Below are 57671 nucleotides of genomic sequence, written 5' to 3' on the forward strand. Positions count from 1 at the left end.
GCACTCTGGTAAAAGACTGGAATGTGGAAGGCATAGATGTGCATATTGGAATATCCCCTGCTAACAGAGGAATTTGAATGGAATATGACAAATGGGAACCAATATACAAAAAAATAGTAGAAGATTTCGGTTTTTCCGAAGATGCTGATGCAAATGCTGCACAGCTTCTTTCAAATCTTCTCATCGGGCCTGTAAAAGCGGACCTAAAAGATCTTACTGATATAATCAAGGGCAAAGATACATTAATTTGTGGTAATGCGCCCACACTGAAAAAAGATCTTGAGCAGGTAAACCCTTCAGACCATGCAATCATTGCTGCCGATGGAGCAACCTCAGTCCTGCTTGAGCAAGGCCTTATTCCGGCCGTGATTGTAACTGATCTTGATGGCGATGTTGAAAAAGAGATCGAAGCAAACAAGAAAGGAGCCATAATGGTAGTGCATGCCCATGGAGACAATACAGGCAAGATTCTTTCTTTTGTACCTCTTTTGACCAATATTATCGGTACATCTCAGACAAAACCACCACACGGCCTATTCAATTTTGGAGGCTTTACAGACGGCGATAGGTGTGTTTTCATGGCTCATCAACTGGGGGCAACTTCCATGACCCTGGTTGGTTTTGATTTTGATGATGACAATGTCGATGAACTCAAAAAGAAAAAGCTTAACTGGGCACGTCGGCTTATTGAAGGATTTGCATAAGAATGCCGCTCCAGATAACCTATATATAACTTCGTATTAATTTATATCTAGAACTTCAATGCAAACTCTGGTAATCTGTATAGACCGGGACAACGACCTTGGGGACAAAGCAGGGGTCCAAACGCCAATTATAGGCAGAGAGGCTCACGTAGATGCTGCTGTCAGGCTTGCGTCTGCGGATCCGGAAGATTCAGACATCAATACACTGTTTGGCGGGATCCGTGTTTATGACGAGCTGAAAGGAAAAGGGACCGATGTGGAACTGGTCTCTTTTGCAGGTGACCGGAATGTAGGTGTTATTTCCGACCAGCGCATATCACGCCAGCTTGATGATGTACTTTCCCGTTATAATCCACAAGAGGCTATTTTTGTTTCCGATGGAGCTGAAGATGAAACCCTTTTACCCATCGTTCAATCAAGAATAAAAATCGATTCGGTAAAAAGGATAGTCGTCAAACAAAGTGCAAATCTTGAAAGTACATATTACATTCTAAAACATGCATTCAACGACCCCAAGATTTCCCAGACATTTTTTGTCCCCCTAGGACTTGCAGCTCTTATCTATGCCATATTCCTCCTGGCCCGATATCCAGAAGGAGCAATTATTGGAATCTCCGCTGCTATTGGCATATATATGTTATACAGGGGATTCAACCTGGACGAATCGTTTGTAATTGCCAGGGAAAAGATGAAACAAGCTTTCTATGCGGGCCAGATGACCTTTGTAACCTATATGGCCGCAGGGTTGCTTATAATAATCGCAACCATAATAGGAGCTCTTGAATTATGGGGCTACTATACAACAGGAGGTGGCTGGTATTATGGCCTGGTTACTCTTGTGACCGTTTTCATAAACAAATCCGTATGGTGGTATGTTTCAGCCTTCCTTTTTGCGATTGCAGGAAAGATAATTGATCTTAAAATGGAAAAACATTTTTGCTGGAGAAAACTATCCCCTGCCCTGTTTGTGATTGCAATAGGTTTTCTCTTATGGGGCTCCAGTGAATACATTTTATCAATAAGTTCCCTACCTTCCGAATCCACAGCAGGTAGTTTCAGCTTACAATATTTCATTTACTCGGTAGTGTTATCCATAATTTCAGCCCTTGCGGGTGTAAAGTTATCCATTACAGGTAATCGAGAGAAATGAAAATGGACAGGGAGATTTCTTTTGCCATAATTGGAGGTGTGGGCTTCCTCAAAAATAATGGTTATGAAAAAATGACCATTTCAAGTACCTACGGGAATGTGGAGTGTTTTATTGGTAAAACCAGTGGTATGAATTTTGCCTTAATACCCAGACATTCTATATCAGGCCCGCATATCCCTCCTCACATGATTAACTATCGTGCCATAATATGTGCGGTGAAAAAGCTTGGTGTCAAACAGGTAATAGCCACAAATTCTGTAGGTTCCATGAAAGGCCACCTTACAGGCTCATTTTTTATCCCTGATGATTTCATTGATTTTACAAAGGGGCGCGAGTCCACATATTATCATGACCAGACCGTACATGTGGACATGAACCAACCCTATTGTCCAAGACTCAGACAATCCCTCATGAGTGCTGTGCAGGAAATCAGGGAAGACTTCTTTGAAGGAACATACGTATGTACTGAAGGACCACGTTTTGAGACTAAAGCAGAGATAAAAATGATGGCTTCATTTGGGGATGTTGTAGGTATGACCGGCCTGCCGGAAGTTATACTTGCCCGTGAAACGAAAATCTGTTATGCCTCAATATGTACAGTTACCAACCCTGCATGTGGCATGGGCAATGAAAGATTGACAGCAGATGAAGTGGTTGGCGTACTTAAAAACCGGGAAAAAGTACTGTTTGATCTTATTATTAACACATTCCTTTGTATGGATGACAAAAGGACATGTATATGCAGGCTGGCAAAAGATCAGGCATGCCTTTAAGATCAGACAACATCCTTTGATGTATCAATGTGGACCCCATCTGCCACATTGAACTTGATAACATCAGAAGTAGGTACCATACCTCTTATTTTCGGGATTGAGAGCTTGTTTATTATTTGATCCGATGATCTTTCAATGATTACGTCAAATATCACATCTGCAGAATTGAAGAGATCACTTTCAAGTGCTTCAGGACTACTTCTTTTAAGGCTGTAAAGATAGGTTTGTGAAACCATCTGTTTTGTTGTTTCATAAAGCATGTTTAATAGACGTTTGATCAGGCCTGTATTGACATTAAGATTGGTATAAAAGGAAAAAGTATCAAATATTACATTCACCTCATCGCCTTCCGCATCCAGAGCAATATTCTGTAGATTGTATTCTGTGAATTCGATTATCTTCGAATCAACAAACTCATTGCCCACACTGCTAACCATTTCTCCGGTTTGCGTAAAGTAGTATTCTCCATAAACATCAACAAAAATAATATTGGATGGATCAAAGCCTAGGTTTACTATGTCTTGATGGATATATTTAGGACGCCGACCTGTGGCAAAATAGTAAGTTTTCCTTGTCTGAGAAAACTGGTACAGGAAAACTTCGGACATCGACAGAGGATCTGCAGAAAAATAGATCAATGAACTTGACGGTAGACCCCCACTGAGACTGTCATCAAGTAAGGATATACCCGTGGGCATAACAATGGATTTTGATTCAGCAGCAGATGCACTTCCTGAATACTTATTTGAATTGCCCAAAACATTCTTGTTTTTTGGCGGTTGTGTCATTTGCTGAACTTCAAGATATCCATTATTGTTATTCTGCATATCCTACCCTTCACTACTAACTATTACTATATGGAGCATATTTATAAAACTTTACGCCAAAATATATTGAATAATATTTGATCAAAGATATAATATTATACGAAGAAGACGCTTACTTTATAAAAGGGAAATACGTCTATCACAGAATATGACCCTCTGGACTCTTCTCTATCCTTTAAAAGGTAAGGTCACAGTAATGCTGATTAAAGACCGAAAAAAAACTCCTGCAATAGTAGGTGAACTAACCCTGCGAAGTACCAGCGCAGGACCGCGACCCTTACGATTTCTGGTATCAAAAGATAAGAAGCAGGATTACCGTTCCCCTGAGGAATTTATCGAACTACTCAGACGTTCGGAGAGAATATTGATTACCAGGCAGGGAGATGCCAAAAACCACAAAAAAATCATTGAAATGCTCGGAGGCTTCCACCTTACCGGTGAAATGGTAGATGTGTGTCGTTTCTGTCTGCTCAATAAGGAATTCAATTTTGTGAACAAGAAATCTATTTCTAATCAGGGAGAACGCATCTGTGAAACGTGTGCACAGGAAGAACTGAAACGAGCGCTGCGTAATTCCCAATGCCATTATTCGGACGAGGCCATACAGCGCATATTTGATGTCTTGAACAAGACAAAAGACCTTGACCGCACAATCGGCATGCTAAATCCTGAAGAGATTGATTCGGAAGTTACAAGATACGACACAATTGCTTCCAAAGAAGACCAGAACCCATATCCAATAAGTAAACTTCCAATATCCGACCAATTCAAGAAATCATTATTAAAAAAATCTAAAACCCTATTACCTGTACAGAGTATTGCTGTACGCAAGGGTTTACTAAAAGGAAATAATCTTCTTGTGACCTCGGCAACCGCTACCGGTAAAACATTGATCGGGGAGATGGCAGGTATTGAGAATATCCTGAAAAAAAGAGGCAAGATGCTTTATCTTGTGCCGCTGGTTGCTCTGGCAAACCAGAAATATAGCCAGTTCACTGGAAAGTATAAAGGTTTTGGACTCCAGACTTCAATACGCATAGGAAGTTCGCGTATAAAAACGCGCAAGACGGAGAAAATGTCCCGTTCTCTTGATACAGATATTATTGTCGGAACCTACGAGGGAATCGACCACATTATGCGTTCTTCCAAAGCAGATATGCTGGGTCAAATTGGCACAGTGGTCATAGATGAAGTCCATATGCTGGAAGATGAAGAACGCGGGCACCGTCTTGATGGTGTTATTGCACGTCTCAAATATGCAGCACCAGGGGCACAGTTCATTTATCTTTCTGCAACAGTCGGAAGTCCCCACGCCCTTGCAAAACATCTGGATGCTGAACTTGTGGAGTACGAACATCGTCCGGTCCCGATTGAAAGGCACCTTATATTTTGTCCCCAGCAAAGCAAATTGAGAATAATGACCCGTCTGATACGTGAAGAATACAATCAGGTTTCTTCAAAAGGTCATAAGGGGCAGACCATCGTCTTTACAAATTCACGTAGAAACTGTCATCGTCTTGCAAATGCCCTGCCAATCCCGGCATCTGCTTATCATGCGGGACTGGCCAATCCGGAACGTAAGAAAGTTGAAGACAGATTTGCCTGCGGAAAGCTTCCTGTAGTAGTGACAACAGCAGCTCTGGCAGCAGGTGTTGATTTCCCTGCCTCGCAGGTGATATTTGAATCCCTTGCAATGGGAATTGACTGGATAAACCTGCAGGAATTCTTGCAAATGCTTGGAAGAGCAGGAAGACCGGACTATCATGACAGAGGCGTGGTAGTTTTGCTTGCAAGTCCGGATAAGACATACGGGGGCGGACAGGCTGTGACAGAAGATGAGATGGCGGTGAAACTGCTCAAAGGCCAGATGGAAGAAATGAACCTGAAATATGGCCAGGAAGAACAGGAAGAGGAAGTCCTGGCTTCGGTTGCAGTCACAAATTCAAAAGCCGACCTGAACTATATATGCAGCAAGATGGTGGAGGATATTGATCTTAACTCCATTGTAAATAAACTGAAAAAATACCGATTCCTGACACAGAAAGGCGATGGTATCAAATTGACCCGAATGGGCAGTATTGCAGCCCGACATTTCCTCTCTGCTTCACGTGCGTTTCTTATCCGGGATGCGGTACGTGCAGGCCAGGACCCGATTGAGATTGCAGCCAATCTAGAGTTTTTCGATGCGGTTTACTTTAAGTTTGCACCCCAGATATCAGCAGCGTTGAACGTGAATATGCCATCACGGGTATTTCAGGGAGCTGCTCTGGATATTGTATTTGAGGGGGATAACCTGTCCCAGCTGGAAGAGAAGATCAGAGATCAACTCTTCGAATTTGCTACTGATTTTTTGACATGTGGATGTAAAGAGAGCCCGTATTGTGGATGTGCTGAAAAGAATTTTTCCGAAATGATTATCAGAATGCGTGCCAGTGGTCGCGATCCCGAGAAGATTGCAGCCAGGCTGAACGAAAAGTATGGTATCAGTGCTTATGTTGGTGATCTTTATGGTTATCTTGATGGAGTTATCCGCAACCTTGATGCTATTGAAATGATGGCAAGTGCCCATTCAAAACCGGATATCGCAAAACAGGCAAAGGATCTGAAAAAGAGTGTGGAAGCCGGCCGATGAAATGCAAAACATATTAAGGCATAAGGTTTATGAAATCTGGAAACGAGGACAAGGTTATGGCTGAGGAAAAAAAAGAAGGGCAATCCCAAAAAAAGAATATGAAAATCAAGTTGCATAAACCAGAGCATTTCAATCAGGTCTACGCCATCGGGGCAATGGGTGGCCACAGTCCCTATGATTTCAGGATATGTTTTTATAATGATACCCCTCGAGGAGTATCAAATGACAATGAACAGGTAATCGAGCGTAACCTCGAATCAGAAGTAATCCTGTCACCTCTGGCCGCACTGGAACTCTCCAGATGGCTCGACCAACACATCAGGGAATATGAAGCTGCTTTTGGCCCGATTTCCAGAAAGAGTGCGCAGAATACTTCTACTAAAAAACCGGTAGATGATGACAGTTCACATCTGCAGGGGTATATCTGAACAGGGAGCAAATATATTTAAACCTGCAGGATTATGATCGTTAGGCATAAATAGGGGAGACTACAGTTTATATTCGCGTATTTTAACTTAATCTATATTTAAAAATGATATTTGTGTGAGGATTTTATTTTGTTCCCGAATAAGAAGGTACAGAAACTTGTTGGATCCAGAATTCAGGTTGAAATGAAAGGTGACCACAGTTTACTTGATGGTATTCTGAAAAGCGCCGATGATTATATGAATCTCCATCTGGAGGACACCTTTGAGATGGTTGAAGAGGAGCGTCAGCGTTCATTGGGCTCTGTAGTATTGAGAGGAAACAACATTATCTTAATAGTACCGGCTGAAAAACAATAATTAGCGGGTTATTCATGGGAATTGAAGAAGAGGCATTAAGTCTAATTCGCAAACATCCAGAGGGTGTTTATCAGAATGAGCTATGGAAGGATCTCGACATTGATAGTCGTAAGTGCTCCCGTCTGATTTCCCGCATGATGAAAGAAGGAAAGATCATCAGGGAACCAGCTGTAGCCAACGGGTCACGCACCTATCTTATTAAAGCGACAACACCGGATGAGAAAACCTATGAACTCATGCTTGCAGCAGGCATGTTCTCTCCGTGCACAGGTTGCAGGCTTGCGTGCCACCCCGAACATTGCGAATCTCTTACTGAATGGATATTAAGGCTTATTAAAGAAAAACAAAATCAGGCCTGACAAAAACTATATATACTAGTAACGTATAGTAGGGTCGCTTTTAGATAGCGGCCAACTGTGCTCCGATAGTGTAGTCCGGCCAATCATTCCGGCCTTTCGAGCCGAAGACTCGGGTTCGAATCCCGATCGGAGCACTCAAACTTTTTTATAAGAGTTTTATATAAAGTTATAGATTTGACACTCTACCTATGCAAGAAAGGCTACAATAATATAATTTAATATTATTAAAAAAACTTCTTATATGTCGCATATGTAACTACGAACTAATGCAAGATAGTCCATATGTGCAAAAATGGCCTATTCCCTTGAATCCTACTTTTTGACCCATTTTTACCAAAACTGAAAGTTTCGCAAAAAATCAACAACCATATGTGATGAATTCCAACATCTACCCAAACTCCTTCATTCCTATCAAGGGCATTCATGGTTTTTATAAGAGAAACTACAACTTATACTGGGGATACATATGCCATCCATTCTGGCATAAAGCATCATTGTTCCATCAGCTAAACGAGAGGGGTTGAACAGTGGCATCAGAAAGGTATGTAGGAACACTTAATCCGGGCAATATTTTCAGGGACTGGCTGGTCCATGTAGCCGGAGATAGAATTCAGAATTCGGATTGCCTGGTGGATGTATTCAAAATGGAGCCTGCCTCCCACACAATTTGCAGATGTAACTTTAAAGATGAAGGATTCAGCTTAGTATGTAAATTCTTTGCAGAACCTACAGGGAATATAACCCAGTACGATCCATACATGGCAATGCTATATGAATATGAGAATCTCAAAAAAGTTGACAATTTTATCAATGTAACAAGACCACTTGCAGTAAACAGCGATTTCAATTGTGTTCTTGTAACGGAATACATCTGTGGAACACCGTTATCCTGGTATTTTGATCATGAAGAAGATCTTTATGGCCATCTCGAAGCGGTTGCCTGCTTGCTTCAGAAACTCCATCAAAACACCCGCACATATTATGAAAAGAAATATGAATTCGCAATGTTCCACAAAACACTGGATTACCTGAAGCTGCCTCTTCCTATAAGAGAAGAATATAATCGCCTGCTTGGAATCTGGTGGCATGGGCCCCTTCTTGACATTGACCACGGATGCATAACCCATCATGACCCAAACCCGACAAACTACCTCTTTACAGAAGATAAAATCTATGCAATCGACTTTGAACTTTCATATCGTAATTCTAACTTTATACATGATCTTGGCATCCTGTGTGCAGAAATCAAGAACCAATTTTCCTTAAAAGGTTCATACAGCAGGGCCGAGTCTTACATAGAACACTTTCTTAGAAAATATAGCAGGGACGGAAATGAATTTCACAATATTACACATACCCTACCCTTTTACATGAGTTATGGATTTCTGAGGATCTCGAGGTTGAAATGGACCGATGATCATCGCAACTATCTTCTAAAGGAGGCAATGGATTGTTTGAAAGCGGGAGAATAAAGGGATTGATCTTTGATTGTTACAAAACCCTGATAGATATCGACACTGATGAAGATGATGAAAGAACTTATGAGATGCTAAGTGTCTGGCTAAGATACAATGGGGTAAAAATCAAACCTGAAGTATTGAGGGATGAATACAAAAAAAGGATTCTTGAAAAAATGGATGTTTCGGGCGAGGAGTACCCAGAGGTGAAAGTAGAAGAGATATTTTCCGATATATGCTATGACTACAAACTCTGGACAATTGATGAGGAAATGGTTGGGATTGCAGCAGCACGCGTTTTCAGGGCATCTTCCATCAGGAGGTTTGAAGTATATCCCGAAAGTGTCAAGTTACTTGAAATGTGTACCCACATATCTAAAAAATGCATAATATCCAATGGGCAGAGGGTTTTTTCAGAAATTGAACTTCGCTATCTTGGCCTTTATGATGAATTTGATTTTGTGATGTTCTCATCAGATTTTGGATACAAGAAACCCGATAAACGCCTTTTCATGACAGCCCTCAACAAGTTTGGACTTGAGCCGGGAGAAGTGTTATCCATAGGAGATACTTTTGAGAACGATATAATCCCGCCCAGAGAAATCGGGATGGAGGCTTTGGAAATAGAAGAAGCCTGGAAATTCTGTGACATATTTACTTGAAAACCCGGAATACTATAGGAGTTTGGCTATTTGAATTATATTGAAAAACTAGAAAATAAAAGGAGGATATAAGATGGATATCTACAGGAGAAGAAGGGGAGCTGCAATTGTAGATACAAATGGGGGTATAATAGTTGTTTCACGTGGAGGAGAATGGTTTACACTCCCGGGAGGAAAAGCCAAGAATCGTGAATCAAGGTCTCAGGCAGCAATGCGGGAACTGAAAGAAGAAACTGATCTTAATGCGCATGATGCCAAATTTCTTTTCAAGCATCTGGGAGGCGTGCATAAATCTGGTAAAGGCTACTATTTCCAAAACCACAATAAAGTCTTTCTTGTAGAAGCAAAAGGAAAGCCAAGACCAAAAAATGAAATCAACTATGTTGATTACTACACTCCGGATTCCGATGTTCAGATATCTTCGACAACACAGGGCATGCTGAAGAAATATTATGAATTCAAGAGATCAAAATGGGATACTCACTGAAAATAATTGAAAACATCTAAATAAGTATTTCTTAGGACAATCTTTATGTTGGTCTATGAAGTGTAAAGGATTGGGGGGGTATAAAATGGTAACATTATTAGGACATGGTCTGACGAGCAGTGTAAGATATATGCTGGAATCTATGCCAGAGGGTTTTTCCCTAGCCATGAGGGTCTACATGTTGACTCATGAAAGTAATCTGCTTTTTCACGGTGTAACAAATTGTGACCAATCACCGGATGGTTATTGGCTGGCGGTTGCCTACTATCAGGATGGGAAACAAGAAGTCCACGTTTTCAGACAGGAAGACATCGGGGACATAAGAGTATTTTATGAATGAACGCAAGGTAATTACTTTTTTATTTTAATCATTTTGTTTTTGCTTGCAGGTATGTTTGATGTCAGGAACATATGTGAAAAAATTGAAACCCGGTGACCCTTTCAGGGACTGGCTTGTCTACATGCTCAAAGACAGGATTCAGAATAAAAAATGTGTAGTTCGTGTTTTCCAGTTTTCAGGATCCCACATGGTCCGCAGGTATGAGTTTGAAGGAGAAGGTTTCAGTGTAATGGCCAAGTTTTTTAACAGGCCAATGGGACTAATCAAGAAATATGATCCAGATAAGGCAATGGTCAATGAATACAAGAAACTCAAAAGAATCAAGCATATAATAGATATATCACGACCTATTGCCATAAACAGGAATTTTGATTGTGTACTTGTCACAGAATATGTTTCCGGCAGACCGTTATACTGGTACTTCCATCACGAAAATCATCTCTATGACAGCCTGACAGCTGTAGCCCATCTTTTAAGAAAACTGCATGATAATACAAAGACCTATTATGATAGAGAAAGAGAATTCAGGATGCTCAAAAAAAACCTGGATCATCTGGGGCTTGACCGTTCTACAAGAAAAAGGTATAAAAAACTGCTTGACAGTTGGTGGGATTCTCCGTTCCTTGATTTTGGATATGGCTGCATGATCCATCATGATGCAACTCCGGCAAATTACCTTATTCACAGGGGAAGGAGTTATGCCATAGATTTCGAGCTCTCGGTTCGTCATGGTAATCCCGTACATGACCTTGGCATCCTTTCTGCCGAACTCAAGAATTATTTTGCATTAAAGGGGAACGACCAACAAGCTGAACCCTATATAGGCCACTTTTTATGGAATTACAGTAAAAATAAGAAAGAATTTGACCAAATCACACGCATACTTCCCTTTTACATGAGCTATGGATTGTTGAGGATCGCAAGAGGAAATATGCATCATGGCCACAAGGATTATCTCTTAAAAGAAGCCGAAAGTTGCCTTTTGACTATTAAGAGACACTCCTGTAACTAATTGATATAATCCCGCCATGTAACTTATAAAGTATTATGGGATTATTCGATAGAATTAGATTTTGTAAATCCGATTACCTGAGACTTATGGACCATTTGTTTATACTTTTATGTATACTGATCTTATTTTCCCTTGCAAGCCACCCTAATGCCATCATGTATGTATTGTTATCGTAGCCGTTCTCCAGAAGATGGTTCTTCAGGTGAGTCATATTGCAGTCTCCCTTCTTAAGCTCATGATAAACAACTCCTGCAGCTTGTCCTATTTTAGTTCTTCTCTCTTCAGCCACACTCTCCCCCCCTTATGGTTAAACTTAGATTTCCATCGCTCTCCTATAAGTATCAAGAGTATGCTTTGCAATATTATTCCAATTATACTTCGTCTTGGCCAATTTATTGCCATTGATTCCCATCTGTTTAGTATAAGGACCGTTGAGCCCATCCAGTGCATAATTAATTCCCCATGCTACTGACCCTGAATGCCTATAACTGAGAATTCCATTAGAGAAGTTATCAATCAAATTTATGGCATCCGTAGCTACTACAGGCCTGCATGCATCCCATGCCTCCAGTACAACTATACCAAAAGGCTCGTTGCGGCTGGGAACACATGCCATTTCGGCTGTATTCATCCAATCTGTCAATACATCTGTTGGGGCATAGCCTAGAAAATGACAAGAATCTTTTATCCCCATATCATATGCCATCCGCTCACAGTGTGTTCTCATATCACCTTCACCAATAAATACAAAATTAGTATCTCTTTCATTGTCAAGTACATGGGGGATAGCATCAACAAGCATATCCGGACCCTTCTGGTAACTCATACGTCCTGTGAAGAGTACTACCGGTGAAGAAGGATCAATCCCATGTCTTGTTTTGACTTCATCAGGATCGACATCCTTTTCCATCTTTCCGGGATAGATACCGTTTGGCACTAAGGATATTTTATAATCAGGTACCTTGTAAAGATTTTGGATCTCTTTTTTGAACTGTTCCTGAGTAGCAATTACCTGCGAGGCTTCATACCCACCTTTCCATTCCCTGTGCGATATCTCATCTGAACCCCGCCAATTGCCAGGGTAATTTCCATTCCTCCCCCATTCGGTGCTGTGATATGTGAGGACGAAGGGAGATTCATATTTTTTCTTAATCCTGCATAAAACATTGACTGGATGCCAGTCATGACCATGCAGGATGTCGAAATCACCATAATGATTCTTGAAAGATTTGAACCTGTCGTACATTGAATCACACATACTGTTCATCTGGTGAACAATATCTCCGGAACTATCATGATCAACACGCTGGTAATGAACACCATTTATCTCATCATAATCCCTGTAACAGCCTTTACGCGTGAATACCTGCACTTCATGCCCCATTGAAGCAAGAGTTTCTGCAAGTTCTGTCACATGTGCCGCGATTCCTCCTACTTTTATGGAGTGAAGGCTCTCCCAGGCAAACATACCAATTCTTAAAGTTTCCACTATTCCCACTCCCTTTGTATTCCCCATTTTACCAATAAAGGTATTTTATGCGATATTGTATTAACAACATTATTAAAGCTTTTGAGAGAAAAAATCTAATTTTATTACAATCTATATATATTAAGACCTATAACAAATAATTGTATTGTATGCAAATATACTAATTGAGCCTTCCAGTTTAACATATTCAAAGATTCACTTTATGTTTGTGTCAATAAATCAATGAATATATAATTGCCAGATAATGTTTTCACATTTGGAAGGTTACAGGCTAATTCTGTAAATATATTTCTTCTCTAAACAAATAATAAATTTCATTAAGTCCTCCCATCTCGCCATATTTCTCAAAACCACAAACCATCCAAATATATAAACCTATGTATTTAATATATAATATGGCGACAATCTATATATGTATGTTTACCGTCTCAATCACTAAAAAGGTATGGTGATTATTGAATATGCTACAAAATGGCGAGATAAGAGGATTGGTATTTGATTGCTATAAGACTTTAATTGACATAAAAACAAAGGAAGAAAGCCATAGTACAAATGAAGCGGTAAGTAACTGGTTGCGTTACCAGGGAGTAAGTATTTCTGCACAGGATTTCCGGGATGAATATGTGGCCAAGGTCATGTACCGAATCAACCATTCGGAACACGAGCACCCTGAAATAAGGGTAGAAGAGATTTTTTCAGAAATCTGCAGGGAAAATGCCATATGGGAAATCGATGACTATTGGCTTGGGATTGAAACCGCGAAAGTATTCAGAAATGCGTCAGTAAGACGTATGAGAGCTTATCCTGAAAGTATCCGGTTACTTGAAAAATATAGGCATATGCCAAAATGTATTGTTTCCAATGGACAGAGAGTTTTCTCCGAACAGGAATTGAAATACCTCGGACTATTCGACCATTTTGATCATGTGATATTCTCTTCAGACTATGGATACAAAAAACCAGACACACGTCTCTTCCATGAAGCACTTAATAGATTGGGATGTGCACCAGGGGAAGTCGTGTCCATAGGAGATACTCCAAGAAACGATATCCATGCACCTCAGAGCATAGGAATGAAAGCCATTCATGTACATGATGCATGGAAACACCACAGTTAAAGACTCAGATAGTCGTCTTTCAGGGAAAACCGTCCTTTTTTAATCAGTGCTGATGATATCAAAACAGCACTCTTTTTTGAAGTATTCCCAAGCTCAAGACCTTGCCATAAAATTATGCCATCATATTACAGAAAAAATTTATTCAGAAAGACTGATTATTATCAGAATGGGGTGTGGATGCTTGATTGAACACAAGTACATAATAATTGCCGGCGAAGAAGCCGGCCCAAAATCCAATAAAATGGGGGGTATCTGGAACGTAATCGATGCCGAAATGAAAACACTGGCTGCAATGCTTGAAGATGGCACGATAGATGAGGAATCCATACCCAGGATATTTGTAGCAGGTCCATATTTTGACCATAGCGGTGTTGACTGGAACAAGAGCTTGAATCGGATTACAGACCTGAAAGAATTGGATAGTTATGAACCTGACGAGGTAATTAAAAACGTCTTTTCAAAACTAGTGGAAGAAGGAATTGAACTCGTTGCCAGATCACAAAAAATCAAAAATATAGAAATTATATTCCTTGCTTTTAAGACCAGTGACTATTGCAGAAAAACCATCCAGTATAAAGGAAGACCTACCTGCCTCGAAAATAAGATTAAAGCAGAGGCTTATGACCTGATACAACTTGATTCCAGAACCTATGAAAATATGGCTAATGGTAATGAATATACTCATTATCTCAATTTATCCTATGCCATTTCTGAATTTGTACGCAACCTTGTTTGCATAAAAGAAAAAAACTTTCAGAAAAAGACTAACAGGGAAGCATCGGAATTTGTAACATCCGTTATGCCAACACGATATGTTTCATTACATTGTCATGAATTCGGACTCTTTTATGCCATCGCCAGACTCGAAAAGCTTTGTGTCAGGGTAAATTCAGTTGCTACATGTCATGCAACAATACCTGGCAGGGCGGCAGGACACCGCTCCATCCAAAAGATAAGGGAAAACGACAATTCACTGGATCCAAATACACCTATAAACATGGCAGAGCTGGAATCCCTATCATCATATGCCGATGTTGTGACTGCAGTGGGCGATTCCACGCGAAAAGAATTGAAGCTGTTTTATGGCATTGATTCAATAGTGGTACGTAACGGTATCGAACTTGATGCAGAAAAAGAGGAAATTTCATGGGACAAAAAGAACCGGTGCAGGAAACAGATACAGGATTTCCTCGCAAATAGACTGCATGAAGTACATGATGGTGTCCCTCTTGTTCCTGAAAAAATAATTCCTATATTTAGTTTATCACGCATTGAAATAGATAACAAAGGTTATCCTGATCTACTTGACTCACTGGTCCTTCTCGACAGAATGATAAGGATGAAAATTGAATCCTTACGCCTCGATGAAGATTACAGAATCGTTTGTTTCATTGTAGCTGCCCACGGCCCAAAGAACAATTTACCAAATCATTTTCCCATAGACCTCCCTGAGGAAATACTGATTGGTTCTGAACTACGTCTGCAAAGCATGATTATGGAAAAAGGACTTGAAGCAGAGCGACTTCTTGGTGGTGATCGGCATGTGGGTGCAGTATTTTATCCACAATGGCTGTCAAGCAATGATGGTGGCCTGAATATGACAGTAGACGAACTCATGGCAGGCTGCATTGCGGGCATTTTCCCTTCCAGATACGAACCTTTCCTGCTGACCGGACTGGAGGCAGGCAAAGAGGCAACCCCCAGTATTGTCAGTAAAGTATGTGGTTTCAGTGACGCCCTTAAAACCCTCAAGCGTCTGGTTATGGGTATGGGCGGGGTCATCGTAGTTGACAATATCAATCTGCCTTACATCGAGACCCTAGCGGATTACGCACTTACCATGGAATATTTCATTGAAACCTATACAGATGACCTGCTCAAATATAATCTCCTGTGCAGGGAAGCCAGTCTCCTTGCCCACGATATGAACTGGCAAAAGCCTGTAAAGGACTATTATGAAATCCTGACCGGCGATAAAATCGAATAAAATTTACTATACGATTTTGTCAACCGCTGATTAAAAATATATAGGATTAGACATCAATTGAAATATGGGGTAGCGGGTATATGTCGCAGATACGCAAGCACTATTTTATGGATGAATATTGCATAATAGCACCAAGGAGAAATAAACGTCCTTCTGATTATGCAGACAGCATTTTTGAAAAAAAGACTTCAGAATGTGTATTCTGTGAAGGTTATGAAGACAATACACCTCCGGCCACTGCTGTTTATAAGAATGAAGAAATTTTACAGGACACAGATAACTCCAGAATAAAGAACTGGGGTATAAGGTGTTTTCCTAACCGTTATCCTGCACTTTCCTCAAAATCTGAAAGACCTTCAGATACAATATCTACAACAATGGAGGGTTATGGATTCCATGAAGTAATTGTAGAAACACCTAAGCATTCTCATAAGGTTTCTAATTTTTCAGATGATGAAATAATGCTTTTCATGAAAGCCTACCAGGACCGTGTAACCTATTATCAATCACTGGAAAAAATAGCTTATGTTTCTCTTTTTAAAAATGAGGGGCAAAAAGCAGGTGCTTCTATTGCACACGCCCATTCCCAATTAATAGCATTGCCATTTATCCCCCCGGAGCTTAAGAGGGAAGTTGAAGTAATCAAGGCTTCTGAAACCTGCCCTTACTGCAATATCATAGTGGAAGAATGTGGAGGTCCACGTTTATTATACCATAACGAGGAATTCATAGTTATTGCCCCTTATTTTTCAAAGGTTCCCTATGAATTATGGATCCTTCCCCAAAGACACATAAATCACATCTCAGATTTCACCGAAGATATGCTGGGACTTTTGGGAGATGCGATTATTTTTTCCCTTTCATCAATAAATAATATTTTAAAAGAAGTGCCCTATAATTACATGTTCTACCAGCTTCAGGATGACCCCAAATACCACTTCAACCTGAGGATACAACCGGTAACATCGATTGCAGCTGGTTTTGAAAAAAATACAGGGATCTACATCAATACCATGCCACCTGAAAATGCCGTACAGCAACTAAAAAATAATATAAGTTGATAGGAAGGAGTATATTGGTGGCACTTTTAAAAATCGGTATGTTTGCCTGGGAAAGCCTGCACTCAGTAAAGGTTGGAGGTTTGGCCCCTCATGTTTCAGAGCTGTCCGAAAATCTTGTTGATCTGGGCCATTCCGTCCACATTTTTACACGTAATAATGATCTTGAGCAACATGAAAAGATAAACGGTGTTCATTACCATCGTGTTGATCATGATAGTTCCGGGGATATTGTCCACCAGATGGACAGTATGTGCAATAGCATGTATTCCATGTTCCAGGAAGTATCAGGTAGTTACGGAGATTTCGATGTCATCCATATACACGACTGGCATCCAGTCAATGTTTTATGCAGGATTAAGAGAAAATATGGCCTACCCTCCATAATCACCTACCACAGCACTGAATGGGGCAGGAATGGAAATGTATACAGTGGAGGGTATCATTTTGAAGAGATATCGCACAGGGAATGGAAAGGCGGGTATGAAGCCTCACATGTGATTGTAACGTCTTTGAACTTCAAAAAAGAGATTCAACATCTTTACCAGATCCCCGACTATAAGATATCGGTCATCCCTAATGGCATATCACAGGGAAGAATAAAAAAGGAAGTTGACCAGGGAAAGATCAAAACGAATTTTGGGTTTCATCCCTTTGCACCTGTGGTTCTTTTTGTAGGACGTATGAGTTACCAGAAGGGGCCGGATATGCTTGTGGAGGCAATCCCAAAAATCCTTGAAAGACACTGGAATGTGAGGTTTATGTTTATTGGAGAGGGTGAGATGCGCCCATACTGCGAATCTTCTGCTAAAGAACACGGTGTTTCAGACTATTGTATCTTTTCGGGATATGCCAGTGATGAAATTCGTAGGGACTGGATCAATGCCTGTGACATCATGTGTGTCCCCAGCCGCAATGAGCCTTTTGGTATAGTTGTACTGGAGGCATGGGATGCTTGCAAAAACATCGTAGCCACAAAAGCTGTGGATATCATAGACAATTTTGAAAACGGTGTGCTTGTGCAACAGAACCCGGATTCAATAGCGTGGGGAATAAACTATGTGCTGGATAATGTACATGATGATATAATGGGACGTATGGGACACGACTTAATCAATAGTAAATATGAGTGGAAGAATATTGCTAAACAAACAACAGAAATCTATGACAATGTGGTAGAGAAAGAATAATAAAGTAATATATGAGTACTGCTATGCAAATAAGGGATTTGGGGGATGAGTGAAATGAAAGCAGTATGTCTTTGCTGTGAGGTACATGTACCTTACGATGTGAAATGGTACTGGCCGGAAGAAGGTTACTCTAAAGTGGAATTCGAAAACTATTTTGACCAATATAAAATTTATTCCAGGTTCGAGAAGTTCGTCCCGCACATTCTTTCGATTAACGAAGCATTGCTGGAATCGATGGACAGGGGAGCTTCATATACATTTGATATCTCAGGTATTTTCCTTGACCAGTGCAGATTACATCCTGCAGTAATTGATTCCTTCCGTGACCTCAAAAACAGAGGAGCTGAGTTAGCATGTTCTCCATATTTCCATTCAGTTGCATCCCTTTTCCCTGATAAAATGGAACTCAGGGAACAGGTTAAGATGCATAGGATGAAACTAAAAGAATTGTTCAAATATGAACCTAAAACTTTCATCAATTCTGAATTGCTTCTTGCAAAAGATATTTCTCCAATAATCAGTCAAATGGGGTTTAAATGCTACATCTCTGAAGGCTCTGAAAACCTTTTGGGTAAAAAGGAACCAGTATACGTTTATGTAAACGATATGCCAACCCTACTGCGTCATATTGATCTCAGTGAAGATATTGAGGACCGGTTCTCTGATACGGAATGGGTGTGCTATCCACTAATCGCCGATAAATTTGCATCATGGATAGCAAATATGGATGGTGATGTCGTAACTCTCTTTTTCAATTATGGTTCTCTAATAAAACATCATAAAAAGCAAGACAATATTATTCGCTTTCTCATAGAACTTCCAAAAAGTCTGCAAAAACACGGGATAGAGATGATATTGCCAGAGACAGCAGTCGATACTTTTGGACATGAACCTCTGGAAACACTTAAGACAAATGCTACCTCTCGCTATGGTTTACATAATCTGGTGGGCAATCATATACAGCACCTGTATCTCTATGAGTTAATTGATATCGGAAAAATGCTTCATGAAATCAGGGATTCACCTGGTTACCACGACCTTGTCTACGTATATCGTTGTCTCCAGCAAAGTGAAATCTTGCTGGAAATGGGACCAGAGAATACTCATCTGGGTGCTGAACGGGCAGTAAACGTTTTTTCCGTAATATCGGACCTCAAGCGTGCAATACTGGAGGAGAAAAAATGAAAGCAGTATGCATGTATTTCGAACTTCATCAACCCTATCGCCTTAAATGGTTCTGGCCAGATCATTCAGAAGGATTCGAAAGATATTTCGATACTGCGATAAACAGGGAAATATTCGAAAAGGTGGCTGACAAGTGCTACCTTCCGGCTACAAAAACCATGCTTCAGCTTATCGAACAGTATGAAGGGGATTTCCGCTTTAGTATTTCAGTTACCGGTACACTGTTGAGCCAGTGCAAAAAATGGAATCCGAAGGTCATAGAACTCTTTCAGGCACTGGCTGATACCGGATGCGTTGAATTTTTGGATGAAACGAATTATCATTCCCTGGCAGGGCTTTTTGATGACAAGAGCGAATTTATTGAACAGGTTCGTGAGCACCACAAATTGATTTCAGAAACACTGGGTGCAAAACCACTTTTTTTCAGGAATACAGAACTGCTCTACAACAACAGTATTGCAAAGACTGTCTCTGAGATGGGATATAGCGGCATACTCATAGAAGGAGTTGATGGGCTTGTAGATACTCCCAACTATGTCTATAATTCAAAGAATTGTGACCTGAAGGTGTTATTGCGTAATTACAAGATGAGTGATGATATAGGATACCGCTTTTCAGCACGCTGGTGGAGCGAATACCCTTTAACTGCCAGTAAATGGGCAGATTGGGCCACACATCAGGAAGGAGAAATTCTCAACATCTTCATGGACTATGAAACCTTTGGGGAACACCAATGGACAGAAACAGGCATATTTGACTTTCTTCGCGAGCTTCCCGGAGAAGTTTTGGAAAGAAACCTCACATTCCAGACACCTTCAGAAATTATAGGGAAGTACGACCCTGTGGGCGAAATAGATGTGAAGGATCTCAGTACTATTTCATGGGCAGATATTGAAAGAGATACCAGTGCCTGGTTGGGTAATGATATGCAAAGGCGGTGTTTCGAGGAGGTCAAATTACTCGAACCCTACGTGAAAAAAACAGGCGACAAAGAACTCATAAAAATATGGAAGCATCTCCTGACATCGGACCATTATTATTACATATGTACAAAATGGCTCGGAGATGGTGATGTACATTCTTATTTCAGTATTCATACCTCCCCATATGAAGCAGCCATCAATTTCATGGCAATAATCAATGACTTCAAATCACAGGTTTTCAAAAACCTTGCCGCCAAGGATAAAAATATCTACACGTAAGACATATATTCACTCTTTGGAGGAGGAATTTGATTGATAAGGCAACCCAATGTCATGGTCGGTAATGAGAAATTACTGGTAACAATGGGCAAGAAAGGGGAATTGGTCACTTTCTTTTATCCTGCCAGAGATTGGGCACAGCATTTAGTGGATTCACAGGCTTGTATTTATGCCGAAGGGAAGCTTATCTGGTCAAATAATCATGAATGGGCAGTAAAACAGGAATATTTAGAAGAAGCAAATATAGTAAATACCGAACTTAAACATCCTACAGATATAAGGATGTCCATTCTGGATTTTGTCCATCCTTCTCTTCCGGTCCTTATCCGAAAATATGAGATATGCTCCCACAAGAAGTTCCACGGAAAGTTCTTTTATTATTCCAATCTGCGTGTGGGAGATACTCATGAAAAAAATTCTGCATTCTGTGATGAAAAAGCCAACTTACTGGTGCAGTACAGGCATTCCTGCCATCTGGGAATAACTTCAGTACCCAGGTTCACCCAGTGGCAAGTTGGTAAATCTTCAGACAGGGTTTGGTGGACCAACGCGAAATATGACATGGAAGACGGACAGCTACAGAACAATCCTGAAGATATTGGAAAACTAAACAATGCAATAGGATGGAATCTCGATCTGGAACCTGGAGAGAAAAAAACGATTACGGTATTCCTGGGGGCTGCTTCGGGGAGAAACACACTGTATAAAAGGATGCGTTTTATTTCCAGTATCCCTATTGAGAAAATGCTGGATAAAACCAAAGAACACTGGTTAAAATGGCTATCAAGAAAAAAGGCAGTACAACTGCCAGAACTTGAAAACCAGCCGAATTTCCGTAAATCCCTCTATGACATGTACGACAGGGCTTTGCTCTGCCTGAACCTTTTAAGTGATGATGCCAACGGCTCTTTTGTTGCAGCCCCGGAATTCGATCACGATTTTGAAATGTGTGGAGGTTATGGTTTTTGCTGGAACCGGGACTCTGCAGAAGTGGTCACTGCCCTGTTGGATGCCTCTTATCCGGATTATTGTGCCAGGTTCTTTAAGTGGTGCAAAAGAACCCAGCTTACCGATGGTTCATGGTTCCAGAGATACTGGCTGGATGGAAAGGAAGCACCTTCATGGGGTAATTTTAAGAGTTCAACCCAGATTGATGAAACGGGATCAACTCTGTTTGCAATCGAAAAATATTATCATATCCTCGAAGGTGTCGAAAAACTCGAATTTTTGGATGATATGTGGGTCACTGTATTGAGTGGAGCTGAATACCTGATGAAAAGAACTCCAAGCGGGCTACATGAACCCTGCCGAGGATTGTGGGAGACATACAAAGGTATTTTCAGTTACACCAATGCATCCATTTATGGAGGCTTAAAGGGAGCTGCCATAATGGCAAAGGATTATGGCGAACCTGAACTTGCCGAGCGTTGGGATGAGCGTGCCGCACTTATAAAAAAGACCACTATCGAGAAAATGTGGTTAAATGACGGCTATTTTGGAAGGGGAATCATAGACGATGCCCTTGATGCCACTATGGATGCAAGTATAATCGGCGCTTTTGTCCCTTTTGGGATGCTATCAACTGAAGACCAGAAGGAAAGAGAAATGATCATCTCAATGATCTATAAGGTAGCCGAAAAACTGAAAGTACCCGTCAATGGATATTTTGGAATCAAACGATTCGAAGATGACAATTACATAGGAGGTAATCCATGGGTTGTCACAACACTATGGTTATCCAGGGCAATGCTGACACTTGCAGTTTCGGGACATGTCAAAGCAGAAGAAAGGACCAGACTTATGGATTCGGGCCTTGAATACATAAAATGGTCTATAAGAGGCACCACCTGCACCGGTCTATTACCCGAACAAGTAGATAAACATACGGGAAAACCTGCCTGGGCTATCCCCCTAAGCTGGAGCTGTGCCCTGATGATTACCAACATTCTACTGCTGAACGAATCAATAAATGACGAAACAACTAATGTTGGATAAGGTAGCTTATATGCCACTCATTCCCGAACATGAACAAAGTTACAAAAATGGAATATCCAGAGAATGGATTGTCACCAACGGTCTGGGTGGCTATGCCTCATCCACTATAATAGGTGCAAATACAAGGAAATATCATGGCCTTCTGGTGGCTTCCCTCAATTCACCTGTGGAACGCAAAGTTATACTGTCTAACCTCGATGAGGAACTGGAAGTCAGAGGAAAGACATACCGTCTTGCCACTCATAAATACCCAAAAACAATCCATCCTGAAGGATTCCTGTATCTGGAAAACTACTCCACTGATCCAGTGCCCACCTTTGACTATTCTACTGGGGGAGTGAAACTGAAAAAGCAGGTCTTCATGTTACATGGCCTGAATACCACTATAATAAGATATCACATAAGCGCTGAAACAAGTAATACCATTTTCAGGATTTTTCCTCTTGTAACCTACCGGGACTTCCATCATGTAAAACGCTCAAAAAATTTCCAATTCAGGCAGTCAACAAGAGATGGAAAGCTTGTAATCAGGAATGGGGAGGAAAAATTTGAAATGTTTTGCAAGATGGAGTACAACCCGAAATCTTACTGGTATTACAATTTTGAATACGATATGGACAGGAAGAGAGGTCTGGCCTTTCAGGAAGACCTATTTAATCCTGGCTATTTTGAAACCCCTGTACATTGTTCAGGAAATATTTTTGATTTTGTTGTATCCACTCCTGAAATTCCCTCAAATATCGATGTTGAGGAAGAATTCCAGAAAGAACTTTCGAGAAGAAGGGGACTTTGTTCCCCGGTTGGTACTGCTAATCCTTTCGTAAAGAAACTTGTTCTATCTGCCGATTCTTTTATTGTGGAAAGAAAATCTACCTCATCCGAGTCGGTAATTGCAGGCTATCACTGGTTTGCTGACTGGGGCCGGGATGCGATGATCTCCCTTGAAGGGCTTACACTTGTTACAGGCAGATATGACAAAGCCCGTCAGATACTTTCAACTTTTTCAAAATATTGCTTCAAGGGTTTGATTCCCAACTATTTCCCGGATAGACAAGATGGTGATGCAGGTTATAATACAGTTGATGCTTCTTTATGGTTTGTCCATGCAGTTGGAAGATATTTTGCCTACACAAAAGATCAGGCTTTTGTCAGCAATATCTGGCCTGTAATTTCTGACATTATTGAAAATTACAGGAAAGGAACTATAAACAATATTCATATGGATTCTGACGGGTTGATTACCCATGGACCTCAGCTTACGTGGATGGATGCAAAAATTGGTAGTTTAAATGTGACTCCCCGGGAAGGTAAAGCCTGTGAAATTAATGCTTTATGGTACAATGCTCTCTGTACAGTTACCTGGCTTGCAAAATCAATTGATGTTCCCTCTTCAGACTATAAGCAGTTAGCTCATCAAATAAAGGAAAACTTTGCCAAAAAATACTGGAACGCCGACAAATTATGCCTTTATGATTGTATTTTCCCAGAGAATCCAGAAATAAAAGATGCATCTGTAAGACCAAACCAGATATTTGCAATTTCCCTGCCATTTCCCGTACTTTCTGAAGATAAAGCATTCTATGTACTCCAAAAAGTAGCAGAGGATTTATTCACACCTTATGGCCTGCGCACCCTTTCAAAGGCTGACAGTAAATATGTGGGAAAATATGAAGGAGATGCAGTAAGTAGGGATAAGGCCTATCATAATGGGACAGTGTGGCCATGGCTGTTTGGTTTTTTCATCAGTGGTTATTTGAAAGTACATGGAAACTCTGAGAATAACAGACAATATTGCCGCACTCTTTTACTTCGATTTACCGGGCATTTTAATGAAGCAGGTATTGGTACCGTGTCTGAAGTTTTTGATGGCGACCCTCCACATAATCCCGGTGGTTGTATTTCACAGGCATGGAGTGTAGCGGAAATATTACGGGCATATGCGGAAGTTATGACGGGAACTCCTCCCTGAAAACGAATATAACTAAGAAAGAATCCAAGTATTAAAGAAGTGATAATATTTTTAATTGGAAAAATTATAACTTACCAAAAAGAAAATCTCTGCATATTTCATACAGAAATTAAAAGTTTGATAACTGCAATTGAAGTCACTTCTAAATTAAATAAAAGCAAAATTATGTTTCTATAACTTCCATATATTTTATGACCTTTGTTCCCTTCAAATCCCCTTTAAGTAATTCCACCCCTTGCATCTTCAGTATTTTTGGCACGTTTCCTGAAAGGGATTTCATGTAAGAAGGCGGAATCTGGGCTGCTTTGAGATTTGGACAATTTTTGAGTATTTCCAGGATATCTATGTCACTTGGCCTGAACGAAAAGTGGATGAATTTTTCATCTTCGCCCAGTCTGTTAATTTCATTTCTTGAATTCAACATTCTTATTTTCAAATAATATACCCCCATATACAATTTTACAGCATAGATTATAAACTTTATTATTGTAATTTTTGGAAACAAAAGTACTTTTTATGAATAATTGTATTGAAAAACCAGTAAAAAATAGTTAGCATTACCGTCAATAAGACGGTAATAGTTAATAAATCCAATAATTGTAAATTTTTGTATCTAAATTTATTTCAACAGGTTGGTGCTTCTAACACCTCTCTGACATCACTCATTTTCTGGAGATAACCTGCTCCCAGATTAGTAATTAAGTAACGATTTGATGCCTTTGTGATAAGTCCCTGATCTATAAGGGCTTCAAGGTAATTATCAGCACGATTAAAATTCAGGTTTGCCTTATAAACGATAGAAGTTTTTGTTGCTTCTGTTCTCTGTACAACTTTAAGTATGTCTATCATAATTTCGAGTTTACCACGTCTCATGTGTACCACCACTAGCAATCCATAATGAATATGAATTTGCTTGCAATATACTATCTGTGCAAAATTACTATAAATAACTTGTGAATTCTTACAAATGTCATACTCATCATTAGTATGAACTATAGGTTAGTAAGAGTCTTCAGAACTTAATCGTCAGAATACCAAAGCTTATTATCAACGAAATACCACATTTGAGCATGTTATACCGTACACTTGGAAAAACAGGTGAGAAAGTTTCATCCCTTGGGCTGGGTTGTATGCGGCTGCCCATAATAGACGGCGATCCCGGACACATTGATGAGCAAAGAGCTTGCGAGATAATTCACTATGCCATTGACCAGGGCATAAATTATCTTGATACCGCATATCCCTACCATGAAGGTAAAAGTGAACCCCTACTGGCTAAAGCGTTGCAGAATGGTTACAGAGATAAAGTAAATCTCGCCACCAAAATGCCGTCATGGAACATTGAAAGCCGGGAAGACATGGATCGCTACTTTGATGAACAACTTGAAAGACTTAGTACGGATTACGTTGATTTTTATCTAATTCATACACTAAACCGGGATTTTTGGCCAAAACTTGTGGAACTTGGCCTATATGATTTCCTTGACCAAATTAAAAAAGATGGCAGAGCCCGTTATGTAGGATTTTCTTTTCACGATGAGATCTCTTTGTTCAAGGAAATCGTTGATGCCTACCCATGGGATGTCTGTCAGATCCAGTACAACTACCTTGACATCGATTATCAGGCAGGCCACGAAGGTTTACTATATGCAGCATCGCAAAACCTTGGAGTAATAATTATGGAGCCTTTGAGGGGAGGCTGCCTGGCCGATATGGTACCAGACGATATTATGAATATCTGGGACAAAAGTGAAGTCAAACGCACACCAGCAGAATGGGGATTGCGCTATATATGGGACCTTGCGCAGGTAAGTATGGTCTTAAGCGGTATGAGCAATCTCGAGCAATTGAAGGAAAATCTAGAAACAGCAAATAAGGCATTGCCACATTCCCTGACTGAAAGAGATCACGCATTGATAGGCAAGGTACGGGAAATCTATCGCGACAAACTTGTTGTTGATTGCACAGGTTGCAGATATTGCCTGCCATGTCCTGCAGGTGTGCAGATTCCCCTAAACTTCAAATATCTCAATAATGCTATGCTTTATGAAAATATAGAAGATGCAAGCAGGGCTTATGCGTCCCACGTAGGAGACCAGCGAAAGGCATCCAACTGCATAGATTGTGGACAATGTGCAGAGCGCTGTCCCCAGGAAATACCCATACCTGAAATGCTTGCAGAAGTCACAAGGTTACTGGAAAAATAAGTTCTATTCTTTTTTGGGCCGGGGCAAACTTGATATAAAAGTTGCGTACCTGTTGCTTTTCTTTCCTGGTAATTATTATACAGTTGTCAGGAATACATCAGCAAAAGAGGCGAATTGAAAGGTAATAGATAATGCCCCATGAACGCAACATAATGCTGGCACAGGAGAACATTGGCAGCCTGATCGTAAAACTGGCAGCCCCGGCTATAGTCGGTCTTGTAGTCCAGGCCCTATATAATCTGGTTGATACTATTTTCATCGGCCGCGGCCTTGGCGAAGATAGTGTTCTGGGGATTGCCGGTCTTTCAGTGGCATTCCCGGTACAAATGCTGATGTTGGCAATTGCGCTTGGTGTGGGAGTTGGGGGAGCATCAATTATCTCCAGGTCCCTGGGTAGCAAAAAGCAGCAGGTTGCAGAAAAGACTGTGGGCAACATGGCCACCATGGTAACAGTTGCAAGCCTGCTATTCACGGTTGTAGGCTTGGTATTTATGGAAGAGTTGCTCACCCTCTTTGGTGCCTCTGCTGAAGTGATGCCCTACGCTGCAGACTATACATATTACATCCTCCTTGGAACGGTCTTTTTCACCTTTTCAGCTGCCATGAACAACTCAATCCGTGCCGAAGGAAACACATCATTTGCAATGCTTATCATGGTCATATCCAGTGTTGCCAACATTTTGCTCGACCCTCTTTTTATATTTGAATTTGGAATGGGCGTAAAAGGTGCAGCTATTGCAACAGTGATCTCGCAGATAATAGGCACTATAATGGTATTCTATTATTACGCCTCCGGAAAAGCCACAGTTCCATTCAGTTTAACCTCCCTGCGCCCTGACATGTCAATAGTAAACGAATCAACATACATCGGTATGTCAGAATTTCTTTTTAATGTGGTGGAAAGCGGTCTTTTCCTCATTTTTAACCAGAGCTTACTCTACTATGGCGGCGATGTTGCAATTGCTGTATTTGGCATTATAATCAAGGTATTCATGCTAACCCTGATGCCGGTTATAGGTATTAAACAGGGGATCCAACCAATCTTTGGTTTCAACTACGGGGCAAACCAGATGCAGCGCGTGAAGAGGACGATTTCCCTTTCTACCTACCTGGCCACAGGGCTCAGTCTGATCTTTGCAATAGTCGTTTTTATCATACCCGAGCAAATCATAGGTGTTTTCAGCAATGACCCGGTTCTTATAGGGATGGGCGTGCCCGCAATCAAGATATGTTACATAATGATGCCCTTTATAGGAGCACAGATTGTAGCAACAGCCCTTCTACAATCACTGGGTAAATCCAAGGAATCCCTGTTTGTGACTCTTTCACGACAGTTGATCTTCCTGCCACCCTTATTGATCATACTCCCCATGTTTTTCGGCCTGACCGGTATATGGTTATCTCTGCCAGTTTCAGATTTTCTTGCATTCATGGTGGCTGTAATCTTCCTGCACAGGGAATCAAAAAAATTGGATGTTTGACCTCTTGTTGCAGTATCCATATTTATTGGAAAACCAACTATATATGAAAAACAAAGACCACGATTAGATTATGCTTTTATAGGGAAGGATACAATGAAAGAACAATCCAGAGTGGTCTAATGTCTCTTATAAAAACGATACATAGCAATGGATCAGCGATAAAAGAATTTAAAAAATCCAGATTCATAGGCAATGCATTTCCAGTTACAGATGAAATTGAAGCAAAGACTTTTGTGGAAGAGATCCAACAAAGATATCCCGACGCAAACCATAATGTATTTGCATATCGTCTCACGGGTGACGGAAACCTGATTATGAAATATGATGATGACGGAGAACCTTCGGGAAGCTCTGGCAAACCTGTTTTCAAAGTCCTTGAATTGAAGGGACTTGATAATGTTGTAGTGATAGTAACCCGTTATTTTGGTGGAATCAAACTTGGCTTTGGAGGACTATCCCGTGCTTACAAACAAACCGCTATTGAGGCCATAGATGACGGCGGTATTGTTGAGAAGAGACCCACACAGGAAATGAAAATTGTAGTGGACTACGGCAATATGCAATTTGTAAAACATATGCTTGGAAATTGTGCCATAATCCTGGATGAACACTATTCTGACGTGGTGGAAATAGTAGTTGCTGTTGCAGAAGACAAAATTGATGAATTGGAAAAACTGATTAATGAGAAAATTCCAGACACTCAGATAACCCGGTTTTAAAATAAAAAAGAGTATCCGGTTATTAGCCAGATACCATAACTTCTTCGTCCCTTACATTTGCTACCATCTCAACGGGAGAGACGAATATTTTCCCGTCTCCTGCTTTACCTGTCTTGCCTGCTTTTTTTATAGTAGACATTACTCTCAGCACATCATTTTCATCCAGGACCATATCAATCTGTACCTTGGGGATAAGGTCAACTTCTGTTTTCTTACCTCTGTACTGGAGATGAATGCCTTTTTGGGCCCCTCTTCCCTTAACGTCCGTAATGGTCATGGCAATGAATCCTTTTTCTTCAAGAGCCTCTTTTACATTCTCTAGCTTTTCCGGCCTTATTATTGCAGTAATCTTCTTTTTCATAGTTAGACCTCACATACTTGTTGACTCGCCGTGCTGTGCAATATCGAGACCAACATACTCTTCTTCCTCTGAAACACGCAACCCAATTGTCATGTCTATTATTTTTGCAATAGCAAAAGTTGCTACGAAGGCGTACAAAATTACAGCTACTACATCTGCCATCTGAATTAGCAACTGAGCAGGGTTTCCATAAAGCAGTCCATTCACTCCGCCAATTGTTGCGGATGCAAAAATCCCTGTAGCAACTGCTCCCCAGGCACCCCCGAGACCGTGTACTGCCCACGCATCCAGACTTTCATCAAGATTCATGCGCATACGCAGGATAAGGCCGCCATAGCAGACAAGCCCTGCAAAAAGGCCAATTGGAATTGCTGCAATTGGTTCTACAAACCCACATGCAGGAGTTATTGCAACAAGACCTGCAATTGCTCCACTGATCAATCCTAAAGAGCTGGGCTTACCAAATACCCATGATGCGACCATCCAGGAAAGGGCACCCGAAGCAGCGGCAATGTTGGTTGCCACAAGCGCATTTACTGCAACACCATCTGCTGCAAGTGCGCTACCAGCATTAAAAGCGAACCATCCAAACCAGAGCAAGGCACCCCCCAGCAAGGTCGTGGGTATGTTGGAAGGCTCCAGAGAATATTTACCGAAACCTGTACGGTTGCCAATCACAAGTGCCAGTGCAAGAGCAGCAAAACCGGAACTAATGTGTACAACAGTCCCTCCTGCAAAATCAAGAGCTCCAAAACTTGCAGCCCAACCACCACCCCAGGCCCAGTGAGCCAGTGGATCGTAGATAAGAGTGGTCCAGAGTACACCGAAAACGATGAATGAACTAAGCTTTATCCTTTCGGCCACACCAGAAGTTACAATTGTGAGTGTAACACCTGCAAAGACGAGCTGGAATACCATGAAAAGGAGGTCTGGTATTCCATCCCCTCCCGTTCCAATCCCTTCAAGGAAGAGGTAGTCAAGACCACCGATCAAACCCGCAATATCACTTCCAAAGGCAAGTGAATATCCGACAGTAACCCATTGAATCGTGACTATTGCAAAAGCCACAAAGGCCAGGGTTATCATCGAAATCAAATTTTTAGATCGAACCATACCGCCATAAAAAAGACCCACAGCAGGAGCCATTAACATCACCATAGCAGTGCAAATTATGATAAAAGCTGTATCGCCCGTGTCAATTGGCATATCAGCTCACCTCTAAGTCAGGCAAATCAGATTTTGCATCATGTCCTTTTAAAATTGATTTTGTTTCTATGCATGTATTGCTTGTTTTTTTTGATTTTTGATTGTTCATTTCCTTCACCCAATCGATGTTGCACATACTATGCAACCAGTAACCTTTTACCGAGTATATAATATTTAAAACTAACGCTAAACAAACAAATAAAAAATGATCTTACAAAAAACAAATCACTAAAATAATAGCAGAAAAGCCACTTTAAATTAAAAGCAGTAAGAGACAAAAATATTACCAATCAGTCTTGAAAACTAAAAAAGAAACGAATGCATCCAAAATAAAGGAAATGCAATCTCTTATTTGAAGAATAATAATTAAACCAACTTCCTCTATAATAGATTTACAACCAGCATTTGGCAAACAATCCAGCACCCTGGATTGTTTTATAATATCCACATAATATTTTTACTGCTATGTGTACATGCATACGATGCTATCATCGTAGATGAATAGCAGGATGAGTAGGCAAAGGCGTATACGCCTGCTGGAATCAGACGCAGAGACAAATATTCAAAATTTTTCTTATTGAATTTTTTCATGAATCCCGATTTGACGAAAAATATATAAACCATGTGTAATATAGTAACTTATATAGAAGTGGTGGTATCGAAGAAAAAAATATTCCAATTACCTTTGGGTATGACTCTTCGATAAATGATATGAAAGGAAGGATTAAAGATGTACATGACAAGAATAAACGAGTCAGATGAAGAGATGATAGAAGCATTTAGAGGCCTTGGAGTTTCAAGAAACCTGGCAACTACTATTGCTTACTTAAAAAATGTTGACGAAGCTTCATCTCTGGATATTGAGATGAATACAGGATTGCGACAACCTGAAGTAAGTGTTGCAATGCGCTCTATGAGAAAGAATAACTGGATAGAGGAAAGCAGCAAAAAACTAAACGGCAAAGGGAGGCCTACAAAGATTTACAGTCTTGCAGCTCCTCTCAACAAGATCGTCAGACATTTTGAAGAGAAAGTGAAAGAAGAGAACGATGCAAGGCTCACCCTCGTCAAGAGGCTGAGATCGCTTTCCAAAGACTAATTTTTATATTTAATAGAGAGGCAACCGGCCCATATAAGTGGCCGGTTGGCCCTTTTAGAATTAATAATGTTTCTTGATATTTGTCAAGAATGTTCAACTACTTTTCACAGGTCATCCTGAAATGCAAAAAACAGACTGCAAAAGGGATAACCGTACACAATAAAAGTTTTTATTCCGGAACTTCATCACCTTCCGATTTAAGGTCATTCAGATTTTCCTGAATGAGTTTTTCCTCAAGGTTTTCATTTTTTTTCGCACCCTTTCTCTCTGTATCCCTTTTGTTGAATTTAGACATGCGAATTCACCATAATAACATGTGACCTGTATCGTTATAATCTTTTCGAACAAACTTTTAATAAGCTAAAATAGTACTCAACCGTGATGGATAAAACTGCAATACCTGAAAACTTAGAGGCAATCATATCAGATGTCGATGGAGTGCTTGTAGATTCGATGTCATTCCATGCACAAGCCTGGAAAACTTCCTTCAAAGAAGCAGGGATAGATATAGAAAAAGAAGAAATATACATTCTCGAAGGGTCCAACCACATAGGAATTATAGAAAAAATATTTGAAAAGCAAGGAAAGGTGCCTACTGAAGAGGATATGGAGCAGATACATGAAAGGAAAAAAGAACTTTTTTTCAAAAACCAGAAGGCGTATGTATTTGATGGAATGGATGAAATTTTCAAATCCCTTCAAACAAAGTTCAAACTTGCAGTAGTCTCAGGATCCGACCGTGCCATTGTAGAAACGCTGATGAGTAAGTTCTACCCCAAAATATTCAATACAATTATTGCAGGAACAGATGTAGAGAAGGGAAAACCAGATCCCGAACCTTATTTGACTGCTGTGGAAAGGCTTGCAGTACAAAAAGATAAATGCATTGTCCTGGAAAATGCACCATTGGGAGTTGAAGCCGCAAAGAATGCAGGATTGTTTTGCATTGCAGTTCCAACCTATGTCAGCGCTGATCTTCTCAACAAGGCAGATATTGTTGTAAGAGACCACAGGGAACTTGTGAAGTACCTCTGCAGCCTCCTTGATTAAAGCTTTATACCAGTCTTATAGTTTCCAGATTGGTAAGAGCTCTTGTTTCGATTTTCTTTCTTTTATGGACAGAACTTGCAAGATCTATGCACGAGCGTTCATCACCGTGCTCGGTAAAAACACGTTCTGGCTGTGGTTTCATGCGTTTGAAATATTCCATGAGCTGTCTGCGGTCAGAATGGCCGGAGAAACCATCCACAATTTCAACATCCATGTTCATTCGCACGGTTTCTGAACCCTTGCCTCCGGAAGACAAGGGAATTTCCTTCCAGCCTTTCTGAATGCGACGACCCATAGTTCCATCGGCCTGATAACCAACAAACACTAAAGTATTCCTTTCATTCGGTGCAAAGGCTTTGAAATATTCCATTATCGGCCCACCACTCATCATACCGGAAGTCGACAGGATCACACATGGATGTGGATTTTCAATGATATTCCTCCTTAGCTCATTGGAATCCACGGGTTTGAAACATTCAGATAAGAATGGATTCTGTCCTTTCTGGAAAATCAGGCGCCTCAGGTCATTATTTAGATATTCCGGATAGGTAGCGTGAATGGCGGTTGCCTCCCATATCATACCATCGAGATAAACCGGGACCTCATCGATAATTCCTTTCCTGATAGCTTCTTCTATGACAATCATAACTTCCTGGCTTCTTCCCACAGCAAATGCAGGGATAAGCACAACACCCTGTCGGTCTATAGTTTCCTTGATAATTCTTTGCAGGTTCTTTTCGGCATCTTTCAATGCAGGCTGCATAGAATTAGAGGCCCCATAAGTTGATTCCGTAATAACGGTCTCGACCCGGGGGAACTTGTTTACTGCAGGATTGAAAAGACGTGTCGGCCCATACTTGAAGTCACCGGTTATTACCACATTATGCAAACCATCACCTATATGGAAATGGGAAACTGCAGATCCAATGATATGGCCTGCATTGTGGAACGTAAGCTTGATGTCAGGGGCAATATCAGTCACTTCTTCATATTCCAGTACGATGCTGTGCTTTAGTGCATTACGTACATCCGCAGATTCGTATGGGATCCGTTTTCCATCTTTGGCGGCCACGTCAATAAAGTCCAGTTCAAGCAGAACCATCAGGTCCCTGGTGGGATGAGTACAATAAATTGGCCCATCATAACCATATTTATAGAGAAGAGGTACAAGACCCTGATGATCAAGATGTGCATGAGTAATAACTACCGCATCAATCTGATTTAGTGGCTGTACTTCAGGAATGTAAAGATAAGGAGTCATATCATCGTCAGAACCTACATTGACACCACAATCGATCATAATCTTGGATTCCGGAGTGGAGAGCAGGAAACAACTCCTACCCACTTCACGGCAGCCACCAAGGGACGTAAGACGTACCCAGTGATCCTTGGAAGTACATTCCCTGTGAATTTTCCTTCCGATTGTTTTAAGGATATCCTTTCTATCTGAATGGTTCTTTTTCATGAATTCCCGTATATTTTTCACGGTACGGGATTTTATCGGCGGAGTCCTGACAACTTTAGGGGTCCAGCCTACCTTCTTGGTTATTTCACGAAGGGTTTCCCCATGCTTGCCTATTACAAGACCGGGTTTTTCCGCCTCAATTATCACTTCCCCGACATCCGGAGCAAAATCATAATTTGTAACTCCTGAATCCTCGGGAACAGTTTGATTAATAAGCTCGATAGATTCTTCCGGTCCCAAAAGTACCTTTGGATCAGGACGGACAACTATTCTGGTCCTTAAATTTTTGGCCAGGGTCCGTACGATATTTCCATTATCAGCAAACTTTCGGGGTTCTTCTGTATATACCACAAGCTGAGGACCCTCAAATTCTACATTTGAAATTGTAGTGCCAGCCGGAAGATTCTTCTCGATTTTTTTCTTTAATCCTTCTAGGATATCTTCTATGACCATTAAAAATGCCTTCCTGTATTATAAAAAAGTAGAAAATATGGGAAAGAGTATTTTAAAAAATAAGATAAATAAGGTAGCTTAGTTCAGGTTTTCAAGAATTTTGTCCACCTCTCCAGTCTCAATCCTTTTATAGCTATCCGCGGTTATTTTGACAACATCGATACCATTTCCAGAAGCTGAATCTCTTTTCATGGCATTGTAAAGAGCACGGATTGCAAGTTCCATACCCTCTTCGACATTGATACCTTCATGATAGCGGTCTTCAAGAACACCATAAGCCATCGGTGAACCAGAGCCTGTAGCAACGGCCTTTGTCTCCTCAATATTTCCACCCATCGCATCGAGTGAAAAGATAGCAGGTCCATTCTTATCTACGCCACCTATCAGGAGTTGTACCATTAGAGGGAAATAGCGTTGCCCACCAAGGATATTGGAGAGTAAAGTTGTGAGGCCTTTGATGGTTATTGATTCCTGTCTCCTCATTTTATAGAGTTTGGATTCCACACTAATCATCCGCACAAGTTGCTGGGCATCACCTACCGAGCCAGCAGTGGTCATCCCGACCAGGTCATCGATCTGGTAAATCTTCTTTGCGGTTTTGCTGGCTATGAAGTTGCCCATAGTTGCCCTTTTTTCAGTGGCAAGAACAACTCCATCACTGCAAACTATGCCTACAGTGGTTGTGCCTTTTAAATGCTTGTCATTATCCATCAGTATACCTCAGCAAAAAACGAGAAATCAATTTGTAAAAACACACCTATGGTATAGGGTAATACAGTAGATGATTGGCAATTTAGATATATAAGGGTTTCTGTTGAAAGGAGAATCCTTTTACCCACCCGTGCAAAGTTGTAATTTACAAATAAAATGCATATTTATTCTGAGTGATTTCTATATATTTATGGTGAAAATAAACATACATAACAATAAATTATTACTAATATCTAAATTAGAGAGAATTACTTATACAAAAAGAGATTTCTGCATATTAGATGGAAACCAGGAAAATCCAGGTAACGGGAAAATCAACATATATAATGACACTGCCCAAAAAATGGGCAACAAGGTCCAACCTGTATGCAGGCTCACAGGTAAAGCTTAACCTGCAGGACAATGGAGCCCTCCTAATTACTCCCACCTCAATTAGTGAAGAGAAGGGTAAAAAGACCTTACACCTTAATGGCGATATCCAAAGATTCAAACGAGACCTCATTGCCACATACATATTGGGCAATCACGATATAATGGAAGTAAGGAGCGACCATATTCCTAAAGAAACCTACAATGAAGTGGTTGATTTCTGCCATGATTTTGTGGGTCTTGAAATTATCGATTCAAATGAGACCTGCTTGATAATCCAGGACCTTCTTGACGGTGATGAATTCACCCTCGAGAAGGGGTTGCAAAGAATGTTTGCCATCACATCAACGATGATAGATGACCTGGCATATGCACTAAAGAACAATGACAGGGATACAATAGAATATGTTATGATCCGCAATGCAGATACAGACCGGATGCATATGCTTATTTCAAAACAATTTATAGATCGCCTGCGCCTCAATAAAATTTCTGATTACGACCATCTGAACCTGATACAGGCTTTCTATTATCGGCTTGCCGGGGACCAAATTAGACACATAGCCCAGCATACTAGAAAAATTGCTTCCTATATTATGAGGAACCCTATAGATAAAGAAAAATTGACGATTATTAATAAGTTTTTAATACAATCAAATTCATACCTGAGAAGAAGTTATGAAGCATTCAAATATATTAACAAAGAAGAAGCAAATAATATCTTAAAAGAATATAATGAACAAATTGACACTACAGAATATTGTTATTTGAAAGGTGTGAATACTCAATATATCTTAAAAGAATATAAAGATCAAATTGACACTATAAACCACCTACATGAAGAAGGGGTACCAATAAACATCCCGCTGGACAGTATAAAAAGGATAAATGCTTATGCAGCAAACCTTTCCGAACTTACAATCGATCTATCACAATTATAAATTATTACCCCTCATACTTAGTTTTGCTGTTCTGATTGATTATTTCTTTACCTTCTATTTTGCTCCGGACCTTTCAACCATAATGAAATACGAGTACAGCCCGACGCTGCTTTTTGCGCTGCGCAATGATATCTTCATACCCTACATGATGGCCACATTTACATTTTACTACATCGGAGGATACCTAATTTTGAAAAACCTTGAAGATAGCGAGATCTATTCAATAGGCGTATATATTCTGCTAATGATGAGCCTTACTCATATCCTGGGCGGCCTTTCATGGTATGTACTCAATCCTATTTACTCCAATATGGTATTCACAATGTCCAGAATTTCAATAGTAGTTGCAATTGGAGCATTTATCCACACACTGATAACAAATCCCAATTCAACCTGAATATACACTACTATATATTTCCAAAATAGCCTTTTATTTCATTTGTATAAACATTATATCTGAAAATAGCCACATAAGTAATTATGAGCAAGATGAACGGGTTGTTCGTAGCATCAATGTTGGCAGCATATTCCCTCTTTTCGACCTGTCTATACTCACCGTCTGGTGAAATGGGTTATCTGGATGGTCCACTCCTTGCAGGAGTTGGTATTCTGCTTTTGCTGTACCTGATATATAAAAAGCAATATGGGAATACTATATGATTTCCCGATAAGTGGAGAATCATTTTCATGAAAACGCCACCTACTCACAAAGCCCACCCAGTTGCTACTCTAATACTCTGCTTGCTTTTATTTGTCTTCTTTTCCACAGGCACATGTTTTGCAGATACTGATGACGAGATAGATGAATACATCGAATGGAAAAACGACGGGTCAACCACAATAAAGTGGGGAAAAACAGACACCATAAATGTTGATGATACAGAATATATCATTAAGGTGGTTGATTTTGACACCAAACAAGACCCTACATCTACCTCAATATCCATCGCAAACAAAGCTACCGGAGAGGTAAAAGATTATGCCCTCCTCCTGGACAATGAGGATTATCGTTCATTTGAATGGAATCATGAAATAAAAGTCGAGCTCAAGGATATCAAAGTTGATTCGAAAGAGGTCCCATCTGCTACTTTCAAATATTACAGGGCAGAAAAATATGAACCGCAGATCGAGATTGAGATAGAGGTCAGTTCTGAAACAATAGACGATATAAAGATCTCAGAGGACGAATTTGCCCCGGATGAAGAAAAAACGATATATTTCACCATCAAAAATAGCGGTGATGCCCGGGCTGAAGATTGCGAGATGTGGATAAATACCGGCGGCATGGAGATTACGGATTACCGGGGTGTGGAAGATGATGAAGAAAACATCCATAAAAGATTTGGATGGATGGAGCCGGATGAAGAGGAAAGTTTCAATTTCACGGTAGTTGCAGACAAGTGGGACGAAAAGACACCTCCTGAAGATTTCAATTATAATATCAGTGCATTGGTTACATATAATGGCTTTTTCTACGATGATTACAACACCACAGAGAATATAATCCTCAAATGTTCTGAAGAATATGTAAAGCCTGACCTGAGAGTTGTCCAAAAACTAGGGACACGTTCCCTTAATTATCCGGATAAATGTGATGACCATCGTGGCGAAATTGATACAAGTCCCTGGCATATGGAAATGGGAACAGTTACCGACCTCTGGGATTATGTGATCTTAAAAGGAGGCGTCTACAATCTCGGCAATTATGAAGTAGACAATATAAATGTGGAGTTCCAGAAGATCCCGACTGGATTAATTGCTACAGACAATTCTACTTCTGGAACCCATTCCCGAATTGCTGCTGGTGAAAAGTACATTTTCAGCCACAAACTAATGCCGCTTAAACCGGGAACCTATGATATAGGCAAATTGGTCGTAAGCACAGAGTTTTTCGGAGAAGAACTGGAATGGAATACACCCACTTCAAAGATCATCGTACACGGCCCCTACATCAATCTGGACAAGGCATTGACCTACAATAAGGATGCAAATGAATACACCGTGCAACTCCATGCAGAAAATGTGGGGGACAGACCGGCATGGGCTAATATTTCAGATATTGTACCCCAGAAATATGACTATGTGAATAAGAGCCTTGAAGATAGCATCGAGGGAAGTGACCTACTGAATGAATGGGAAGTTTCGACCTCTGCTACTTCAAACAATTCCACCCTGCTTAATGTCAAAGGTGTATTATTGCCCCCATCGGAATCCAAAAAAATCTCTTACACGATAAAAGCAGCCGAAGAGATCGATGAATTGCCCTATGCAGAACTTGAATTCAGGGCACGGAACAATTACTGGGGCAAGGTGCGTACAAATTTCTATATGGCAGGGGAAGAGATCGAGCAGTGGTGGAATCCTGTCAAAGGTAACTGGGAGAATGACACCGAGGAAGTTATTGTAGAAGAAAAACCGTCTTCAAAGGATGAAGAAGATAATTTTGCAAACAAGAATGATACCCAGGTAATTCCCGAAAAAAATGATAATTATACGGTAAATAAGAACCTGACTTTGCCCAAGGAAGGCGAATCAGGTATTACGGGCAAACTGAACCTTTTTCCAAAGGAAATCTCCTTTTTCGTTGATGACTACGGGATCATGGTTTTTGCCGGAGTGTGCTTTATCGCATTTGGCCTTATATTCAATACGAAATTCTATCTTGGAAAATTGATGAAGAAAAAGAAGAAAAGATAAGTACAGAACATATTCATCCTTTTTGTTTTCTTTTCCCTCTTCTTTTTCAAAATCAAGTTTTAATCTTCATGCTTCCTTTTTTAACCTAAATTACATGTTACAGAATATCTGATATACTATATATTCAAATGCTATGTCTATACTTTTTAGCGTTTATAGATATCCTTTGTACAAATGCTATATACTGACATTTCTTATTGTAGGTCGAGCACCGAACCCCCGTAAGTGCGGTGCATCTGGTGCTCGACCAACTACCATAGGTGGATTAAACAAACATGGAATTAAAGAACATATTCAACAACGAAGAGGCGGTTTCACCAATCGTCGCAACACTCGTACTCGTTGTAGTCGCCATCGCTGGCGCTGCAGCAGTAGGCGGAATTATGGACAACCTTTCCAACGACGTAGGATCTGACACCACAGGTGCTACAGACGACATCGCAACAGCCAACGAACTCCTTCTCAGAGGCAGTACCTCCGTACAGCCAGTCTCAGAACTCCTCGCTGACAAATATATGAGACAGCACCCTAACATGAAGGTAACCGTAATGGGAACCGGATCCGGTGACGGTGTATCTTCCACAGGTCTCGACCTCTGTGACATCGGTGCTGCCTCCAGGCCAGTCAAAGACAGTGAACTCGCAGTCTACCCCGAAATCAGGTCACACCAGATCGGTGCAAGTGCAGTAGCCATTATTTCTAACGTTGATGTTAATGGCACAGGTCTCAATTTCACCGATGTATATGCAGTAGAGAAACTTTATAATTCCACAGATGAGGATGGCAAAGCACACATCGACATTAGCAGTGACGCTCTTAACATAACTGCAGCTGAGATAAATGAAGGAGATGGTACAGGAGCAAATACTATTAACGTCACAGTCTACCAGAGATCTGAACCTAGTGGTACTGAAGAAACCGTATCAAAATACCTTTCAAAATACGGATCAACTGAAAGCAAGGATGCTGAATTCATCAACGATGAATCAAATGCAAAAGGTGCAAAGGGTAATGCAGGCGTACTTGCAGCCGTAGAGGATGACGCAAACGGTATCGGCTTTGTCGACTGGGGATTTGCTCAGCAAGGATTAAATGATGAAGCAGTAGTAGTCAATGGTATAAACTGCCAGCCACTTGCTACTTCAACAGCAGACATATCAGATGCAGATGACGAATTTAAACTTGCTCTTGAAGGCGAAAGTGACTACCCACAAGCCATGACAAGACCACTTAACTACCTCACCCTCGGAAACCCAACTCCTGAACAGCAGGACTTCATCGACTTTGCTCTGGCAAGCTCCGGTGAGACACAGGAATGCTTCACAGAAGCCGGTTTCTGGTCCATGTACACTCTTAATGAGTAATAAATACTGCCCAAATAATGATGATTTGTGCGTCGGCACAAATCTTCTTTTTTAATTAAAAAACGTCTGAGAAAAAAATATGGAATTCAAATCACTCTTCACAACATCATTTTTTGCAGACATTCAAAAAAGCAGAGATGAAACAGATCTTCCACACGTTACATTCCTTTTATGCGGTATTCTAACAGCATTGATTACCATATTTTTCATAGGTTTTATCTTTCAAAATGCATATCCTACCTTTGAAAACCAGGGACTTATCAATTTCCTTACAGGGAACAAATGGAGTTACACAGATGGTGTCTACGGAGTCAGAATATTTCTCCTAGGCACCATCATAATTACATTCCTCACTATGATCATGGCCGTACCTTTAGGCATTTTTACAGCAATTTATCTAGCAGAATATGCTTCTGAAAAAACAGCCAACATGATTCGCCCGTTTGTCGAACTGCTTGTTGGAATTCCTTCTGTTGTATATGGAATATTCGGTTTCCTGATTCTTTCAAATTTATTTAGAGAATATATTGAACCTGCTATCAGTAATAATCTGGGATTTATATCTATATTTTATGATACATCACCTACAAGTGGGACAAGTATCCTGCTTGCCTCAACGATCCTTACGATAATGATACTGCCAACTATCGTATCAATTTCAGAATATGCCATGCGCAGTGTGCCTAAAGAATATAGCCAGGGTTCATTTGCAATGGGGACGACTCACTGGGAAACAATACGAAATATAGTATTACCAACTGCTTCCGGAGGTATTTACTCATCCATTATACTCGGCATGATGAGAGCAATGGGAGAAACCATGGCAGTTGTGATGGTAGTTGGCATACTCACCAAAGTCCCCAATTCCATTTTCAGTGGCGGATATCCCATGACATCTAAAATACTCAATGACATAGGTTATCATGTGGCGATACCCGAGCATAAAAGTGCCCTATGTGCTGTTGCAGCAGTCCTCTTTGCATTAGAGATATTGTTTGTAGCCATAGCAAGGAAAATGGGAGGGAACAAATGAACGAGGAAAAGAGAGTACATATCGGACTTATCCCTTACCTGAATGGTAAGAAGAAAAGACTACGCATGAACAGACGTGGACTAAAGGATTACTTCTTTGCTGGTATCTCATATCTGGCAATTACAATCACGTTGCTGTGTTTGATAGGGATACTGTCCAAGATTGCAATGGCAGGCATACCTTATATAACACCTGAGTTTCTGCTTACTTCTGAAGCCGGTTTTGATGGGTTTGGAGGTGCTATCGGAAATGCTATTATAGGCAGTATATATCTCTCCTTGGGATCCACATTACTCGCAACCCCTCTTGCAGTAGGTACGGCAATATACCTACAAAGATACGCAAAAGACGGTTACCTTGTCAAAATCTTCAGATTTTTCATCGACGTGCTTTCTGGCACACCTTCAATAGTGCTTGGATTGTTTGCATTCTTATTTTTGGTATTTTACATGCGAACCGTGACAGGAGGATTTTCCATGCTCTCTGGCATTATTGCTCTTGCAATCCTTGTACTGCCTGTTATAGAAAGAGCTACTGAAGAAGCCATCATGAACGTGCCAGGAGAAATTGAAGATGCAAGTTATGCATTAGGGGCCACAAAGTGGCAAACTATAAGAGACATCACTATTCCCTACGCTATGGCCGGTATATTAACAGGAGTTGTGCTCAGTGTTGGGAGAGCAGCTGAAGAATCAGCCGTAGTAATCTTGAGTGCAGGATACTCACAATTTTATCCAGAATACAAAGTTGCTTCAGATAGCAGACTTTTGTTTGATTTAAAACTATATCCGTTTCAGGATTCCATAGCCGCCTTGCCAATCACAGTGTACCACGGTTTTGAATTCCCCCATATGGTAGACCCGGGTGAAAGTTTTGCAGCAGCATTTGTACTGATTGCTATAGTCATGATAATCAATCTGATAGCCAGACTCATTGTCTGGAAAAGGAAGATGGGATGAAAGAAAAGTGATGTACGGAGGTTTCAATCGTGGGCATATTGGATAAAATCAAAAAGAAATCCGAAGAAGCAGATTTTGAGGATGGACCTGAAAATGAATTTATTCCTACCGAAGAGGACACTACCACAAACAATTCCCAAAACGAAAAATCCCCATCTCCTGAAGAAAAGACCAGTACATCCAATGAAGATGAGGAATCAAAGGAAAGCCCGATAACAGAAGAAGAAACCGAAGTACAACAAAATTCTGGGGAAAAAGGAATCTCCACAAAAATTACATCCCTCATATCACGCTCTGGTGGAAAGGAAGAAAAGGAAAGTAAAACTGGGAAAGGAAAAAAACATAAAAACAATTCTAAATTTAGCCTGAATTCCTTTCTTGAAAGATACCTCAACCCTTCCTGTGAAGACATGGAAGAAATCGAATTTGATGTCGGTCCGATTTCAGAACCCGAAATGGGAGTGCATGTAAAGGAAGTTAATGTGACCTATGTTGTAGAGGAGCCTTTCCAGTATGCTCATGTGGAATACAACGGCGAGGAAATAGAATATCAATGCATTGAACCCCCCCTAAGTGCGGGAGAATTACGTAATCTTGAGATTATAGAAAGTGCCTTTGAAAAATTGACAAGTACCGATATCCTTGTAGTAGATCCAAAAGACCGCAAGAATGCTCTTAGAGAACGATTCCGGTTCATTATTGATATTTATCAGTTCAATATGACAGATTATCAGAATGAAAAAATGTTCTATTACCTACTTAAAAAATATACTGGTTTTGGCAAAATAGATCTTCTTATGAATGACCCTTATATTGAAGATATTACATGCAACGGTCCCGACATGAATGTGTACATAAATCATCGTATGTATGGTTCCATAAAATCAAACGTCATTTTTGAAGAACTGGAATTGAATAATTTTGTTATGAAAATGGCTCAGTCCTCAGGCAGGCACATATCGGTTCTTCAGCCAATAAGAGACGCAACACTTACAGACGGCAGTCGTGTCAATCTGACCCTGGGAAAAGAAGTTACAAAAAAAGGCTCGACCTTTACAATCAGGCGTTTCAAAAGCAATCCGGTATCCGTAGTTGACCTCATAAACTATGGAACCTTCACCTGTGAAGTCTTTGCCTACCTCTGGATTGTTGTAGAATACAAACGTGCCATCCTCGCCGCAGGAGGTACAGCTTCAGGTAAAACGACCACACTTAACGCCCTGGGTTCATTTATAAGACCCGAGTACAAGATTGTCTCCATTGAAGATACGGCAGAGATGAATCTAATGCACCCAAACTGGACCCAATCTGTTACAAGAGCGGGATTCGGTAGCGGATCTGATGGAAAATCCGCCGGGGATATCGAGCTTTATGACCTGCTCAAGGCAGCCCTGAGACAGCGTCCTGAATACATAGTTGTAGGTGAGGTTCGTGGAGCTGAAGCAGGTACTCTTTTTCAGGCAATTTCTGTGGGTCACCCTTGCATGGGCACCATCCATGCAGGTTCAATGAAAGAACTTGTGTCGAGGGTTGAATCCGAACCCATGAATGTTCCCAGGAACCTTTTTTCAAGTACTGATGTAATTATTTTCAATTCAATGATCAAAGTAGGAGAACATTTCATCCGCCGTGCAGTCCGTATTGTAGAACTTGTAGAAGTTGATCCAGACCGGGGAGACCTGATTACCAATCCCGTGTTCAAATGGAACGCACATGATGACACTTTTGTATTCAGTGGAAGCAGTGCCATGTTTGAGGACATCACTGAGGAATTTGGCATGGATGAAGAATACCTAATGAATGAAATGAAAGACCGGACCAGGCAACTTGAATGGATGCGTGAGAACAACATAAAGGAATATGAAGATGTGGTTCGTGAAATCAGGCGTTATGCCCGGGACAAAGATGCCATAATGGAAGAGATAGACCATGACAAACATGGAACTGAAGATAATATTTCAGAAGAAATTGACGAAATGACACTTCAAGAAATTGAAAACATAGACAATATGGCAGAATCCATCACATAAACATGCCATACGATAACTATTGTGATCCAGAGTCACCAGAAGAAGAAAAATCAAAGTCTTCTTTAGTAGACCGCTACTTAGAGAAATACAAGATATTCTGCTATAACATTGGTAGATATATTGATAATGACCCACGGGAAGAAATTGCAAAATTGCTCTATCAGGCAGACATGGAAATGACACCGGGAATGTTCGTGTCAATGGCAATTGTCACTGCGTTGATAACCTCTATAGTAGTAGGGATCGCATCCATAATATTCTTCAAAGATTCCCCATACTTTATACTGTACGTACTATTACTGAGTGCATTTGCCCTAATGGTTGTACTTGTGGGTTTCCCATCTATGCTTTATAATAAGATATCCACAAAAAACATGAATATAGACCAAGAACTGCCATATGCACTTGGTTATATGTCCATCCTTGCAAGCGCCGGTTCAACTCCCTTAGATGTAATCAGACGTATTTCCATCGAAGATTACGGAAGTATATCCGCAGAGTTCATGAAAGTAATCTACCGCGTGGACCTCCTTGGAGAAGATGGCGTATCTTCAATGAGTTATCTTATAAGCAACACTTCCTCCGAAACTTTCAGAACGATCTGCATTGATATCAACAATACAATGCAATCTGGTGGCGGACTGAAGACCTATCTTGAGATGAAATCAGATGAACTCATGGCCATGAGAAGACAGGCACAGGAGGAATTTGTGGATTCACTCTCAGTATATGGTGAAGCATATATGAGTGGAGCTGTTTTAGGTGTTGTTTTAGTGGTCTTGGGAATTGTCGTTTCAGGATCCCTTGGATTGCAACTATTCATCCCACCTCATGACCTATTTACCTTATTTGTCTATGGGATACTTCCCTTCATTAATATCCTTATTCTTATACTTTTATGGATGAAATATTCAAGGAGTGTCATATGAATCTTGAAAAGTACAAGCTTCAGGTTAGAAGATACTGGCAAATGATTATATTCCGTTATGATATAAGACGAGAATATTTCACCATTGGAATTCCCGTATTATTGGCTTTTTTACTTTTAGCAAGTGCTTTATTTGCAGGTCATGCTCTCCCCATGGGAGGTTCCGACAGTTCTAGTGGCTCGTTAGCAGATTTACCTGTAGAAGAAAGAGAAAAACTTGCCAAGGAATTGGCTGCCAAAATAGAGGAAGCCGAGGCTGCCGGTGAAAATGCAGATATCGACATGAAGACTTTGTTGGAGGAAAAGACGACTCCGAAAAAAAAAGATCTTGATCATATAATTATCTACGCTTTACTTATAGCTATCATACCTTTTGCTATCGATACATTCATACAAAAAAAGAAATTAAGACAGCAGGAAATTGCTTTCAGTGAATTCCTTTTCAAAATGGCCGAATTGATGAGAGGAGGAATCGATCCCGTGAAAGCGGTTATCGATCTTTCCAAGAGCGATTTGGGCGCTATAGATAAACCTATTAAAAATGCAGCAACCAAACTGGTACTTGGACATCCTTTTGAATATGCAATGGAAGGTGTTGCCGAAGAACTGAAAAGTAAACTTGTGAGCAAATACAACAATGTTATAGTACAGGCTGCATACACCGGAGGTAATGTTGCAGATCTAATGCAACGCACGTCTGAGGACATGAGAGCAGTTATTGGTATAGAGAGAGAAAAGGAAGGCAACCTCAAACAATATGTCGTAATATTTTATCTTGCACAGGGTGTAATAGTACTTCTGATATATCTTCTTTCCACAAGTCTACTTCCAATGATTCAGGGTGCAGGTTCCGAAGCCCTTGGTAGTGATGCAATTACGAATATAGATTTCCAGCTGGGATTTTTCCATCTTATAATGATCAATGCAACGTTTGGCGGACTTATAATCGGACAAATCTCAGAAGGAGATATAAAACATGGTTTTAAGCACACTGCAGTTCTTGTAGTTGTTAGCTATCTGGCATGCACAAGTTTGATACTGCCAGCAGGTCCTGCTGATTCTTACTCCATAGAACTAGTATCAGGAGGAAACCAAAAATTGCCAGGACCTGGTATGCCTGTAACTGACCCCCTCGTGTTCAGTGTCAAAGACCAACAGGGCAATCCTGCAGAAAATATTACTGTAGAATTCAGTATAAGTCCTCCCAGTGGACATATAGCGGTCAATAAAACTACCAATTCCAATGGAACGGTATCTGTTGCTCCAACGCTTGGAAAGTCAGATGGTTGGTACACAATAGAAGCCAAGGCTGGAATATCAAAAGCTACCGCTTCAGTAAAAGCCGGATATTGACAAAATGTTTGAATGAAGGAATCAAAAAAGGGGAAGATTAACCAACTCTTTCCCTTACATCAAGCAAAATGCCTTCCCCTGTTACTTTGAAAGGAACGATTTTATCCATTGGAAGTAGACCCTTCATTTTGGGAATAAGCATGTATCGATTTACTTTATTCCCAGTCTTATCCACCTTGAACTGGATAATCCCATCCACAAGAGAACGTATTGTAGTTTCCACCCTTTCTTCGAGAACACCTACATCAGTAGTAATTATGAAAATAGCATTTTCATTTTTCCGGATCTCCAAAATCTGTTCAAATGAGCTTAGCCATCTGTCAAAACTTTCATCCATAAACAAATAAGAATAGGTATCAATAACGAAGACGTCAAAACTGTACATGTCTTCAACGGATTCATCTAAATTTTGGTTTTTCAGGAATTTCTTTGCTTTTTCTGCATTTAATATTTCCATAAGAGTCAACTGTGCTTTGGAATTACCAATTAATTTCATACTTTCCGGGATTTCCATCTTAAAAAGATTCATCTCATTGACTACTTCATCTTCTGAACGAGTACTGGAAATATAAAGTACTTTTTTTCCTTCCTTTGCCATATTGTATGCTGTTCGCTGTACAAACACACCTTTTATAGATCCTATCTCTTCTTCAATAAGAATAATAGAGGATGAAGGAAGTTCTTTAATACCGATTCCTGCTAAAACCATTGTTATTCCCCCAGTATTCTAGAAAGAGATTTAAAGATTTTGGCGTAGAACTATAATACATCCATACGTATATATATAATATATTGAAAAGGTATATATTTCATCCATGAGACGTAATAGACATGCCGGATATAAAGGCCAACCAATTTATAAATGACAAAAAAGCAGTTTCCGTAATAATGGGCACATTACTTCTGATGCTTGTAACCATCGTAGCTGCATCAGGCGTGGCCATGATCATATCTTCAGCACAAAAGGATATGGCTGAAAGGCAAACTTATCAGTCCACATTAGATAATGAACACCTAGAAATCATGGACATAAATCCTGAAGGGAACTCTACTCACTGGAATATGATAAATTTGACTGTTCTTAATATGGATATTAAAGATTCAAAGATTGCTGCAATTGCAATTAATGATAATTATGCGAAAAATTACAAAATACTTAATGAAGATGGTTACATAAAACATAATGCTGAATATTCTCAATATCCTATAATATATAATTCTACGAATATGCTGGAGATTCCGGCAAAGAAAAACAAAAAAATAATCATTGGTTTTGAAGATATTGTAGTGAACACATCTGAAAAACTCACAACATACAAATGGAATAACCTTTCCCTGAACTATACCCTAGTGCTTCAGAATCATCCATATCTTGCAGGATACCCATACGATTGTGAATATGAATTATATAATACTACAAATAACACAAATATAAAAGAGGCTGGAAACTACTCGCTCAATCAGGATGGCACACTTACCTTCTTTGGAAGAAATTATACAAATTCAACGTTCAACGACTCTGCCCATTATAATAATTCTACATATATCGGACCCATATATAATAATTCAGAATATCGCATCTATTACTCCTCTACTTTCCAGACGTTCCAGAATAATTATTTCCCTGAAACAAAAGACGTATTGAAATTAAAGATCATGTCAATGTATACAAACTTTTTCAGGAAAAATTACATCCCTCCAACTCCTTTTGCAAAAATATATTTTGAGACGGAAAGTAAAGTAAACCAATCAACAGGGAATCATTATTTCCAAGATTACATTGTAATGGATGCTTCTGAATCCTATGACGAAGATGGTACGATTGTACGTTACAACTGGGCAATGTGGTATGAAAATGGTACTACAATATATGATTACAATTTGACTGGCAAAAAAGTACGTCCCATGAACATCGACCCTTATGGGAACTACACTATCGATCTCGAAGTAATCGATGATGACAAAATGACAGGTAAACTCAGCCAGCATTCCGGAAATATTACCCTCCCCTGAAATAATTATTGTTCAATTTTTATGAAAATTAAAGGAAAATATCATGTCAGAAAGAAGAAAAGTACAACTCACGGGCGGCTCTACCTTTATAGTATCCCTCCCCATAAACTGGGTGAGAGGAGCCGGTCTTGAAGCTGGAGATAGCGTAATCCTTGCACCACAGAATAATAGCTCTCTCCTGATATCCTCTGATACACTCAACAAGAATCAAAGATACGAGACCAAAATTGAAATTAATCGTCTTGTCCCGAAAAAAGGAAAAATGTATAATCAGCCTCCTATAGCCGAGCCGGAAGACATTTTCAGGATACTTATTTCCCATTACCTTGCAGGCTATGATATAATCAAAATGGAGTCAAAAGAAGGATTCAGTGCAGCTGATCGTAAATTCATAAAAGATGCATCCCGCAAACGGCTTGTAGGTCTTGAAGTGGTGGAGGAGAGTCATCATGAACTTGTGCTGCAAAGCCTGCTCAACTATAGAGACCTTTCCCTCCACAGAGCTCTGCAAAATATGTCCGGCCTATTAACATCAATGTTAAGCGACATAATGGATGCAATTGAGAAAAATGATAAAGAAGTTGCCCAGGATATAATCCTCAGGGACAATGAGATCGACAGGTTTTACCTTTTGACTGTAAGACAGCTGAAAGCAGCCATTGAAGACCGCAACCTTTCAGAAAAGATCGGTATCGAAAGACCCAGGGAGTGTCTGGGCTATCGGATTGTTACTAAAAGCATGGAAAGAATCGGAGACCATGCGGTCAGGATTGCAAAGAACCTGATTGAAATGGAAAATGAAGTGGAACCTGATGATCCCATATTCAAGATGGCAGAAGATGTCCAGACCATTTTCAAGCAGTCCATGGCCCTGCTTACAAATCTCGATCCCATGGAAGCAAACATGGTCATAAAGAATGCAAAGAAAATTTCCCGGGAAGGTACTGCATTGTACAAGAACAAGCAGGTAGACACCAACTCACACCAATTTGGCTTCATTGTGGAAAGCCTGCAAAGGATTGCTGAATACAGTGGCGATATCGCAGAAATTTCCATTAATATGAGTACAAAAGACTTGAAAACATAATTTACTTTTTTAGGAATTAGACGATTAAACTGGTTTGGGTCAGCATAACCATCAAGTTATTTACTACAAGTACAATACCCAAAAAAGCAATCGCAAATTTGGATGTATTCCACAGAAATGAACTCCAGGATAAGCCGGATTGCCTGATGAGTTTGTAGTTCAAATAAACCACCACAATAAATAGAAGTTTCAAAAGCAAAAAGGCCCCCAGGCCAAATTCCGCCAGTAAGAATGCTATAAACCCGTTTTGCTCGACCCCAAAATTCAAGGCTCCAATGGTGGTTAGGAAATCCCCGAAGACATAGAATAGGATAATGTATTTGATGTCAGAAAGGAAAACAAACAAATCCTTTCCTGGATACTCAAAGGTGGATGAGTCGAGGAATTCCATAGATGAAAGTTTGTATGTACATCGGTATTAACTTGATGTACACATGTTAAGTAACAATGTTCATGAAATTCACATCAAAAATCATAAAAACGAATAAGCACACAGATTTCGACATACATTAAGGCCATGAAGTCCAGATATTCATCTGAAAATAGTTCTGTTTACGATGGAAAGGATTTAAAATTATTAAATATATATAGGGCATCATGGGCTCGGGCAAATCTTTGATTATTGGTCTTTTTGCAGTAATAGCAGGCGCAACACTGGGAATAGGGGGCGCTATGGCCCTTATGCTTATGGAATTGAACCGTTATTCACCGCCAGGGGAAATATTGGTGACCATTGGCGCATTTGCAACGGGGCTCGCACTCATACTGCTGGGATTGAATCTTTTAATAAAACAGGAAATCGGTTATACCCTGCTAAGTGCCATCTTATATGCAATCATTATAGGCGGGTTTATTTACCTCTATCCTGAAAAATGGATATATCCGAACGTGTCCTATATCGCACTGGGATACCTAGCCACTACACTCTTTCTTATAACAAGGATATTCAAAGAAATGCTTATTCATCTTTTAGGGACAAAGCAACATAAATTAAAAAATAACTCTAAAAATAATTCATTTTTTATTGCCCTGGCCCAACTTATAATGATGGAACTTACAGGTAATCAAGAGCAAGAAGACCAAAGCAAGATTGGGGGAGAATACATTATGAATCAGGATTACGAAGAACTACAAGTTGCAGAGGAGCTGAAAGAAAAGCAAATCGAAATCGCTCCTGAAGAAGAAAAAGACGATAACACAAAATCAAAAAATAAGAATGAGATCCAAACCGATGACACAATGGCCGAAGCCGCCCGGAAGATCTTCCAGAAACATTTCAAGAAAATGCAAAAGCATGAAATGGGAACAAAAGTCGGCAGGGATATAGAAGAGCTACATGACATGCGTGTGGCTGCCATGCGTATCAAAGCCGGTTTCGAAGTTCTCAATCCCTACCTTGACATGAAAGAACTTGGCGGATATCTCAAAGGAATAAAACGCACCCGAAAAGCACTCGGCAATGTAAGGGACATGGACGTATTCCTTGAGCGTATTGACCACTATTGCGATGAGTTGCCAGAAGAACGTAAAGGAGAACTCGATTTCCTGAAAGATAACATCGAGATAGAAAGGGCCAAAGAAAGAGGGAATATGCTGGAATACCTGGATGGTAAAAGGTACAACAGGTTCAAGAAAAAATTTGAGGATGCCTTGGGGAAAAATAAGTACTGGAAAATGGAAGATGAAAACAGTAAAGGCACTCCCCGCCCTACCAGTGTAAGAGAAGTATTTCCCACACTTGTTTATGGCCAATATGCAAACGTCCTTGCCTATGAAGACAAAGTAGGTCCTGACCCCCATGAAGCACCTCTGGAAGTACTGCACAGATTACGTATAGATGTGAAAATCCTGCGTTATACCTTTGAATTCTTCCAGGAAGTCCTGGGAGACGAAGCCAAACAGACAATAAAGCGGCTGAAAAGTCTTCAGGATAATTTGGGAGATATGCATGATGCAGCCGTTGCTATCGAGCTTCTGAACGGATTCAAGGAAAGTGGACACTGGGGGGACAAAAGTACCTCCTATGGAGAAGGGGAAAACAATTCTGTTGATGGCCATATTGATGCATTCATCCATTACAAAGAAGAAGAAATAAAAAAACTGCGGGATGAATTCCCTGCTGAATGGGAAAGTATTACCGGACCGGAATTTGGGAAGATGTTTGCAGAATCCATTGCAGGCATGTATTCAAAAAATATCTGATTAATATTTTTGGTAGTAATATATAGAATACATACAAAATTGATATATATTCTCTGATCACTAAAATGCCACAAATAGATACATCCAGAATTGTATACAATGGGATACCATGAAAAGAGAATCTGTTAAATATATCAACCGGGAAATTAGCTGGCTATCCTTCAACGAAAGAGTATTGCAAGAGGCTGCCGATACCCGTGTACCCCTGATGGAAAGATTGAAGTTCCTGGGCATCTTTTCATCAAACCTTGACGAATTTTTCAGTGTACGCGTGGGAACAATCAGAAGAATGATTGATGCCGACATTAAAGAAAAAGTGATGTTTGGGGGATCGCCAAAAGAAGTGTTGCAAAAAATACAGAGTACAGTTCTGACTTTGCAAAATGATTTTGATGATGTATTTAAGGAAATTAGTAAAGAACTCGAGAAAAATAAAATATACATACTTGATGAAAAAAACCTCAAGGATTACCATAAAGAGTACATTTCAGAATATTTTAAACAAAAGATTCATTCTTCGCTTGTTCCCTTAATGTTGGATGAAAACAAAAAGTTCCCCTACCTAAAAAATCATGTAATATATCTTGCAATCCACATGTACAGGAAAGCTGATTCTGCAGATTATAAATATGCCCTAATAGAGATTCCTGCCGATATTTTATCCAGATATATCAGCCTGCCTTCAAAAGATGACAAGAAATATGTTATAATCTTGGATGATATCATAAGATTTGGCTTAAAAGATATTTTTGCAATATTTAACTATGACAGAATCGACGCTTATACAATAAAACTTACAAGGGATGCTGAGCTCGATTTTGAGGAAGATGTAACAAAAAGTTTCTTTGAAAAAGTGATGAAGAGTCTGGAAGAAAGAAAACGTGGACTACCTGTAAGATTTGTATATGACAGGGAAATTCCCGAACACTTGCTTAACTTTATCCTCAGGAAAAGCAAAATGAATAATTTTGAAAACCTGATTCCCGGAAGTCGCTACCATAACGCCAGAGATTTTATGGATTTTCCGCGCATGGGAATGAAAGAACTTGAATACCAGAATTCGCCTCCATTGACACACCCCTCGATCGAGGCACATACAAGTATCTTAAAAGCAATTAAAAGAAAAGATATTCTTCTCCACTACCCATACCAATCTTTTGATTATATGATAGACCTGCTCAGGGAAGCAGCTATTGACCCGATGGTCACCTCGATTAAAATTACCCTGTACAGGGTTGCAAAGAACTCAAAAGTTATCAATGCCCTGACAAATGCCATCAAAAATGGCAAAAAAGTAACAGTAGTAATGGAATTACAGGCCAGATTTGATGAAAAAGCCAATATTTACTGGACACAAATGCTGGAAGATGCCGGGGCCATCTTAATTGACGGTGTCCCGGGGTTGAAGGTACATGCCAAACTCTGCCAGATAGAACGCAAAGAAGAGGATGGATCTGTTTTTTATAGTGCCGTAGCAACCGGTAATTTCAATGAATCAACTGCGGGAGTATACAGTGACCACTGCCTTTTTACCTTTAACAGTCAAATCAATGAAGAAATTAGTAATTTATTTGAATTTTTTGAACATAACTACAAAGTTTATGATTATCAGCATTTGCTTGTAGCTCCCCACCAGCTTAGAAAGAAATATTTGAACCTGATTCGAAGGGAAACAGAAAATGCATCCCAGGGAAAGGAGGCGTTCATCTGTGCAAAAATGAATAGCCTTGTGGACAAGGAAATGATAGATGCGCTTTATGAAGCAAACAATGCAGGCGTTAAGATCGATCTGATAATCAGGGGCATCTGCTCCCTTGTGCCCGGCGTTGAAGGACAGAGCGAAAACATCAATGCCATTAGTATTGTAGATAAATATCTTGAACATTCAAGGATTTTTGTATTTTGCAATGAGGGGGATACTAAATACTACATCTCATCTGCTGACTGGATGGTACGCAATCTTGACAAAAGAGTAGAAGTTGCCACCCCCATATATGATCCGGATATACAGAAAGAACTCTGGGACTTTATGAAAATACAGTTCAACGACAGGAAAAAAGCAAGGATTATCAATGAGAAACAGGATAATCCCTACCTGATAAGTGTTGACGATAAAGAAGTCAGATGCCAGGACGAAATATATGATTATCTGGCCAGAAAGACCAGGCAGGCTAATAAATGAAATTTGCTGCTATTGATGTAGGGTCCAATGCTATCAGACTCCTGTTTTCACGGGTAGAGGATGAAACCGGCCAGCCTTATTTTGAAAGGGTTTCCTTGCTCAGGATACCGCTGAGGCTGGGTGATGATGCATTCATCAACAAGAAAATATCCGAAGAAAAAGCAGACAAACTTGTAGAATTAATGCAGGCTTTCAGACACCTAATAAATGTCTACCAGCCTATAGAATACATGGCTTATGCAACATCGGCAATGCGAGAGTCTAAAAATCACAAAAAAATAGTAAACCGGATCAAAAAAGAATGTGATATCGACCTGCAGGTCATTGAAGGAAAAAAGGAAGCAAAAGTAATTTATTCCAATCACATAGAAAAAATACTGGACAGGAATGGGTCATATCTATACATCGATGTAGGAGGAGGAAGTACCGAAATTACTTTTTTCAAGGGAAAACATGCGGTCAAATCCCGCTCTTTTAACATTGGAACAATCCGGATAAAAGAAGGGTTGGTGCCAAAGAGGAATTGGAAAAGGATGAAAAAATGGATCAAAGATACTCTTGAAGATGAAGAAAATGTTTGCGCAATCGGTACTGGAGGAAATATAAACAAATTATTCAAACATGCCGGAAAAAAAGAAGGAAAACCCCTGAAATATAAAAAACTCAAACGAACGTCAAACTACCTGGGCAAGTTCACTGTTGAAGAACGCATAATCAAATTCAATATGAAACCGGATCGTGCTGATGTAATCGTACCGGCTTCAAAGGTGTACCTATCAGCTATGAAGTGGGGAAATATCAATAAAATCTATGTCCCAAAGATTGGTCTTGCCGATGGTATGGTTCATGTAATGTACAAAAAACATAAAGAAAATTTTGTCTGATTAATTTTTGAGTTTTTCTTCAATTGCTTCCGTGACGGTTTTCAGGGCCTTTATACGGGCATATTTTTTATCGTTAGCTTCCACAATTGTCCATGGGGCATAAGTAGTGCTTGTTTTTTCAAGCATCTCATCTACAGCTTCACGGTATGCATCCCAATTTTCGCGGTTTCGCCAATCCTCTTGAGTGATTTTCCATTGTTTGTGAGGAATTTCACTTCTTTTCTGGAACCTTTCAAACTGGGTATCCTGATCTATTTGTAACCAGAACTTAACGACTACAGCATTCCAGTCGGTAAGCATCGCTTCAAACTCATTAATCTCCCGATAAGCACGTTTCCACTCGTTTTCCGTGCATATCTGTTCTACCCGTTCTACCATGACCCTGCCATACCAGCTACGATCAAAAATAGCAATTCTACCGGCGGGCGGGATTTCCTTTAAGAATCTCCAGAGATAATGACGCGAGATTTCATAATCATTGGGAGCGCCAATGGGAATAACCGAATAGAGACGTGGATTGAGCCGGTGAGCTAGCCTTCGGATATTACCCCCTTTACCTGATGCATCCCAGCCTTCATAAATAATAATTACAGGAATCTGGCGCTTCAGCAATTCATATTGCAAATGCCTCAAACGTTCCTGATAGTCTTTTTTTTTCTTTTTGTATTCTTTTTTATCAATAGTTTTTTCCATATCAGTGCGTGCCAGTATGGAAGTTTTAAGGGATGGCATTCCCGGTAAATCCTCTTTAGGAAAGAGATCCACAGTAGTTTCAGTCACGGATTTATAGTCTACCTCTTTGAGTTTATCTTCCATTGCATTTATAAAAGCCGTCATGATCTTGACAGTGGCAAAATTCCTGTTATTTGCTTCTACGATTGTCCAGGGAGCCCTGAAAGAATCCGTGTTTTCCAGAATTTTTTCTACGGTGTAAAGATAGGTTTCATATTCATTTGCATAATCCACCTCATCTTCCCCCACGATAAAAAGATCCCCATTATTCTTTTCCAGTTCTTTAAACCGTTGTTGCTGTTTTTCCTTGCTTATGTGCAGAAAGAACTTGATTATAAGATAACCATCGTCTGCAAGCTGCCTCTCAAAACTCCTGATTCCCTGCAGGCATCTGCCAAGTCCTTTTCCATTGTTTTTTTCAATGTGTTCTATAATTGCTCGCCTGTACCAGCTGCGATCGAAGATGGCCACCTGTCCGCGGGCAGGAACTTTGGTCCAGAAGCGCCACAAAAGAGGTCGGAGTTTTTCCTCATCTGTGGGACTGGTAGCTGTATGGAAACGGAAACCCCTGGGGTCCATGGGAAGAATGAAGCGGTTTATTATATCACTCATACCCGAAGCATGCCAGCCCTCAAAGACAACAATTATAGGAACCTGCATTTTCCAGCTTTTGCGCTGTAATTCCCCCATTTTGATCTCAAGTTTATCGACTAAATCTTTGTACTCCTTATCATCTATTTTTTTTGAGAGATCAACTTTTTCCAGCATTGAAAGCCCCATATAATTGCAATATCCTATTATAGCTCTTTACTCATATTTTTATTTATGCTAGAAGAATACAGGAAAAAAAGGGATTTCGACAAGACATCTGAACCTGAAGCCAAAGAAACTTCCAGATCCGAGGAGCCTATTTTTGTAATACAGAAACATGACGCCAGCAATCTGCATTACGATCTCAGGCTAGAGATTGATGGTGTACTGAAAAGCTGGGCAGTTCCCAAACAACCTCCAAAAAAAGCCGGAATCAAGAGACTTGCCATACAGACAGAAGACCACCCAATGGAATATGCCGATTTTGAGGGAGAAATACCTGAAGGACAATACGGAGCCGGCAAAGTTGAAATATGGGACAAGGGGAACTACGAAGCAATAAAGATTGAAGACAAGGAAATCATCGTCACACTAAAAGGAAAACAATTGACTGGTGACTATGTTCTTGTTAAGACAAAGTACGGCAAGAACAATAAGGGCTGGTTATTTTTCAAAAAGAAAGTAGAAAACTGAATCCAGGCATCCCATACAAATAATCATAAAAATACACTCATTTCGAATATAAAAAAAGCACCGACCCCCGGAAGTCAAATGTAAAAGCATTTATACCTAACGGAAAATCTCCTTTTGGAGTGAAAGAAAAATGCAATACAGTCTGGGAATTGATGCTGGCGGAACGTACACGGATGCAGTTCTTATCCGTAACCGGGATGGGAAAGTCGTAGACAGGGCGAAATCCCTTACTACCTATCCGGACCTCATTATGGGCATACATAATGTCCTGGGATTGCTGAACAGGGAATATATGGAAAACATAAACCTGGTGTCCGTATCCACAACACTTTCCACAAATACCCTCCTGGAAAAAACCGGTGCATCAGCTTCACTTATCCTTATTGGTGATCATCCCCTGGAAAGAGAACTTGCTGCAGAGAATTATGTATTCATAGCAGGTGGACATGACCAAAACGGTGAAGAGTCGACACCCCTGGA

56 protein-coding genes and 1 tRNA gene (2 of these 57 running past the window's edge) are annotated in these 57671 nt (G+C 40.2%); 44 read left to right on the top strand and 13 right to left on the bottom strand.

Going from position 1 to position 57671, the window contains the following annotated elements:
* The 4 genes in view from ileS to BHR79_RS09750 are tightly spaced (at most 58 nt apart) and all read left to right on the top strand, a layout consistent with a single transcriptional unit that may run on beyond the window.
* Positions 1 to 77, top strand: the final stretch of a protein-coding gene (gene ileS, locus BHR79_RS09735) for an isoleucine--tRNA ligase (RefSeq protein WP_072562132.1). The gene continues 3103 nt to the left of window position 1, outside the view; 77 of the gene's 3180 nt are visible here — the last part of the coding sequence; its start codon lies off the left edge, out of view; the stop codon is at positions 75 to 77.
* Complete coding sequence (locus BHR79_RS09740; protein WP_072562133.1) at positions 78 to 704, top strand: 6-hydroxymethylpterin diphosphokinase MptE-like protein; 627 nt, start codon at positions 78 to 80, stop codon at positions 702 to 704. It abuts the gene before it with no gap.
* A gap of 58 nt (positions 705 to 762) precedes the next feature.
* A complete protein-coding gene (locus BHR79_RS09745; protein WP_072562134.1) occupies positions 763 to 1854 on the top strand; it encodes a DUF373 family protein in 1092 nt (363 codons plus the stop codon).
* A 2-nt stretch (positions 1855 to 1856) separates the two neighbouring features.
* Entirely contained in the window at positions 1857 to 2627 is a 771-nt protein-coding gene (locus BHR79_RS09750) for an MTAP family purine nucleoside phosphorylase (RefSeq protein WP_072562382.1), read from the top strand.
* Positions 2628 to 2629: 2 nt separating this feature from the next.
* On the opposite strand, the gene BHR79_RS09755 is transcribed toward BHR79_RS09750, so the two are convergent.
* Positions 2630 to 3454: an RAD55 family ATPase gene (locus tag BHR79_RS09755; RefSeq protein WP_083433094.1), complete on the bottom strand. Its 825-nt coding sequence runs from the start codon at positions 3452 to 3454 to the stop codon at positions 2630 to 2632.
* A 148-nt stretch (positions 3455 to 3602) separates the two neighbouring features.
* Here BHR79_RS09755 and BHR79_RS09760 point away from each other — a divergent pair, with 148 nt between their 5' ends.
* The 10 genes from BHR79_RS09760 to BHR79_RS09805 all read left to right on the top strand — a co-directional run bounded on the left by BHR79_RS09760 (position 3603) and on the right by BHR79_RS09805 (position 11188).
* Entirely contained in the window at positions 3603 to 6086 is a 2484-nt protein-coding gene (locus BHR79_RS09760) for a DUF5814 domain-containing protein (protein ID WP_072562135.1), read from the top strand.
* A gap of 56 nt (positions 6087 to 6142) precedes the next feature.
* Complete coding sequence (locus tag BHR79_RS09765; RefSeq protein ID WP_072562384.1) at positions 6143 to 6514, top strand: DUF3467 domain-containing protein; 372 nt, start codon at positions 6143 to 6145, stop codon at positions 6512 to 6514.
* Positions 6515 to 6643: 129 nt separating this feature from the next.
* Positions 6644 to 6871 (top strand): LSM domain-containing protein, encoded by a 228-nt coding sequence (locus tag BHR79_RS09770; protein ID WP_072562136.1) that lies wholly within the window; start codon positions 6644 to 6646, stop codon positions 6869 to 6871.
* A 14-nt stretch (positions 6872 to 6885) separates the two neighbouring features.
* Positions 6886 to 7230 (top strand): helix-turn-helix transcriptional regulator, encoded by a 345-nt coding sequence (locus BHR79_RS09775; RefSeq protein ID WP_072562137.1) that lies wholly within the window; start codon positions 6886 to 6888, stop codon positions 7228 to 7230.
* 59 nt (positions 7231 to 7289) lie between these two features.
* Positions 7290 to 7364 (top strand) — tRNA-Glu (locus BHR79_RS09780).
* Between the two features lie 393 nt (positions 7365 to 7757).
* Entirely contained in the window at positions 7758 to 8702 is a 945-nt protein-coding gene (locus tag BHR79_RS09785; protein WP_072562138.1) for a phosphotransferase, read from the top strand.
* A complete protein-coding gene (locus tag BHR79_RS09790; protein ID WP_072562139.1) occupies positions 8681 to 9349 on the top strand; it encodes an HAD family hydrolase in 669 nt (222 codons plus the stop codon). Before BHR79_RS09785 ends, BHR79_RS09790 begins: the two co-directional genes overlap by 22 nt.
* A gap of 73 nt (positions 9350 to 9422) precedes the next feature.
* Positions 9423 to 9836 carry an NUDIX domain-containing protein gene (locus tag BHR79_RS09795; protein WP_072562140.1) on the top strand — a complete coding sequence of 138 codons (414 nt, stop codon included), beginning with the start codon at positions 9423 to 9425 and terminating at the stop codon, positions 9834 to 9836.
* Between the two features lie 85 nt (positions 9837 to 9921).
* Positions 9922 to 10176, top strand: a complete 255-nt coding sequence (locus BHR79_RS09800; protein WP_072562141.1) for a hypothetical protein — start codon at positions 9922 to 9924, stop codon at positions 10174 to 10176.
* 58 nt (positions 10177 to 10234) lie between these two features.
* Positions 10235 to 11188 (top strand): phosphotransferase, encoded by a 954-nt coding sequence (locus BHR79_RS09805; RefSeq protein ID WP_072562142.1) that lies wholly within the window; start codon positions 10235 to 10237, stop codon positions 11186 to 11188.
* Between the two features lie 73 nt (positions 11189 to 11261).
* Here BHR79_RS09805 and BHR79_RS09810 read toward each other — a convergent pair whose 3' ends face one another.
* Both BHR79_RS09810 and BHR79_RS09815 read right to left on the bottom strand, forming a co-directional pair.
* Entirely contained in the window at positions 11262 to 11477 is a 216-nt protein-coding gene (locus BHR79_RS09810) for a winged helix-turn-helix domain-containing protein (RefSeq protein WP_072562143.1), read from the bottom strand.
* Between the two features lie 24 nt (positions 11478 to 11501).
* Positions 11502 to 12677, bottom strand: coding sequence for a glycosyltransferase family 4 protein (locus tag BHR79_RS09815; RefSeq protein WP_234970413.1), 1176 nt, complete (start codon positions 12675 to 12677; stop codon positions 11502 to 11504).
* Positions 12678 to 13138: 461 nt separating this feature from the next.
* Here BHR79_RS09815 and BHR79_RS09820 point away from each other — a divergent pair, with 461 nt between their 5' ends.
* The 8 genes from BHR79_RS09820 to BHR79_RS09855 all read left to right on the top strand — a co-directional run bounded on the left by BHR79_RS09820 (position 13139) and on the right by BHR79_RS09855 (position 24381).
* Positions 13139 to 13795 (top strand): HAD family hydrolase, encoded by a 657-nt coding sequence (locus BHR79_RS09820; RefSeq protein ID WP_072562145.1) that lies wholly within the window; start codon positions 13139 to 13141, stop codon positions 13793 to 13795.
* 181 nt (positions 13796 to 13976) lie between these two features.
* Positions 13977 to 15782: a glycosyltransferase gene (locus BHR79_RS09825; protein WP_083433132.1), complete on the top strand. Its 1806-nt coding sequence runs from the start codon at positions 13977 to 13979 to the stop codon at positions 15780 to 15782.
* Between the two features lie 80 nt (positions 15783 to 15862).
* On the top strand, positions 15863 to 16843 hold the full coding sequence (locus BHR79_RS09830) for a galactose-1-phosphate uridylyltransferase (protein WP_072562146.1): 981 nt from the start codon (positions 15863 to 15865) through the stop codon (positions 16841 to 16843).
* Positions 16844 to 16860: 17 nt separating this feature from the next.
* Complete coding sequence (locus BHR79_RS09835; RefSeq protein ID WP_091828992.1) at positions 16861 to 18030, top strand: glycosyltransferase family 4 protein; 1170 nt, start codon at positions 16861 to 16863, stop codon at positions 18028 to 18030.
* A gap of 54 nt (positions 18031 to 18084) precedes the next feature.
* Entirely contained in the window at positions 18085 to 19215 is a 1131-nt protein-coding gene (locus BHR79_RS09840) for a glycoside hydrolase family 57 protein (protein ID WP_072562387.1), read from the top strand.
* The gene (locus BHR79_RS09845) at positions 19212 to 20417 is read left to right on the top strand and encodes a glycoside hydrolase family 57 protein (RefSeq protein ID WP_072562147.1); all 1206 of its coding nucleotides are present in this window, start codon (positions 19212 to 19214) and stop codon (positions 20415 to 20417) included. The genes BHR79_RS09840 and BHR79_RS09845 overlap by 4 nt, the downstream gene beginning before the upstream one ends.
* Before the next feature lie 33 nt (positions 20418 to 20450).
* Complete coding sequence (locus tag BHR79_RS09850; protein ID WP_072562148.1) at positions 20451 to 22412, top strand: glycoside hydrolase family 15 protein; 1962 nt, start codon at positions 20451 to 20453, stop codon at positions 22410 to 22412.
* 10 nt (positions 22413 to 22422) lie between these two features.
* On the top strand, positions 22423 to 24381 hold the full coding sequence (locus BHR79_RS09855; RefSeq protein WP_072562149.1) for an amylo-alpha-1,6-glucosidase: 1959 nt from the start codon (positions 22423 to 22425) through the stop codon (positions 24379 to 24381).
* A gap of 163 nt (positions 24382 to 24544) precedes the next feature.
* Here the strand turns inward: BHR79_RS09855 and BHR79_RS09860 are convergent, their stop codons facing one another.
* On the bottom strand, positions 24545 to 24817 hold the full coding sequence (locus BHR79_RS09860) for a DUF1699 family protein (protein WP_072562388.1): 273 nt from the start codon (positions 24815 to 24817) through the stop codon (positions 24545 to 24547).
* Between the two features lie 188 nt (positions 24818 to 25005).
* On the bottom strand, positions 25006 to 25254 hold the full coding sequence (locus BHR79_RS09865) for a winged helix-turn-helix domain-containing protein (protein ID WP_072358179.1): 249 nt from the start codon (positions 25252 to 25254) through the stop codon (positions 25006 to 25008).
* 197 nt (positions 25255 to 25451) lie between these two features.
* Between BHR79_RS09865 and BHR79_RS09870 the strand changes: the two genes are divergently transcribed.
* The 3 genes from BHR79_RS09870 to BHR79_RS09880 all read left to right on the top strand — a co-directional run bounded on the left by BHR79_RS09870 (position 25452) and on the right by BHR79_RS09880 (position 28788).
* Positions 25452 to 26588, top strand: coding sequence for an aldo/keto reductase (locus BHR79_RS09870; protein WP_072562150.1), 1137 nt, complete (start codon positions 25452 to 25454; stop codon positions 26586 to 26588).
* Positions 26589 to 26719: 131 nt separating this feature from the next.
* The gene (locus BHR79_RS09875; RefSeq protein WP_072562151.1) at positions 26720 to 28069 is read left to right on the top strand and encodes an MATE family efflux transporter; all 1350 of its coding nucleotides are present in this window, start codon (positions 26720 to 26722) and stop codon (positions 28067 to 28069) included.
* 119 nt (positions 28070 to 28188) lie between these two features.
* Positions 28189 to 28788 carry an IMPACT family protein gene (locus BHR79_RS09880; protein ID WP_072562152.1) on the top strand — a complete coding sequence of 200 codons (600 nt, stop codon included), beginning with the start codon at positions 28189 to 28191 and terminating at the stop codon, positions 28786 to 28788.
* A gap of 22 nt (positions 28789 to 28810) precedes the next feature.
* Here BHR79_RS09880 and BHR79_RS09885 read toward each other — a convergent pair whose 3' ends face one another.
* Entirely contained in the window at positions 28811 to 29149 is a 339-nt protein-coding gene (locus tag BHR79_RS09885; RefSeq protein WP_072562153.1) for a P-II family nitrogen regulator, read from the bottom strand.
* 9 nt (positions 29150 to 29158) lie between these two features.
* Entirely contained in the window at positions 29159 to 30355 is a 1197-nt protein-coding gene (locus tag BHR79_RS09890) for an ammonium transporter (protein WP_072562154.1), read from the bottom strand.
* 730 nt (positions 30356 to 31085) lie between these two features.
* On the opposite strand from BHR79_RS09890, the gene BHR79_RS09895 reads away from it, so the two are divergent.
* The gene (locus tag BHR79_RS09895) at positions 31086 to 31454 is read left to right on the top strand and encodes a transcriptional regulator protein (RefSeq protein ID WP_072562155.1); all 369 of its coding nucleotides are present in this window, start codon (positions 31086 to 31088) and stop codon (positions 31452 to 31454) included.
* A 169-nt stretch (positions 31455 to 31623) separates the two neighbouring features.
* Here BHR79_RS09895 and BHR79_RS10855 read toward each other — a convergent pair whose 3' ends face one another.
* Positions 31624 to 31749: a hypothetical protein gene (locus BHR79_RS10855; protein WP_268765989.1), complete on the bottom strand. Its 126-nt coding sequence runs from the start codon at positions 31747 to 31749 to the stop codon at positions 31624 to 31626.
* Positions 31750 to 31835: 86 nt separating this feature from the next.
* On the opposite strand from BHR79_RS10855, the gene BHR79_RS09900 reads away from it, so the two are divergent.
* The gene (locus BHR79_RS09900) at positions 31836 to 32504 is read left to right on the top strand and encodes an HAD family hydrolase (RefSeq protein WP_072562156.1); all 669 of its coding nucleotides are present in this window, start codon (positions 31836 to 31838) and stop codon (positions 32502 to 32504) included.
* A gap of 4 nt (positions 32505 to 32508) precedes the next feature.
* Here the strand turns inward: BHR79_RS09900 and BHR79_RS09905 are convergent, their stop codons facing one another.
* Both BHR79_RS09905 and psmB read right to left on the bottom strand, forming a co-directional pair.
* Positions 32509 to 34422, bottom strand: a complete 1914-nt coding sequence (locus BHR79_RS09905) for a beta-CASP ribonuclease aCPSF1 (RefSeq protein WP_072562157.1) — start codon at positions 34420 to 34422, stop codon at positions 32509 to 32511.
* Positions 34423 to 34500: 78 nt separating this feature from the next.
* A complete protein-coding gene (gene psmB / locus BHR79_RS09910) occupies positions 34501 to 35133 on the bottom strand; it encodes an archaeal proteasome endopeptidase complex subunit beta (RefSeq protein ID WP_072562158.1) in 633 nt (210 codons plus the stop codon).
* Between the two features lie 281 nt (positions 35134 to 35414).
* Here psmB and BHR79_RS09915 point away from each other — a divergent pair, with 281 nt between their 5' ends.
* The 10 genes from BHR79_RS09915 (at position 35415) to BHR79_RS09955 (ending at position 46807) form a co-directional block, all read left to right on the top strand.
* The gene (locus BHR79_RS09915) at positions 35415 to 36443 is read left to right on the top strand and encodes a phosphate signaling complex PhoU family protein (RefSeq protein ID WP_072562159.1); all 1029 of its coding nucleotides are present in this window, start codon (positions 35415 to 35417) and stop codon (positions 36441 to 36443) included.
* Between the two features lie 82 nt (positions 36444 to 36525).
* The gene (locus BHR79_RS09920; protein WP_234970422.1) at positions 36526 to 36840 is read left to right on the top strand and encodes a hypothetical protein; all 315 of its coding nucleotides are present in this window, start codon (positions 36526 to 36528) and stop codon (positions 36838 to 36840) included.
* 83 nt (positions 36841 to 36923) lie between these two features.
* Positions 36924 to 37103, top strand: coding sequence for a hypothetical protein (locus tag BHR79_RS10595; RefSeq protein WP_143743556.1), 180 nt, complete (start codon positions 36924 to 36926; stop codon positions 37101 to 37103).
* Positions 37104 to 37130: 27 nt separating this feature from the next.
* Positions 37131 to 39140 carry a COG1361 family protein gene (locus tag BHR79_RS09925; protein ID WP_072562161.1) on the top strand — a complete coding sequence of 670 codons (2010 nt, stop codon included), beginning with the start codon at positions 37131 to 37133 and terminating at the stop codon, positions 39138 to 39140.
* A gap of 275 nt (positions 39141 to 39415) precedes the next feature.
* Positions 39416 to 40504 (top strand): substrate-binding domain-containing protein, encoded by a 1089-nt coding sequence (locus BHR79_RS09930; RefSeq protein ID WP_072562162.1) that lies wholly within the window; start codon positions 39416 to 39418, stop codon positions 40502 to 40504.
* Between the two features lie 79 nt (positions 40505 to 40583).
* Complete coding sequence (gene pstC, locus BHR79_RS09935; RefSeq protein WP_072562163.1) at positions 40584 to 41537, top strand: phosphate ABC transporter permease subunit PstC; 954 nt, start codon at positions 40584 to 40586, stop codon at positions 41535 to 41537.
* Positions 41534 to 42496, top strand: coding sequence for a phosphate ABC transporter permease PstA (pstA, locus tag BHR79_RS09940; protein ID WP_234970424.1), 963 nt, complete (start codon positions 41534 to 41536; stop codon positions 42494 to 42496). The genes pstC and pstA overlap by 4 nt, the downstream gene beginning before the upstream one ends.
* Positions 42497 to 42525: 29 nt before the next feature.
* The gene (locus BHR79_RS09945) at positions 42526 to 44526 is read left to right on the top strand and encodes a type II/IV secretion system ATPase subunit (RefSeq protein ID WP_072562164.1); all 2001 of its coding nucleotides are present in this window, start codon (positions 42526 to 42528) and stop codon (positions 44524 to 44526) included.
* A 2-nt stretch (positions 44527 to 44528) separates the two neighbouring features.
* Complete coding sequence (locus tag BHR79_RS09950) at positions 44529 to 45455, top strand: type II secretion system F family protein (RefSeq protein ID WP_072562165.1); 927 nt, start codon at positions 44529 to 44531, stop codon at positions 45453 to 45455.
* Positions 45452 to 46807 carry a type II secretion system F family protein gene (locus BHR79_RS09955; protein ID WP_072562166.1) on the top strand — a complete coding sequence of 452 codons (1356 nt, stop codon included), beginning with the start codon at positions 45452 to 45454 and terminating at the stop codon, positions 46805 to 46807. Before BHR79_RS09950 ends, BHR79_RS09955 begins: the two co-directional genes overlap by 4 nt.
* Before the next feature lie 37 nt (positions 46808 to 46844).
* Here the strand turns inward: BHR79_RS09955 and BHR79_RS09960 are convergent, their stop codons facing one another.
* Positions 46845 to 47516, bottom strand: coding sequence for an RAD55 family ATPase (locus BHR79_RS09960; RefSeq protein WP_072562167.1), 672 nt, complete (start codon positions 47514 to 47516; stop codon positions 46845 to 46847).
* Between the two features lie 122 nt (positions 47517 to 47638).
* Here BHR79_RS09960 and BHR79_RS09965 point away from each other — a divergent pair, with 122 nt between their 5' ends.
* Together BHR79_RS09965 and BHR79_RS09970 are read left to right on the top strand one after the other, a co-directional pair.
* Positions 47639 to 48820, top strand: a complete 1182-nt coding sequence (locus BHR79_RS09965) for a hypothetical protein (RefSeq protein WP_072562168.1) — start codon at positions 47639 to 47641, stop codon at positions 48818 to 48820.
* 43 nt (positions 48821 to 48863) lie between these two features.
* Positions 48864 to 49907 (top strand): phosphate signaling complex PhoU family protein, encoded by a 1044-nt coding sequence (locus BHR79_RS09970; RefSeq protein WP_072562169.1) that lies wholly within the window; start codon positions 48864 to 48866, stop codon positions 49905 to 49907.
* A gap of 16 nt (positions 49908 to 49923) precedes the next feature.
* Here the strand turns inward: BHR79_RS09970 and BHR79_RS09975 are convergent, their stop codons facing one another.
* Positions 49924 to 50298, bottom strand: a complete 375-nt coding sequence (locus BHR79_RS09975) for a hypothetical protein (protein WP_072562170.1) — start codon at positions 50296 to 50298, stop codon at positions 49924 to 49926.
* A gap of 206 nt (positions 50299 to 50504) precedes the next feature.
* On the opposite strand from BHR79_RS09975, the gene BHR79_RS09980 reads away from it, so the two are divergent.
* The 3 genes from BHR79_RS09980 (at position 50505) to BHR79_RS09990 (ending at position 55175) form a co-directional block, all read left to right on the top strand.
* Entirely contained in the window at positions 50505 to 52109 is a 1605-nt protein-coding gene (locus tag BHR79_RS09980) for a CHAD domain-containing protein (RefSeq protein WP_072562171.1), read from the top strand.
* Between the two features lie 109 nt (positions 52110 to 52218).
* Positions 52219 to 54291, top strand: a complete 2073-nt coding sequence (ppk1, locus tag BHR79_RS09985; RefSeq protein ID WP_072562172.1) for a polyphosphate kinase 1 — start codon at positions 52219 to 52221, stop codon at positions 54289 to 54291.
* Positions 54288 to 55175: a Ppx/GppA phosphatase family protein gene (locus BHR79_RS09990; RefSeq protein WP_072562173.1), complete on the top strand. Its 888-nt coding sequence runs from the start codon at positions 54288 to 54290 to the stop codon at positions 55173 to 55175. Before ppk1 ends, BHR79_RS09990 begins: the two co-directional genes overlap by 4 nt.
* On the opposite strand, the gene pap is transcribed toward BHR79_RS09990, so the two are convergent.
* Positions 55176 to 56675, bottom strand: a complete 1500-nt coding sequence (gene pap, locus BHR79_RS09995; RefSeq protein WP_072562390.1) for a polyphosphate:AMP phosphotransferase — start codon at positions 56673 to 56675, stop codon at positions 55176 to 55178.
* Between the two features lie 57 nt (positions 56676 to 56732).
* Here pap and BHR79_RS10000 point away from each other — a divergent pair, with 57 nt between their 5' ends.
* Together BHR79_RS10000 and BHR79_RS10005 are read left to right on the top strand one after the other, a co-directional pair.
* Entirely contained in the window at positions 56733 to 57191 is a 459-nt protein-coding gene (locus tag BHR79_RS10000) for a DNA polymerase ligase N-terminal domain-containing protein (RefSeq protein ID WP_072562174.1), read from the top strand.
* 130 nt (positions 57192 to 57321) lie between these two features.
* Positions 57322 to 57671, top strand: partial view of a hydantoinase/oxoprolinase family protein gene (locus BHR79_RS10005; RefSeq protein ID WP_072562175.1) — the 5' portion only. Its footprint extends 1576 nt past the window's final position; the window shows 350 of its 1926 coding nt (coding positions 1–350); it begins with the start codon at positions 57322 to 57324; the stop codon falls past the right edge of the window.

Origin of the sequence: Methanohalophilus halophilus, assembly GCF_001889405.1 — an archaeon.
Classification (GTDB): Archaea; Halobacteriota; Methanosarcinia; order Methanosarcinales; family Methanosarcinaceae; genus Methanohalophilus; species Methanohalophilus halophilus.

Coding starts and splice junctions, on each gene's coding strand:
- BHR79_RS09740 (WP_072562133.1), top strand. CDS start 78: ATGGAATATGACAAATGGGAACCAATATACAAAAAAATAGTAGAAGAT.
- BHR79_RS09745 (WP_072562134.1), top strand. CDS start 763: ATGCAAACTCTGGTAATCTGTATAGACCGGGACAACGACCTTGGGGAC.
- BHR79_RS09750 (WP_072562382.1), top strand. CDS start 1,857: ATGGACAGGGAGATTTCTTTTGCCATAATTGGAGGTGTGGGCTTCCTC.
- BHR79_RS09755 (WP_083433094.1), bottom strand. CDS start 3,454: ATGCAGAATAACAATAATGGATATCTTGAAGTTCAGCAAATGACACAA.
- BHR79_RS09760 (WP_072562135.1), top strand. CDS start 3,603: ATGACCCTCTGGACTCTTCTCTATCCTTTAAAAGGTAAGGTCACAGTA.
- BHR79_RS09765 (WP_072562384.1), top strand. CDS start 6,143: ATGGCTGAGGAAAAAAAAGAAGGGCAATCCCAAAAAAAGAATATGAAA.
- BHR79_RS09775 (WP_072562137.1), top strand. CDS start 6,886: ATGGGAATTGAAGAAGAGGCATTAAGTCTAATTCGCAAACATCCAGAG.
- BHR79_RS09795 (WP_072562140.1), top strand. CDS start 9,423: ATGGATATCTACAGGAGAAGAAGGGGAGCTGCAATTGTAGATACAAAT.
- BHR79_RS09800 (WP_072562141.1), top strand. CDS start 9,922: ATGGTAACATTATTAGGACATGGTCTGACGAGCAGTGTAAGATATATG.
- BHR79_RS09805 (WP_072562142.1), top strand. CDS start 10,235: ATGTCAGGAACATATGTGAAAAAATTGAAACCCGGTGACCCTTTCAGG.
- BHR79_RS09820 (WP_072562145.1), top strand. CDS start 13,139: ATGCTACAAAATGGCGAGATAAGAGGATTGGTATTTGATTGCTATAAG.
- BHR79_RS09830 (WP_072562146.1), top strand. CDS start 15,863: ATGTCGCAGATACGCAAGCACTATTTTATGGATGAATATTGCATAATA.
- BHR79_RS09840 (WP_072562387.1), top strand. CDS start 18,085: ATGAAAGCAGTATGTCTTTGCTGTGAGGTACATGTACCTTACGATGTG.
- BHR79_RS09845 (WP_072562147.1), top strand. CDS start 19,212: ATGAAAGCAGTATGCATGTATTTCGAACTTCATCAACCCTATCGCCTT.
- BHR79_RS09855 (WP_072562149.1), top strand. CDS start 22,423: ATGCCACTCATTCCCGAACATGAACAAAGTTACAAAAATGGAATATCC.
- BHR79_RS09865 (WP_072358179.1), bottom strand. CDS start 25,254: ATGAGACGTGGTAAACTCGAAATTATGATAGACATACTTAAAGTTGTA.
- BHR79_RS09870 (WP_072562150.1), top strand. CDS start 25,452: ATGTTATACCGTACACTTGGAAAAACAGGTGAGAAAGTTTCATCCCTT.
- BHR79_RS09875 (WP_072562151.1), top strand. CDS start 26,720: ATGCCCCATGAACGCAACATAATGCTGGCACAGGAGAACATTGGCAGC.
- BHR79_RS09880 (WP_072562152.1), top strand. CDS start 28,189: ATGTCTCTTATAAAAACGATACATAGCAATGGATCAGCGATAAAAGAA.
- BHR79_RS09885 (WP_072562153.1), bottom strand. CDS start 29,149: ATGAAAAAGAAGATTACTGCAATAATAAGGCCGGAAAAGCTAGAGAAT.
- BHR79_RS09890 (WP_072562154.1), bottom strand. CDS start 30,355: ATGCCAATTGACACGGGCGATACAGCTTTTATCATAATTTGCACTGCT.
- BHR79_RS09895 (WP_072562155.1), top strand. CDS start 31,086: ATGTACATGACAAGAATAAACGAGTCAGATGAAGAGATGATAGAAGCA.
- BHR79_RS10855 (WP_268765989.1), bottom strand. CDS start 31,749: ATGTCTAAATTCAACAAAAGGGATACAGAGAGAAAGGGTGCGAAAAAA.
- BHR79_RS09900 (WP_072562156.1), top strand. CDS start 31,836: ATGGATAAAACTGCAATACCTGAAAACTTAGAGGCAATCATATCAGAT.
- BHR79_RS09905 (WP_072562157.1), bottom strand. CDS start 34,422: ATGGTCATAGAAGATATCCTAGAAGGATTAAAGAAAAAAATCGAGAAG.
- psmB (WP_072562158.1), bottom strand. CDS start 35,133: ATGGATAATGACAAGCATTTAAAAGGCACAACCACTGTAGGCATAGTT.
- BHR79_RS09915 (WP_072562159.1), top strand. CDS start 35,415: ATGGAAACCAGGAAAATCCAGGTAACGGGAAAATCAACATATATAATG.
- BHR79_RS09920 (WP_234970422.1), top strand. CDS start 36,526: ATGAAATACGAGTACAGCCCGACGCTGCTTTTTGCGCTGCGCAATGAT.
- BHR79_RS10595 (WP_143743556.1), top strand. CDS start 36,924: ATGAGCAAGATGAACGGGTTGTTCGTAGCATCAATGTTGGCAGCATAT.
- BHR79_RS09925 (WP_072562161.1), top strand. CDS start 37,131: ATGAAAACGCCACCTACTCACAAAGCCCACCCAGTTGCTACTCTAATA.
- BHR79_RS09930 (WP_072562162.1), top strand. CDS start 39,416: ATGGAATTAAAGAACATATTCAACAACGAAGAGGCGGTTTCACCAATC.
- pstC (WP_072562163.1), top strand. CDS start 40,584: ATGGAATTCAAATCACTCTTCACAACATCATTTTTTGCAGACATTCAA.
- pstA (WP_234970424.1), top strand. CDS start 41,534: ATGAACGAGGAAAAGAGAGTACATATCGGACTTATCCCTTACCTGAAT.
- BHR79_RS09950 (WP_072562165.1), top strand. CDS start 44,529: ATGCCATACGATAACTATTGTGATCCAGAGTCACCAGAAGAAGAAAAA.
- BHR79_RS09955 (WP_072562166.1), top strand. CDS start 45,452: ATGAATCTTGAAAAGTACAAGCTTCAGGTTAGAAGATACTGGCAAATG.
- BHR79_RS09960 (WP_072562167.1), bottom strand. CDS start 47,516: ATGGTTTTAGCAGGAATCGGTATTAAAGAACTTCCTTCATCCTCTATT.
- BHR79_RS09965 (WP_072562168.1), top strand. CDS start 47,639: ATGCCGGATATAAAGGCCAACCAATTTATAAATGACAAAAAAGCAGTT.
- BHR79_RS09970 (WP_072562169.1), top strand. CDS start 48,864: ATGTCAGAAAGAAGAAAAGTACAACTCACGGGCGGCTCTACCTTTATA.
- BHR79_RS09975 (WP_072562170.1), bottom strand. CDS start 50,298: ATGGAATTCCTCGACTCATCCACCTTTGAGTATCCAGGAAAGGATTTG.
- BHR79_RS09980 (WP_072562171.1), top strand. CDS start 50,505: ATGGGCTCGGGCAAATCTTTGATTATTGGTCTTTTTGCAGTAATAGCA.
- ppk1 (WP_072562172.1), top strand. CDS start 52,219: ATGAAAAGAGAATCTGTTAAATATATCAACCGGGAAATTAGCTGGCTA.
- BHR79_RS09990 (WP_072562173.1), top strand. CDS start 54,288: ATGAAATTTGCTGCTATTGATGTAGGGTCCAATGCTATCAGACTCCTG.
- pap (WP_072562390.1), bottom strand. CDS start 56,675: ATGCTGGAAAAAGTTGATCTCTCAAAAAAAATAGATGATAAGGAGTAC.
- BHR79_RS10000 (WP_072562174.1), top strand. CDS start 56,733: ATGCTAGAAGAATACAGGAAAAAAAGGGATTTCGACAAGACATCTGAA.